This is a genomic window from Pseudoalteromonas sp. SR43-3 (assembly GCF_014163875.1).
In the GTDB taxonomy this organism is placed as follows: domain Bacteria; phylum Pseudomonadota; class Gammaproteobacteria; order Enterobacterales; family Alteromonadaceae; genus Pseudoalteromonas; species Pseudoalteromonas distincta.
The window spans coordinates 1-57,671 of the sequence record NZ_JACJEC010000017.1 but is presented as its reverse complement, the minus strand read 5'-3'; the positions used below and the strand labels follow the sequence as shown (position 1 = coordinate 57,671).

At 39.0% G+C, this 57,671-nt stretch carries 46 protein-coding genes, 2 pseudogenes and 1 riboswitch; of the genes and pseudogenes, 21 read left to right on the top strand and 27 right to left on the bottom strand.

Annotated features, from left to right (window positions below):
• Positions 1-105: 105 nt before the first annotated feature.
• Complete coding sequence (locus H5088_RS16075; protein ID WP_182753683.1) at positions 106-975, top strand: diacylglycerol kinase family protein; 870 nt, start codon at positions 106-108, stop codon at positions 973-975.
• Between the two features lie 37 nt (positions 976-1,012).
• On the opposite strand, the gene H5088_RS16070 is transcribed toward H5088_RS16075, so the two are convergent.
• Positions 1,013-1,942 carry a DMT family transporter gene (locus H5088_RS16070; protein WP_182696294.1) on the bottom strand — a complete coding sequence of 310 codons (930 nt, stop codon included), beginning with the start codon at positions 1,940-1,942 and terminating at the stop codon, positions 1,013-1,015.
• A gap of 103 nt (positions 1,943-2,045) precedes the next feature.
• Here H5088_RS16070 and H5088_RS16065 point away from each other — a divergent pair, with 103 nt between their 5' ends.
• Positions 2,046-3,488, top strand: coding sequence for a PLP-dependent aminotransferase family protein (locus tag H5088_RS16065; protein WP_182753681.1), 1,443 nt, complete (start codon positions 2,046-2,048; stop codon positions 3,486-3,488).
• A 76-nt stretch (positions 3,489-3,564) separates the two neighbouring features.
• Here the strand turns inward: H5088_RS16065 and H5088_RS16060 are convergent, their stop codons facing one another.
• On the bottom strand, positions 3,565-4,359 hold the full coding sequence (locus tag H5088_RS16060; protein ID WP_182696293.1) for a YggN family protein: 795 nt from the start codon (positions 4,357-4,359) through the stop codon (positions 3,565-3,567).
• 386 nt (positions 4,360-4,745) lie between these two features.
• Between H5088_RS16060 and H5088_RS16055 the strand changes: the two genes are divergently transcribed.
• Entirely contained in the window at positions 4,746-4,931 is a 186-nt protein-coding gene (locus H5088_RS16055) for a PA3496 family putative envelope integrity protein (RefSeq protein ID WP_007579801.1), read from the top strand.
• A 118-nt stretch (positions 4,932-5,049) separates the two neighbouring features.
• Here the strand turns inward: H5088_RS16055 and H5088_RS16050 are convergent, their stop codons facing one another.
• From H5088_RS16050 to H5088_RS16040, 3 genes are all read right to left on the bottom strand, one after another.
• Positions 5,050-5,547, bottom strand: a complete 498-nt coding sequence (locus H5088_RS16050) for a glutathione peroxidase (protein WP_182753679.1) — start codon at positions 5,545-5,547, stop codon at positions 5,050-5,052.
• 73 nt (positions 5,548-5,620) lie between these two features.
• Complete coding sequence (locus tag H5088_RS16045; protein WP_182753677.1) at positions 5,621-5,920, bottom strand: AzlD domain-containing protein; 300 nt, start codon at positions 5,918-5,920, stop codon at positions 5,621-5,623.
• Positions 5,917-6,621 carry an AzlC family ABC transporter permease gene (locus H5088_RS16040; RefSeq protein ID WP_182753675.1) on the bottom strand — a complete coding sequence of 235 codons (705 nt, stop codon included), beginning with the start codon at positions 6,619-6,621 and terminating at the stop codon, positions 5,917-5,919. The genes H5088_RS16045 and H5088_RS16040 overlap by 4 nt, the downstream gene beginning before the upstream one ends.
• Positions 6,622-6,728: 107 nt before the next feature.
• Between H5088_RS16040 and H5088_RS16035 the strand changes: the two genes are divergently transcribed.
• The 4 genes from H5088_RS16035 (at position 6,729) to H5088_RS16020 (ending at position 10,893) form a co-directional block, all read left to right on the top strand.
• Positions 6,729-7,385, top strand: a complete 657-nt coding sequence (locus H5088_RS16035) for a cytochrome b/b6 domain-containing protein (RefSeq protein ID WP_182753673.1) — start codon at positions 6,729-6,731, stop codon at positions 7,383-7,385.
• Between the two features lie 88 nt (positions 7,386-7,473).
• A riboswitch (cyclic di-GMP riboswitch) is annotated at positions 7,474-7,561 on the top strand.
• Between the two features lie 96 nt (positions 7,562-7,657).
• On the top strand, positions 7,658-8,221 hold the full coding sequence (locus tag H5088_RS16030) for a hypothetical protein (protein ID WP_024597144.1): 564 nt from the start codon (positions 7,658-7,660) through the stop codon (positions 8,219-8,221).
• 137 nt (positions 8,222-8,358) lie between these two features.
• Entirely contained in the window at positions 8,359-10,434 is a 2,076-nt protein-coding gene (locus H5088_RS16025) for a S9 family peptidase (protein ID WP_182753671.1), read from the top strand.
• A 60-nt stretch (positions 10,435-10,494) separates the two neighbouring features.
• Positions 10,495-10,893 (top strand): hypothetical protein, encoded by a 399-nt coding sequence (locus tag H5088_RS16020; protein ID WP_024597142.1) that lies wholly within the window; start codon positions 10,495-10,497, stop codon positions 10,891-10,893.
• A gap of 22 nt (positions 10,894-10,915) precedes the next feature.
• Here H5088_RS16020 and H5088_RS16015 read toward each other — a convergent pair whose 3' ends face one another.
• Positions 10,916-11,668, bottom strand: coding sequence for a LytTR family DNA-binding domain-containing protein (locus H5088_RS16015; RefSeq protein WP_182693119.1), 753 nt, complete (start codon positions 11,666-11,668; stop codon positions 10,916-10,918).
• A 237-nt stretch (positions 11,669-11,905) separates the two neighbouring features.
• Between H5088_RS16015 and H5088_RS16010 the strand changes: the two genes are divergently transcribed.
• A complete protein-coding gene (locus H5088_RS16010; protein ID WP_182716496.1) occupies positions 11,906-14,848 on the top strand; it encodes a TonB-dependent receptor domain-containing protein in 2,943 nt (980 codons plus the stop codon).
• Positions 14,849-15,129: 281 nt separating this feature from the next.
• Here the strand turns inward: H5088_RS16010 and H5088_RS16005 are convergent, their stop codons facing one another.
• On the bottom strand, positions 15,130-15,603 hold the full coding sequence (locus tag H5088_RS16005) for a Dps family protein (protein WP_004334993.1): 474 nt from the start codon (positions 15,601-15,603) through the stop codon (positions 15,130-15,132).
• A gap of 334 nt (positions 15,604-15,937) precedes the next feature.
• On the opposite strand from H5088_RS16005, the gene H5088_RS16000 reads away from it, so the two are divergent.
• Positions 15,938-16,147, top strand: coding sequence for a hypothetical protein (locus tag H5088_RS16000; protein ID WP_024597139.1), 210 nt, complete (start codon positions 15,938-15,940; stop codon positions 16,145-16,147).
• Here H5088_RS16000 and H5088_RS15995 read toward each other — a convergent pair.
• Positions 16,144-16,749 carry an alpha/beta fold hydrolase gene (locus tag H5088_RS15995; protein WP_149601930.1) on the bottom strand — a complete coding sequence of 202 codons (606 nt, stop codon included), beginning with the start codon at positions 16,747-16,749 and terminating at the stop codon, positions 16,144-16,146. The two genes, H5088_RS16000 and H5088_RS15995, sit on opposite strands and share 4 nt — an antisense overlap.
• 183 nt (positions 16,750-16,932) lie before the next feature.
• Positions 16,933-17,469 carry a YaeQ family protein gene (locus H5088_RS15990; protein WP_024597137.1) on the bottom strand — a complete coding sequence of 179 codons (537 nt, stop codon included), beginning with the start codon at positions 17,467-17,469 and terminating at the stop codon, positions 16,933-16,935.
• A 91-nt stretch (positions 17,470-17,560) separates the two neighbouring features.
• Between H5088_RS15990 and ylqF the strand changes: the two genes are divergently transcribed.
• Together ylqF and H5088_RS15980 are read left to right on the top strand one after the other, a co-directional pair.
• The gene (ylqF, locus tag H5088_RS15985; RefSeq protein ID WP_004334981.1) at positions 17,561-18,505 is read left to right on the top strand and encodes a ribosome biogenesis GTPase YlqF; all 945 of its coding nucleotides are present in this window, start codon (positions 17,561-17,563) and stop codon (positions 18,503-18,505) included.
• A gap of 440 nt (positions 18,506-18,945) precedes the next feature.
• Positions 18,946-22,398 carry a PAS-domain containing protein gene (locus H5088_RS15980; protein WP_182753668.1) on the top strand — a complete coding sequence of 1,151 codons (3,453 nt, stop codon included), beginning with the start codon at positions 18,946-18,948 and terminating at the stop codon, positions 22,396-22,398.
• Positions 22,399-22,420: 22 nt separating this feature from the next.
• On the opposite strand, the gene H5088_RS15975 is transcribed toward H5088_RS15980, so the two are convergent.
• Both H5088_RS15975 and H5088_RS15970 read right to left on the bottom strand, forming a co-directional pair.
• Positions 22,421-23,074, bottom strand: a complete 654-nt coding sequence (locus tag H5088_RS15975) for a response regulator transcription factor (RefSeq protein ID WP_024595144.1) — start codon at positions 23,072-23,074, stop codon at positions 22,421-22,423.
• A 100-nt stretch (positions 23,075-23,174) separates the two neighbouring features.
• On the bottom strand, positions 23,175-25,463 hold the full coding sequence (locus H5088_RS15970) for a TonB-dependent receptor (RefSeq protein ID WP_182753666.1): 2,289 nt from the start codon (positions 25,461-25,463) through the stop codon (positions 23,175-23,177).
• Between the two features lie 288 nt (positions 25,464-25,751).
• Between H5088_RS15970 and H5088_RS15965 the strand changes: the two genes are divergently transcribed.
• From H5088_RS15965 to H5088_RS15945, 5 genes and pseudogenes are all read left to right on the top strand, one after another.
• Positions 25,752-27,053 carry a GntP family permease gene (locus H5088_RS15965; protein WP_182753664.1) on the top strand — a complete coding sequence of 434 codons (1,302 nt, stop codon included), beginning with the start codon at positions 25,752-25,754 and terminating at the stop codon, positions 27,051-27,053.
• A gap of 8 nt (positions 27,054-27,061) precedes the next feature.
• Positions 27,062-28,234 carry a homoserine O-acetyltransferase gene (locus H5088_RS15960; protein WP_182753662.1) on the top strand — a complete coding sequence of 391 codons (1,173 nt, stop codon included), beginning with the start codon at positions 27,062-27,064 and terminating at the stop codon, positions 28,232-28,234.
• A gap of 9 nt (positions 28,235-28,243) precedes the next feature.
• Positions 28,244-29,005, top strand: coding sequence for a 3-hydroxybutyrate dehydrogenase (locus tag H5088_RS15955; RefSeq protein WP_024595645.1), 762 nt, complete (start codon positions 28,244-28,246; stop codon positions 29,003-29,005).
• A gap of 9 nt (positions 29,006-29,014) precedes the next feature.
• A pseudogene (locus H5088_RS15950) lies at positions 29,015-29,721 on the top strand (CoA transferase subunit A).
• Between the two features lie 11 nt (positions 29,722-29,732).
• Positions 29,733-30,389: a 3-oxoacid CoA-transferase subunit B gene (locus H5088_RS15945; RefSeq protein ID WP_182753660.1), complete on the top strand. Its 657-nt coding sequence runs from the start codon at positions 29,733-29,735 to the stop codon at positions 30,387-30,389.
• A 287-nt stretch (positions 30,390-30,676) separates the two neighbouring features.
• On the opposite strand, the gene H5088_RS20360 is transcribed toward H5088_RS15945, so the two are convergent.
• Positions 30,677-31,099: a hypothetical protein gene (locus tag H5088_RS20360; protein ID WP_259398127.1), complete on the bottom strand. Its 423-nt coding sequence runs from the start codon at positions 31,097-31,099 to the stop codon at positions 30,677-30,679.
• A gap of 48 nt (positions 31,100-31,147) precedes the next feature.
• Entirely contained in the window at positions 31,148-33,655 is a 2,508-nt protein-coding gene (locus tag H5088_RS15940; protein ID WP_259398126.1) for a DUF3857 domain-containing transglutaminase family protein, read from the bottom strand.
• 239 nt (positions 33,656-33,894) lie between these two features.
• Here H5088_RS15940 and H5088_RS15935 point away from each other — a divergent pair.
• The 3 genes and pseudogenes from H5088_RS15935 to H5088_RS15925 form a co-directional block, all read left to right on the top strand.
• Positions 33,895-34,098, top strand: a pseudogene (locus H5088_RS15935) (two-component system response regulator); the annotation flags it as partial.
• Positions 34,099-34,304: 206 nt separating this feature from the next.
• A complete protein-coding gene (gene fusA / locus H5088_RS15930) occupies positions 34,305-36,389 on the top strand; it encodes an elongation factor G (RefSeq protein ID WP_182753655.1) in 2,085 nt (694 codons plus the stop codon).
• 356 nt (positions 36,390-36,745) lie between these two features.
• On the top strand, positions 36,746-37,177 hold the full coding sequence (locus tag H5088_RS15925; protein ID WP_182753699.1) for a hypothetical protein: 432 nt from the start codon (positions 36,746-36,748) through the stop codon (positions 37,175-37,177).
• A gap of 64 nt (positions 37,178-37,241) precedes the next feature.
• Here the strand turns inward: H5088_RS15925 and mdoH are convergent, their stop codons facing one another.
• From mdoH to H5088_RS15855, 14 genes are all read right to left on the bottom strand, one after another.
• Positions 37,242-39,203, bottom strand: a complete 1,962-nt coding sequence (gene mdoH / locus H5088_RS15920) for a glucans biosynthesis glucosyltransferase MdoH (protein ID WP_024597082.1) — start codon at positions 39,201-39,203, stop codon at positions 37,242-37,244.
• On the bottom strand, positions 39,175-40,794 hold the full coding sequence (locus tag H5088_RS15915) for a glucan biosynthesis protein (protein ID WP_182693856.1): 1,620 nt from the start codon (positions 40,792-40,794) through the stop codon (positions 39,175-39,177). The genes mdoH and H5088_RS15915 overlap by 29 nt, the downstream gene beginning before the upstream one ends.
• Before the next feature lie 330 nt (positions 40,795-41,124).
• On the bottom strand, positions 41,125-43,857 hold the full coding sequence (locus H5088_RS15910) for an ExeM/NucH family extracellular endonuclease (RefSeq protein ID WP_182753653.1): 2,733 nt from the start codon (positions 43,855-43,857) through the stop codon (positions 41,125-41,127).
• 127 nt (positions 43,858-43,984) lie between these two features.
• Complete coding sequence (gene hemB / locus H5088_RS15905; protein ID WP_024597079.1) at positions 43,985-44,995, bottom strand: porphobilinogen synthase; 1,011 nt, start codon at positions 44,993-44,995, stop codon at positions 43,985-43,987.
• A gap of 12 nt (positions 44,996-45,007) precedes the next feature.
• A complete protein-coding gene (locus H5088_RS15900; RefSeq protein ID WP_182753651.1) occupies positions 45,008-46,861 on the bottom strand; it encodes a diguanylate cyclase in 1,854 nt (617 codons plus the stop codon).
• Positions 46,861-47,646, bottom strand: coding sequence for a TatD family hydrolase (locus H5088_RS15895; RefSeq protein ID WP_182753649.1), 786 nt, complete (start codon positions 47,644-47,646; stop codon positions 46,861-46,863). Before H5088_RS15895 ends, H5088_RS15900 begins: the two co-directional genes overlap by 1 nt.
• On the bottom strand, positions 47,646-48,161 hold the full coding sequence (locus H5088_RS15890) for a hypothetical protein (RefSeq protein WP_138489908.1): 516 nt from the start codon (positions 48,159-48,161) through the stop codon (positions 47,646-47,648). Before H5088_RS15890 ends, H5088_RS15895 begins: the two co-directional genes overlap by 1 nt.
• A gap of 1 nt (position 48,162) precedes the next feature.
• Positions 48,163-48,903: a twin-arginine translocase subunit TatC gene (gene tatC, locus H5088_RS15885; RefSeq protein ID WP_024604418.1), complete on the bottom strand. Its 741-nt coding sequence runs from the start codon at positions 48,901-48,903 to the stop codon at positions 48,163-48,165.
• Positions 48,904-48,951: 48 nt separating this feature from the next.
• A complete protein-coding gene (tatB, locus tag H5088_RS15880; RefSeq protein WP_024597077.1) occupies positions 48,952-49,284 on the bottom strand; it encodes a Sec-independent protein translocase protein TatB in 333 nt (110 codons plus the stop codon).
• 5 nt (positions 49,285-49,289) lie between these two features.
• Positions 49,290-49,538: a Sec-independent protein translocase subunit TatA gene (gene tatA, locus H5088_RS15875; RefSeq protein WP_004334954.1), complete on the bottom strand. Its 249-nt coding sequence runs from the start codon at positions 49,536-49,538 to the stop codon at positions 49,290-49,292.
• Between the two features lie 80 nt (positions 49,539-49,618).
• On the bottom strand, positions 49,619-51,220 hold the full coding sequence (gene ubiB, locus H5088_RS15870; protein ID WP_182753647.1) for a ubiquinone biosynthesis regulatory protein kinase UbiB: 1,602 nt from the start codon (positions 51,218-51,220) through the stop codon (positions 49,619-49,621).
• A gap of 9 nt (positions 51,221-51,229) precedes the next feature.
• Positions 51,230-51,913: an SCP2 domain-containing protein gene (locus tag H5088_RS15865; protein ID WP_182753645.1), complete on the bottom strand. Its 684-nt coding sequence runs from the start codon at positions 51,911-51,913 to the stop codon at positions 51,230-51,232.
• Positions 51,914-51,924: 11 nt separating this feature from the next.
• On the bottom strand, positions 51,925-52,680 hold the full coding sequence (gene ubiE / locus H5088_RS15860) for a bifunctional demethylmenaquinone methyltransferase/2-methoxy-6-polyprenyl-1,4-benzoquinol methylase UbiE (RefSeq protein ID WP_024597074.1): 756 nt from the start codon (positions 52,678-52,680) through the stop codon (positions 51,925-51,927).
• Positions 52,681-52,763: 83 nt separating this feature from the next.
• Positions 52,764-53,750, bottom strand: a complete 987-nt coding sequence (locus H5088_RS15855; RefSeq protein WP_004334947.1) for a GGDEF domain-containing protein — start codon at positions 53,748-53,750, stop codon at positions 52,764-52,766.
• A gap of 334 nt (positions 53,751-54,084) precedes the next feature.
• Between H5088_RS15855 and H5088_RS15850 the strand changes: the two genes are divergently transcribed.
• Positions 54,085-55,863, top strand: coding sequence for a DUF885 family protein (locus tag H5088_RS15850; protein WP_182753643.1), 1,779 nt, complete (start codon positions 54,085-54,087; stop codon positions 55,861-55,863).
• 175 nt (positions 55,864-56,038) lie between these two features.
• On the top strand, positions 56,039-57,520 hold the full coding sequence (locus H5088_RS15845) for an FMN-binding glutamate synthase family protein (protein ID WP_182753641.1): 1,482 nt from the start codon (positions 56,039-56,041) through the stop codon (positions 57,518-57,520).
• The last annotated feature ends 151 nt before the right edge of the window (positions 57,521-57,671 follow it).

Genomic DNA, 57,671 nt, shown 5'->3' with positions numbered 1-57,671 from the left:
TTTTTATGCATTTTATACAATGTTTTTTGATTATTTATTCAGATTAAAAAAATTTAATTAAACGTTTGTTATCTCACTCTAAAATACATTGCTGGAAACAAAAGCTTGTCACTACTTATAATTATTAAACCAAGTATCAAAAAACAGAGCCAAAAATCATTGGCATGGCTTAAAAATATCTGTAAAAAACGCAGCTTTTCTTATTGTATATTTACTACAACGGGAAGCTTTGACGATGACTGCGCTCAAATAAGGTTGTTACTGAGTAAATTTCCCAAAGTAGTTGCACTAGGTGGCGATGGTACATTGAACTTGGCGGTCAATGCGCTAATAGGGAGCAGTTGTTCGTTAGCATTATTACCTTGCGGTACAGGTAACGATTTCTCCAGAGGGTTTAATTGCAAAGAAGATGATTGGCGAAAGGCATTATTTAATACACCGACAGCAATTGATATAGGAAAAATTAATAGCCGCTATTTTATTAATATTGCAGGGGTAGGATTTGATGCTCATGTGATTAAAACTATTAATGATAAAGCTAATTTTTCATCTTTTGATTACAGTTGGACGAGCATTAAAGAGCTATTTTATTATCAAGCTCAGCAGTTACAAGGTACGTTTAATAACGATGCTCGGCAGTATCAAAATTTAATTACTGTATTTGCTAATCATAAGTACTTTGGTGGCGGGCTAAAAATAGCGCCAAAAGCAGATTTAATTGATGGTCAGCTTGAGTGTTATCAAATGCGATCGGGTGGGCTTTTTTATAATGTAATAAGCTTTATTAAGTTATTTTTTAAGCGTCATGAGTATATAAAAAACCTTACCTATAGTCGCTTAAATACAGCTTCCATAAATACTGAAGGGCTATTGATTGAAGCAGATGGTGAGCTGATAGGTAAAACTCCTGCAGTTGTTAGTGTGTATGGACAGGCCTTACTTTTTCATATGCCAATAAAAAAGCGCCTTCAGTAAAGTAGGCGCTTTTGCGTTAGTTGCGTTAATAACGCGTCTAACTGGGGACGGAGCCACTTTTAGCTATTGCTCTATTAGCTAAAAAGGCGTTAATTCGTTTTGTTGGGGTAAGCACAATGGCGTTACCTAATAGCACTAAACTAAACCCTGCAAAGGTATTTGCGTGCCATTCAAAGCCTTCAAAAAAGCTACTCAGTGTTACTGCCACTAATGGGAATAAAACAATAACGTAGCTGGCTTTTTCAGGGCCTATATTTTTTAGTAGTGCAAAGTAACAACCAAAAGCGATTACTGTGCCAAATATTGATAAATAAAGTAATGATAACCAGTAGCTAGTTGGGGCGTTTAAACTAAATTGCACATCGTTCATTAATACATATAAAGCTAAGCCTATAGCACTATATAACATGCCCCATGCATTGCCCTGCAATACGCCAATTTGCTTACGAGAATTACGAACGCTTATCATGTTGCCCAATGAAGCCACAAAGGTGCCACCAAGGGCAAGTAGTAACCCGACCAATGCACCGTTACTTAAGTCGAACTGCTGTAACTGTGGCCAAAACAGACACGTAATACCTAATACAGCGAGTGCGGCACCGGTATAAATTCGTTTTGAGATAGGTTTACCAAAAAATAGTCGAGTGTTAACTATGTTCATAACCAGCAATAGTGAAAAGGCGATAGAGGTCATAGCGGAGGTTAAGTAATTTTGTGCCCAGTAAAGCATTAAGTAATTTAAGGCAAAATTACAAATAGCCAACAAAGCAAAAAAGCCATGATCGATTAATGAAAAGCGCATATCCGGTTTTTTGTACGCTACATATAACCACATTAAAAGTGCTGCAATAGCAAAGCGATAAAATAACGATAGCTCTACCGCAATATCACCTAGCTGAAATTCGATGGCTAACCAAGTAGAACCCCAAATTAAAACGGTTGTAATGTATAGCGCTGCACTTTTCATGGTTACTCTCCAAAGCCCGATTGAATGGCTATTTTAAGACCTGTCTGTATACTTACCATATACAGAAAAGTAAAAATGTAACCTATACAGATTTGGATGCGTGATGATAAGACAAAAAAATAGCCAGGGGCATGAGTTTCTATATCAGCAAGTTATTCAGTTGATCAGAGATATGAGCGCCCAGCAGGTTTTACTTCCTGGCGAAAAACTTCCATCACTGCGTAAAATGGCAGATAACTTAAACATTAGTATTCCGACAGTGAAGCAAGCTTATCAAGTACTTGAAGATCAGGGGTTAGTAGAGGCACGTGAAAAATCAGGGTATTTTTTAAAAGTCGTTAGCATGGCGCATAATTTACCTAAGCGAGTTAAATTAAGTCGCGAACCTGTTGTGGTAAATAAACAAGCCTTAATAGAGCAGGTATACAGTGCGATTCATCAAGCTAACGTAGTTCCTTTTGGTATCGCTAACCCAATTGCTGCTGCACCTACCGATAAAGCACTCGCCAGAAACATGCGTCGTGTAATGACAATTGCGGGCAGTAAAGCTATTAACTATGGACCAACAGATGGGTTTGTGCCGCTGAAAAAGCAATTAGTGCATCGCTATTTAGATTTTGGTATTGGTATAAATATGGACGAGCTTGTGATCACCAATGGTGCACAAGAAGCCATGGCTATTGCACTTAAGTGTGTAACAAAGCCAGGCGATGTAGTTGCCATTGAGACGCCTTGTTATCACGGGATTATCGAGTTAATAGAAAGCCTAGGGCTTAAAGCGCTCGAAATACCACTGTGCCCAGATAATGGTATTTGGTTAAGTGATTTGGAACGCGCTTTAAATGAGCATGATATAAAAGCGTGTTTATTCTCGACTGCAATTAGTAACCCTGTGGGCAGCTTTATGCCTGATACAAATAGACAGCAGCTGGTGGAGCTACTTGAAAGTCATGACGTAGTGCTTATTGAAGATGACGTATATGGCGATTTATATTTTACGGCAAAACGAGGCACACCTGCTTTAGCGTACTCTAAAAAAGGATTAGTGATTAGTTGCTCATCTTTTTCTAAAACGGCAGCGCCGAGCTATCGTGTAGGTTGGTTAGTTGCGGGTAAATTTGCAACGCAAGCAAGGCGATATAAAAGAGCACTAAGTTGCTCTGCTTCGTTAATAAACCAATGGACGTTATCTGAGTTTATTGTCAGTGGTGAGTACGACCGAAATTTAAAAGTACTTAGGCAACGCCTGCGCGATAACAAAGAGCGTATGCGATGGTGCTTACAACAAGCTATGCCAAAAAATACACGAATAAGCGATCCAAAAGGAGGCTGCGTTATGTGGCTAGATTTAGGAGGCGAGTACGATAGCCAAACATTGTTTTTACTTGCGCTTGAGGTTGGTATTAGTATTACCCCTGGGCTTGTTTTTTCGGCCTCTAATAAATATAAAAGCTGCGTAAGATTAAGTTATGGTGTGCAATGGAACGCGCAAATTGAGCAAGCAATAGTTACATTGGGTAAGCTTACTTTATTAGCTAAAAAATAAGTCAACGAAATACAAAAAAGCAGCATTTAAGTAAACTTAAGTGCTGCCAAAGGGATGTTAAATAACATTTGCTGTACTAATTTTGTTTAAAGCTAAATAACTGGTAACCTTCAAGCTCAGGCACTTGCATTACTAATTGCTCTTCTTGTTTTGCAATATCAGCAAAGTTTCCACATAAAGAGTTGGCACGTTCTTCTAGTGCGCTTGCATGTAGCTCTACTTTTTCTTCTATTTGTGCACCCATATTTTCCATACGTTGTTCAAAGGCATCCATATCACCGCCTGAACCAAGTAACTCAGAACCTAAAGCTACTAAAATACTGCCCATTGATTGCATTACTGCTGATTCAACCGCTGTTTCTATCTGCTGCTCAAATTGTTGTTCAAAGTTTTCGCCAAATTGATTAAAACTTTGTTGGCCCATCACAAATGTACCTTGCTGGTAAAATGTGTTTTCTACTTCGATTTTAATGTCATCCATAAGCTCAGACATATTATCAAGACCGTCAATATTAAATGCATTGCCTACTTCTTCTAATGCTACTCCGGCAATTTTAACCCCCTCAAGCGCTATATTAGCTACTTCAGGTAATTGAGTGCGTAAGCTATCAGAGTACTTGGTTAGCGCGTCGCGCTGCGAATTATTCAGCGCTACAAGTTCGCCATTTACGGTTAAGTCACCATGGCTATTAAACTGCATGGTTTTATTGTTGGCGGTAAAAATTTCCAATTCGTTTGGCTTAATGCGCACATCATTTTTAAATTCGACGTTACATTCATCATTACTAAATGAAATTGCAGAATCGTTATCGTTATGAGCCATAGCGGCTGGTGAACAAATTAATGCGCTAACTAATAGTAATTTTTTCATGTTTGTTCTCTACTTTTGTTGATGACGATTAATTAATAACAAGTTTGATGCCAGTTTTATTTTTTAATATAAAACATGTGGTTAACTGTTTTTGTTTGTTTTTTAGTAAATGAAATCAATTAATAAATAACTATTTTTTAGTCAAATTGGCTAACTAATAAAAATTAATAAATTTTATTTATCGATACGATAAAAAACTCTCACTTTCCTCAATTCAAATTTAGCGCTATTTATTCACATTACTGACATGAAGACTATTTACAGTAGTCACGTGGCTTTATTTTGATGTTAATTTGCACAGCATTTTGACGTTAAACATTTTAATTTTACCGACTATTGCGATAATAAAATCCTTGGTTGGTCTCAAACACTTTATGGAGTGGGTTGTGGGTAAGACATTTAGTTACGATGCGCTAGATGACGATTTTGTTGAAGACGAGTACGAAATGCTCGGCCGTAATCAACACGATAAGAACAAGCAAAAGGTTAAAAAGAAGTTGGAAGACTACCTTGAGCAAAAACGCTTGCGTAAAAATCTAGGCGAAGACGATTTAAGCGATTACACCGATTAAATTTCACTAGTATAAATAAAATACCAATTAATATTGAGAGTTTAAATGTGCAGTTATGCGTATGTTTAAGTTTCAATAGTATTGGCAATAAAGAGGCCTTGCGCCTCTTTATTACTTTTTAAAGCGTGCTTTTAGCCTGTGCCAAAGCTTTTTGAATTGTAAGTTCTAGCTTTTGGGGTTTAGTAAAAGGTGCATAACGTTTAATTGGCGTGCCATCTGCGGCAATTAAAAATTTAGTAAAATTCCACTTTATTTTACGTGTTAAAAAACCAGGTAAAGCCGATTTTAAATAACGAAAGACTGGGTGAGCATGCTTACCGTTTACATCTACTTTGGCCGCCATTAAAAAACTCACACCAAAGTTAATTAAACATCCTTGCTCTATTTGTGTAGCGTCGCCGGGTTCTTGCTGACCAAATTGATTACACGGAAACCCTAAAATAACTAAACCTTGGTTGGCATATTTATTATGCAAAGCTTGCAGCGACTCGTATTGGTAGGTAAATCCACATTTACTTGCGGTATTAACAATAAGCACAACCTTACCTTCAAAATCACTAAAGTTAATAGGTTGACCCTGCAAGCTTGTTGCGCTTAATTGATGGAATTTGTGCATATTGGCGTCTTTTTTATTATTGTTATCGGTATTTTAACCTGAGTACAGTATTTCATAAAGTACAAAGAGTGCTCTAATTTAAAATCAGAAATAGCCCCATACCGGCAAGCGTTGTGTAATAAATATTATGTGTTTTATAGGCAACAATGATGGCGACTATCGCTGCGCTTAAATAAGGGTTTTGCCAGTCTAAGTTAATGCCATCTTCATTCAAAAACACGATAGGCACCCAAATTGCTGTAAGCACCGCAGGTGCGCTAAAGCTTAAAAATTGCTGCATTTTAGGACCTACTTCAAACGGTAAAGTGCGGTGTAAAAATAAATAACGCGTAAAAAATGTAATACACGCCATGAGTAAAATAGTTGTCATCATGGCGTTGCTTCCTTTTTAGCGGTTAGCCTTGCTGTGCTATAACCTGCGGCCATTGCCAGCAGCGCTGAGCAAACAAGCCATAACTCAAATCCGGTACTTTTTAAAAGCGTTGCGCTAACGCCTGCTACAATTACCGTAACGAGTGAGGCCAAATTTTTGATTCCCGGAATAACTAACGCGATAAACGTGGCAGCAATCGCAAAGTCGAGCCCTAAATTAGTTAAGTCGGGCAGCATTGTGCCCGCTACAATGCCAATTAACGTCCAAATATTCCATGCAATATAAAAGCTAAAACCAGCGCTCAATGCGTATATTAAGCGTGTTTTTGTTCTATATGCTTTTCGATGATGAGAAAACGCAAACAGCTCGTCGGTTAAAACAAAACTTACTGGTAAGCGCCAACGCATAGGTTGATCAATCACCTTATGACGCACTGCTAACCCGTATAAAAAATGCCGAGAGCTAATAATAAATGTTGTGAATAAAATTGTGAGCAATGGTGTGTTGCCCGCCATAAGTTCAATTGCAACAAGCTGTGCAGAGCCTGCAAATACTAATAACGACATTGCTTGGGTTTCTAGTGCACTAAAGCCATTTTGAATCGCTAAAGAGCCGCATAAAATACCCCAAGGAACAACGGCTAAACACAGTGGTAGCATATCTAAAAAGCCTTTTAAAATAGCTTTTTTAACTGGTTGCATGATATTTACTCTCACGGCTTGTAGAATGGCTCATAAGGATACCTTAATATTATGATGTTAAAGTAGTTAACAAATTAAATAATACTGTTTTTTTAAGGATAGGCACAATGACGACGTTAAAAGTGTGGGATGGGTTTATTAGATGCTTTCATTGGTTTTTGGTTGTAAGTATTGCAGTGCTTTATTTTAGCATTGAAGAGGGCATGATTGAGCTTCACTTTGTCGCTGGTTTTTTTACTTTAGCACTTATAGTAACACGTTTAATATGGGGTGTTATTGGTAGTAAAACCGCGAGATTAAGTAGGTTACTGCACTCTCCTGGTGCTATTTTAAAGGAGCTAAAAACACCAAGCGAATCGTTAGGCCATTCAGCACCCGGTAGCTGTATGGTGATAGTGTTTTTTATATTGATCATAACGCAACTTGTAAGTGGCTTAATGAGCAGTGATGGTATTTTAACTGACGGGCCGCTTGCTCAATATGTGTCTAGCGATACGATTGATTTTGCCAATTGGCTACATGAGCTGAATTTTGACATTTTACTTTATGCTATTGGCTTGCACGTATTGGCTATTATCATTTATAGAATAAAAGGCAAACCGCTAGTTAAGGCGATGATCACAGGCTCAAAAGAGTTAAAAGCGGATGACTCTGAGGCTAAAGTAACTAAAGCGCCTTGGCCTGCGTGGTTAATATTTATATCTTTATTGGTGTTGCTGGTATTTACGTGGGCGAAAGAGCCTTTAACTTATTTGTTTAGTTAAAAATACATTAAACCAACCTTAAAGGGTTGGTTTTTGTTTTTGGTTACATTCTTTTGTTTGATTGTTATGCGGGGTCGAATTATAATCGCCGCATTGCTGGCAAACTAGCCGAAAGGTTAGGACGCAAAGTTTCCGGTCTAAGGCTTTTTAAAAGCTATGGTAGCGGGACTACTGCATAACGTGTTGTTATGTATCACTTGCCCTCAGTGTATTTTTTGTGTATCCATAGTGTATGGATAAGATTTTGTAACTCTTAAGGTGTTGCCGTGTTTATGCATACGTCGTTGGCCTGTGGAAAGTGGTCAACAATAGGTTGCTTAAATCATCATACCCAATTATTTATTGGTGATGTGGTGAGTGTAACCTTTTACGACATGCAAGGAGAGCTGGTTAGTTTATCATTTGATTACAAGATCACCTCGCTTGAGCAAGGTGAGCCTCACGCATGGCCACGTTTAGTTGCCGAGCATATTAATGTGCATGTTCCTCTGGTTAGCGCAGGTAAAATGACCGAACAGGGTTTAATTGTAGCCTATAGAAATAATGAAATTTTTGCTTTGCAAAGCAGTGGTATATGTAAAGCACACGTCGATTTTCATTGTATTGCAAAATGCGATGAGCGTGTTGTTAAGAACCTTGATACTTATGATTACGTGTACCCTGAAAATTGTGAAAACTATAATGCGGGTACAAAGGTATTGCAGCCAAAAACTGGGCATGTATATCAATGCAGGCCTTGGCCATTTAATGAGTTTTGCCGCACGAATGACGATAATAAGTCTATGTTCGAACCCGGTGTAGGGCAAAGCTGGGCTATGGCTTGGCAGCAAATATAAAGCTTAAATTATCTTCCCAAAGGTATAGCGGTTTTAGTAATGAAGCGTTTACCGTTTTAGCCCATCCAACTATTGGATGGGCTTTTTTATTTTTATGATAAACTGCAAATCACATTATTTTTTTAATTGGTTTTGTTGTGTCTCGTCCTGTCTACTCTTTAAGTTTATTACCTAATTTCCCGATTGCTAAACAGCAAGCCCATACATTAAGTACTCATAATAAGATACGTACCGATAATTACTATTGGATGCGTAATGACGATCGCCAGGATGAGCAAGTACTTGCGCATTTACATGCTGAAAATGCGTACTGCGATGAACAGTTAGCTGCTATGAAGCCACTACAAAATACACTTTTTGAAGAGTTAAAAGCACGCATTGTAAAAGATGATAATTCGGTACCCGTTAAAGACGGGAAATACTGGTATCACTCAGAAGTTCGTGGTGATGATGAATACTCGCGTCATTATAGAAGTACGAGCATAAAGGCCGATAATAAAGAGCTTTTACTCGATGTGAATGTATTAGCTGAAGGATTTGAGTTTTTTGAGCTGGGCGAAGTCGCACTAAGCCCATGCGAGCAGCTTATGGCTTACTCTGAAGATACTGAAGGTCGTCGTATTTATAATGTTCGCTTTAAAAGCTTAGCGACCGGTGAAATGCTTCCTGATGTGCTTGAAAATACAGAAGGACAAGTTGTTTGGGCTAACGACAATAAAACTGTTTTTTATGTAAAAAAAGATTTAAAAACGCTATTAGGATACCAAGTATTTAGGCATGAGCTTGGCAGCGAGCAAAGCCAAGACGTAATGGTCTACGAAGAGCAAGACAGCAGCTTTTTTATGGGACTTGGTAAAAGCCGCGATGAAAGCTTAATTATTATTGATTTAGCATCGACAGAGACCAATGATACATGGGTGCTTGATGCTAATAAGCCCACTGGCGAATTTAAAGCATTAATGCCGCGTGAAGATGGCCACGAGTTTGACGTAGATAAGCTAGGTGACACATTTTATATTGTGACTAACTGGCAAGCTAAAAACTTTAGATTAATGACGGCAACAAACGAAACAATTGCTGATAAAACACAATGGGTTGAGCATACAGCTCACAGAGAAAATGTCCTGCTTGAAGGTGTAGAGTTATTTAATGACTTTTTAGTATTGAGTGAACGCGAGCAAGGGCAAGCTCGATTTGTAGTTGTTAATAGGCAAGGGGATCGTATGGCACTTGAGTTTGCCGATCCTTGTTATTATGCTGCAATAGCAATGAACCCAGAGCCAGACACAGGCACTGCGCGTATTTATTACTCAAGTTTAACAACACCAGGTTCTTTATATGATGTTGATTTAGCAACTGGCGAAAAAACACTACTTAAACAGCAAAAAGTACTCGGTAGTTTTAATGCCGATGACTATCAGTCTGAGCGATTAATGGTCACTGCTCGCGACGGAGTTAAAGTACCCGTATCAGTTGTTTATCGAAAAGACAGCTTTAAAAAAGATGGCTCAAATCCGTTATTTCAATACGGTTATGGTGCGTATGGCTATACGATTGATCCAAGTTTTTCAAGTTCATCGCTGAGCTTGCTCGATCGTGGTTTTGTTTATGTAATAGCACATGTTCGAGGCTCTGAAATGCTAGGCCGCGAGTGGTACGAGCAAGGTAAAAAAGAGCATAAACAAAATAGCTTTAGTGACTTTATTGATGTGACAAAAGCGCTTGTTGCACAAGGCTATTGTGATAGCAGCAAGGTGTTTGCCTCAGGCGGCAGTGCTGGTGGTTTATTAATGGGGGCGGTTGTAAACCAAGCACCAGAGTTATATTGCGGTGTTGGCTGTCATGTACCATTTTTAGACGTATTAACCACGATGCTTGATGAAAGTATTCCGCTCACAACAAATGAATATGATGAATGGGGTAATCCAAATGAGCCTCAGTTTTATGATGTAATTGAAGCTTACTCGCCGTATGACAATATTCGCGCCCAAAACTATCCGAACATACTCGTTACTACCGGTCTTCATGACTCACAAGTGCAGTATTGGGAGCCTATGAAGTGGGTTGCAAAAATGCGTGAACTTAAGACTGATAGTAATATTTTAGTATTTAAAACCGATATGGATGCAGGGCACGGCGGTGCATCAGGTCGCTTTAAAAGTTTAGAGGAAAAAGCACTCGAAATGGCCTTTTTTATTGCTTTATTAAATTAACTGCAAAATCGGAAAATTGTATTATCCTATATATAGAAGTTGATATATGTAAGGCGATATATGTTTGGTGCACATGGTGAATTTCAAATTTGTTCACAGCCCCCTCAGATGTATTTAGAATTGAAAGGGAGCTTTAATAATGAAGGCATTACGCTGTTAACTAATGGCGTTGTTCAGGAGTTGAGCACTCACCCTGAAAATACGATTAAGTTTGTGGTTGTTAATTTAAAAGAGTTTGAGCTGTTAACTTTGGATGGCCTCGATTCATTAGAGGCCTATTTTGCCGGTGTAAAAGAACGTGGCTATCAACGAGTTGATTATATAAACATTAATATCATAGCTAAAAATATGTTTGAAAAAGTATGGAAAAATAGCGATGTAGAAGTTAATTTTTATAAAGATACCGAAAGCTATTTATTAGTGCACCCAAATGACAGTTATATAAAACAGAACTGGTAACTAACATGAGTATTATAAACCGCTATTGAAAAGGGCTTATAATACTCTCTAAACACCCTTTATAGCGCCGTGAAAGGTTTAAACACATATCGTTTTTCAGCCTTACTCTATAATCGCCACTGTCAGTAGGCATCAGTTCGCAAATAGCTTGTCTTCTTACCAGCGTTGAGCGATGAATGCGAACAAACCCTTCTGGTTCTAGTTGTTGTTCAATATTTTTCATGGTTTCGCGATGTAGTACCGGCGTATTACCTTGGGTAAAATGCAGCTCTACATAGTTGCCCGCGCCATTTATCCAAATAATATCATTGATATCAATTAGCCTTACCTTACCTACATCTTTAACCACAATGTGTGATGATGGCTTTTCAGCTTGTGTGCTTTGCTGGTATTGGCGTTCGGCCGCACTTGCAATCGGGCAAAGGTGAATCAGCTTATCAAAGCATTTATCAATACGTGATGCAGTTGAATCTAATATTAAAAAATCTACAGCGCCAACTTCAAAGGCAAAACTCGCAAAATGTCCCGATTGAGCAATAATGACTAACTTCAGCTTTTTAGCAAGCTCAGTTAAATGCACTATTTGCATAGGGTCAGCTAGGTTGGTTAGTTCGTAAAACAGTACATTGTATTGATCTGTGTCTATTTGATCTAATCTATTTGTTTGAAGAAAAGATTGAGATTCAAAGTGCCGGTGATCTTGCACACGCTTTGTTAAAAATGTTGCAAACTTAGTGTTACTAACAAAAGTTAATGCATGAAAAGAAGCGATCATTATTTTTATCTCTTGCTGTATATAATAATAAAGACCGTGCTTAGCGGAAAAAATGTTATGAAAAGTACAATATATTTATAAAATAATTGTGACGTACTGATTCATCCCATAAAACCTGCTATTCGTACCAAAGACTACGCCTCATAAATAATGCCCGTAGAGTGTTTAAATAAATCCCCTTACTGTAATCCGCGAAGTAACCATTTAGTTACAAAAATAACAATTCAGGGGAATTATATGACATTAACTAACAAAGGTAGCGCGCGATTATTTAAAAAATCGTCGTTAACAGTTGCGCTAAGCAGCGCGATACTTGCAAGCTTTTCATTTCAAGGTGTTGCAGCAGAAGATGACGAAATAACTAAAATAGAACGCGTACAAGTTACAGGTTCTCGAATTCGTTCAGCTGAGGCAATGTCATCGGCTCCTATTCAAGTTGTAGATAGTGCTGCTATTGATGCATCAGGGTCGTTAAATATTCAAGACTTATTATTAGAGAACCCTGCATTTGGTACACCAGCTATTAGCCGTACTAACTCAAACTTTAATACCGCAAGTGCGGGTGTTGCTACTGTTGATTTACGTAATTTAGGCTCTAACCGCACATTGGTTTTAGTGAATGGTCGTCGTTATGTATCAGGTGTACCAGGTAGCTCTGCTGTCGATTTAAATACTATTCCGAGTCAATTCATCGAACGTGTTGAAATTATGACAGGTGGTGCTTCATCTGTTTATGGTTCTGACGCTGTTGCTGGTGTAGTTAACTTTGTACTAAAAGATGATTTTGAAGGTATTGAATTCGAAGGCCAATATGGTGAATCAAGCGAAGGCGATGATGAATCACGTCAATTCAACTTTACCTCGGGCTTATCAAGCTCAGATGGGAAAGGGCACGCGATGTTCCATCTTGGGTATTCTGATCAAGGTGCTGTTTTTTCACGTGACCGTGACCGCTCGGCAGTAGACCAATTTTCAGGTATCTTCTTTGAAGATGATCCAGTAGCAAACCCAGGCTCTGTATTTGATGCTGTAAGTCCATTTTTATCTTCATTTCCGCCACAGGGTCGCTTTAGCGCTGGGGATGAAACATTTACGTTTAATGATGCAAACACCCTACAAAACTCGTTTAGTACTAACGGTGGCGATGGCGTAGCTGCAAATGGTTTTAACCGAAGTGGCGTACGTACGATAGCGATACCTACAGAACGTTACTTATTTGCCTCAAATGGTAGCTACGAGCTAAGCGACAAGCATAGCTTTTTTTATGAAGGTACTTACGCTGCAACAACAACCGTTTCTGAATTAGAGCCATTTCCTTTTGCCTCTGACGACATTTATGCAAATGGCCAAGTACCAATTGAATTTAATGTAAACGGTGAAATATTGCGTAACGCATTTGTACCTGATGATATATATAACGCAGCAACCGACACCGACGGTGATGGTATGCGTGATATCTTTTTTGCAAAGCGCTTAAGTGATATCGGTAACCGTGGAGCACGAGCTGAGCGTGACACATTCCGTTTAGCACTAGGCTTTCAAGGTGAAATAGCAGATGGTTGGTTCTACGATACTTACTATGTATACGGTAAAACAAAAGAGCAGCAAGTTTCTGGTGGTTTAGTTAACGTACAAAGCTTTCGTCAAGGTTTAGAGGCTGTTATCGATAGCCAAGATTTAGATGGTGATGGTATTACTGACGAGGCTATTTGTATCGATGCGACAGCACGTGGCTTTAACTGTGCGCCGGTAGACATTTACGGTTTCAATTCGCTATCGCAAGGTGCTATTGATTTTGTAAGTGCACCTAGCTCACTTTCAACGTCGGTTGAGCAAGAAATCATTGGTGGTAATATTTCAGGTGATTTATTTGATTTACCGGCAGGTACGGTAGGTATCGCTGCTGGTTTTGAATACCGTGAAGAGTTCTCACGTAGTGAATTTGATGCTCTACAGCAAGCTGGCCTTAATGCGGGTAATGCAATTCCAGCAACAGAAGGCTCGTTTGATGTAACTGAATATTATGTAGAAGCAAACATCCCCGTGCTTGATTCTGTAACAATGAATGCAGCAGTTCGTTTGTCTGACTACTCAACAGTAGGCAATACTGAAAGTTGGAACGTGGGTATAGACTGGGAAGTAATGGATAGCTTACGTTTACGTGCTACCCGTGCACGTTCAACACGTGCTCCAAATATCGATGAACTATTTTCTCCACCTTCACAAACTTTCCCAAGTGGTTTAAACGATCCATGTTTAGGTGTTACTAATAGTGGCGGTGGTGCTGCAGGTGATGCTTGTCGTACAGATGTTGGTGTTACAACTAATATCGCCTCAAATGGCGAGTTCACGCTTAACCAGTCTGACTTACAAGGTATTAGTGGTTTTAACCGTGGCAACCAAGATTTAAAAGAAGAAGTTGGTGACTCTGTAACAGTAGGTTTAGTATTTACACCAGAAAATCTAATATCAGGCCTAGACATTACGCTTGATTACTTTGATATCGAAATTACAGATGCAATCGTATCAACACCTCGTCAGTTTATTCTTGACCAATGTTATGGTGGTGGCGATACAAGCTTTTGTGACTTTGTAACTCGTCGTAGTGCGCCATCAGGTAATAATAGTGCTGGTTCACTAGAGTTTATTGACAGTGGTGTATCTAACAGTGGTGGTTTAGGTACAGAAGGTGTTGATTTAACACTAACGTACTCTACTGATATTGGCCCAGGTGCGTTTAGAACTCGCCTTGCTTATACTTACCTAATTGATGGTTATAGCATCCCACTTCCAGGCGCTGATAAAGATGAGTTTGCTGGAGAAATTGGTGCATCAGAGCATAAAGCTAACTGGAACTTTGGTTATAAACTTAACGACTTTGATTTTAACTGGAGCTTAACTTACATTGGCGCTGCAGACTTTGATGATCAATTCTTAAGTGGTTTTGGTATTGCTCCAGGTGGAGTAGGGATTGGTTCAGTGACATATCATGATGTTCAAGCAAGTTACCATATCAGCGATTCAACAGAGCTTTACGCTGGTGCGAGTAACTTATTTGATAAAGAGCCACCACGCATTTTATCGGGTGTGAGCGGTTCAAGTACTGGTACTGAAACAGATGCAGGTACGTATGACCCAATTGGTCAATCATTCTACATAGGTTTTAGAAGTAAATTCTAACCAACAATAACGACACTAATATAGTTACTTAATTCGTAACGTTCACAAAGCCTCAGTATTGCTGGGGCTTTTTCATGGGGAAAAATAATGTAGTAGTAATGCTTATACATTGTTTATCCCAATATATGAGCATTACACCCACTTAAACCCAAAACAACGCCACTGGTAACAGGGGCGTTGTTTAGTATTGGGAGGAGGCTAATATAGTAACCGAATCGCTTGATTATTTAACGATTTATCCCTATTTGTGCCCTCTTCATTGAGGGCTTTTTTTTGCTGGTTTAGTCTAAGTAAGCCTTTAGCATCCAAACCAGTTTCTCTTGCTCTGAAATGTAATCGCTCATTAGTGAGGCTGTACCTTCATCGTCTGCATCACCAGCTTGGCTTAAAATATCACGCTGCATGTGAATTAATGTACTGTAACCAGCAAGTAGGTTTTCTACGGCTGTAACACCATCACTAATACCTTTAGCTTCTTTAATTTTACTTACTTCAAGGTAATCAGAAAATGCATGTAGTGGTGCGCCATCTAACGTTAAAATACGTTCTGCAACTTCATCTACTTTTAGAAGTAGCAAGTTATAAATTTCTTCAAACTTAACGTGTAGTTCAAAAAAGTTACGGCCTTTAATATTCCAGTGAAAACCACGCGCATTCATGTATTGAATCTGGTAGCTACTCAATAATGTATTGAGTGACTTTATGATGTCTTCGCTTTTTGCGCTGTTTAGACCAATTGCGTTTACATGTGACATAACTTGCTCCTGAATAACCGTTTGTTTGTGAACTTGTGATAAGTATTACTAATTTCGATAAATTAGTAAAATCGTTTAAATGTATCTAGTTAATAGTTTTAACCTATTAGCTGTTTTTGATACCTGTATTCACTTTAGACTATTAATAGAAATGGGACTGATTAATAAAAATACTACCCCTCAAAAATAAATAAAACCCAGAAGTATATAAATCATGATCTAAAACAAACTTTATTCAAGGTAATAACTTAGCTATTTTTTTATTGATGTAGGTCAAAAATCATCCACCCTAACGGCGCATAATAATGTTGTCGAAATAATTAGGAGAGATAACATGCATGCAAAAACAGCGAAACAAAATAAAGCAGAGTTAATCGTGGTAGGAATTGCAGTCATCGCATTTGTGCTTGGGCTAGTCGCGCACTTAGCAGGAGCAAGCTTTGCGAACTCAGATTTTTTTGGTTACATTGCGGCGCCCATTCCGCTGATACTGGCTGTGATATTTTTAATTAGTTATAAAATAGCAGCCAATGCTGAGGATTAATCTTTCTCGTTTAAGCACTTTAAAATGTAATCGAGTACTTGGCGCGAGTAAATCATACTGGTATGGCTTAAATGAAACACCTTGTGTTCGGCCATACCTTTAAGTTTGGTTTCATCTAGTAATACGGTGCCATCTGATTTGCTGCCTTTGACTATTAAAGGCATAAGCCCAATAGGTAAATCGCCTGCGATACTATAAAGCTTAGCTTTAAAAGGCCAATTACCATTTTTAGTAAGCAAAAACTCAACACTATTTTTTAAAAATGATTCAAACCCTTTTTGCTTCATTTTTTGCGCTATATGGCTGCCTTTATGTGGAGTACCCAGTGTAATTACCTTCGTAATATTCTGGCTAGCAGGAGAGTTTGCCTCTAGGTAAGCACGTGCAATCAGCCCTCCCATTGAGTGGCATACAAGCGCTGCAGGTTCGTTAGAAATACACTCATCAATTTGTGCAAATATGGTATCGCGGTGAGGGTCGAGCGTATTGTAGGTAATGTTTAATACCGTCATACCCGACTCTTCAAGTCGTGAACAAAGTGGGCGCATAACAAAGCCAGACATATACAAGCCATGTAAAACAATAACGTGTTTAACTTTCATATGCTCCCTAATACCAATTTTATTAAAAACATGATCATCCTAGCGTATTAAATAATCCGCTACCTGCGTTAAAAATTATTTAGATAGAACAACTATATGTCATAATTTTCGCCTTGTTATCGACTTATTTATTTGTCGCTATAATAGATAACTAATTTAATGCAATTGGTATAACTACCGTAATTACATTAACTGTAGCGGTTTTATTTCAATATTGGTTGTATCGGTATTTACCCATACTTCACCATCTTGAATGGAAATGGCGAGCTTAATTCCACGATCAACCAAAGCAGCAAGTGCTTGTGTTGCTGCGTAATCAAGGCTAAAAATACTTAGATTTTTAAATTCATACAATTTAGGTTGATGTTTTTGCCACCAAATTGCTTGATTGTTTTCACCATAAGTATATAGCACCACTTTTTTAGATTTATTACAGGCTTTTTTAAGGCGTTTCTCATCTGGTAAGCCAAGTTCAACCCATAGTTCTATTTCTTCACTATAGCTTACATGCCAAAGTTCAGGCTCATCATCAGCACTTAACCCTTTAGTAAATTCTAAACCATCACAGCTATTTAGCGCAAAAGCGAGTAAGCGAATCATCAACCTTTGGTCGGTTTCTGATGGGTGTTGAGCCAAGGTTAAATTAAAATCTTGATAAACGTGGCGGTCCATATCGCTAAGCGATAACTGCACTTTCATAATGGTGGATTTAAGAGCCATAACAACTAATCTGAAAAAATTTGCGCCAGTATAGCGCAATTAAATGAATTGCCAGTTAAAATAGCGGTTAATTATACGTTAGGAGTTAAAAATGGCTATCCAGTGGTTCCCTGGGCACATGAATAAAGCCCGCAATGAAATTAAAGAAATAATGCCACAAATGGATGTGATCATTGAAGTGCTTGATGCGCGCATTCCCTACAGTAGTGAAAACCCGATGGTGGCAACCTTGCGTGAAGGTAAGCCGGTCATCAAAATTTTGAACAAAGCTGATTTAGCTGATCCTAAAATGACTCAAATCTGGAAAGATTATTTTGAGCAAGAAAACGGTGTTAAAGCGATTTCTTTTGGGCATGATAAAGCAGCTGAAGTACACCGTATTAATGAGCTTTGTAAAAAGCTAGTGCCGCATAAAGTGGGTGCAGATAAGCAAATTAAAGCCATGATCATGGGTATTCCTAACGTGGGTAAATCTACGTTAATTAATGTATTGGCTGGGCGTATAGTTGCAAAAACAGGTAATGAACCTGCGGTAACCAAAGCACAACAACGCATTAAGCTTGAAGACGGTATTATGCTTTACGATACGCCAGGTATGTTGTGGCCAAAAGTAGAAAACGAAAACTCAGGTTATCGCTTAGGCGCTACCGGTGCTATTCGTGATACAGCACTTGAGTATGAAGAAGTAGCAAGTTACACAGCTGAGTACCTATTGCGTGCATACCCAGAGTTATTAAAAGCGCGTTATAAAATAGATGAATTACCACAAAGTGATTGGGAATTTGTTGAAATGGCGGGGAAAAAACGTGGCTGTATTCGTGGTGGTAACCAAATAGACACATACAAAATGTCTGAAATACTAATCAACGAATTACGCGACGGTATCATTGGCCGTATTACTATGGAAACTCCGCAAATGCGTGAGGAAGAAGAAGTAATGGTTGCTGGTTTACGCGCTGCAGCAGAAGCTAAAAAGGCAGCTAAAGAAGAAGAGAAAAAACAACGCCGAGCACGCGCACGTAAAAACCGTCGTTAATTGATTTAGTTTAATTTAACCAACTAAATTACAGACATAAAAAAAGCCCGTAAGGGCTTTTTTAGTTTCATATCTACCGTCACCGATATGAGTAATGTAGCAAGTAAAATAGTAGGGCGGTTACTCATCATCAACATCAAGGGGCGTTGCGGTTCATAACAAGTAACCATAGCTGTTTACGTGCGCCACACGTTGTTTCAGGGTCGAGAAACAAATCAATTCATTCCTTAACAAGTGGTATGCAATCCGCCTTGTTGATATTGATTATCAGTTAGATCTAACTATCTGTCAACACCTAAATGCAAATAATTCTTATTTTGCGTTAGTGTGTTTTTTATTCTCTTTTAAAACGATAACTTAGCACTAAAGTGGGTGCTGCTATTTTTAGTAAAAACACTTATGCTGATTAAGTAATCAATAAATACGATAAGAATAAAAATATGTTTTCTATTTGGTTTATTAGCTTAATTGCGCTGGTGTATCTCGGTATATTATTTGCGGTTGCCGGCTGGGCGGATAAGCATAAAGTTTTACCTTTTAAAGGATTAACTTATGGTTTGTCTTTGGGGGTGTATTGTACCTCTTGGGCTTTTTATGGCACGACAGCGCAAGCTGCGAGTAATGGTTGGTGGTTAGCGCCTACGTATGCAGGTACCATTTTATTATTTATTTTTGGGTGGCAGCTCTATGGCAGAATAGCCCATATTTGTAGGCAACAAAAATTAACCTCAATGGCCGACTTTATATCAACCCGTTATGGTCAATCTTCTAGCTTATCTGGTTTGATATCGCTCATTTCTGTGATTGCTATTGTGCCGTATATTTCACTGCAGTTGAGTGCTACCGCACAAAGTATTAATTTATTAACCAATCGCGCGCCCACACAAAACAATATGGTTTTAGCTGATAGCACCTTTTATATTACGTTGCTGCTTGCTTTATTTGCTATTTTATTTGGTGCTCGTAGGTTAAAACCGAGCGAGCATAACCCGGGTTTAATTGCCAGCATTGCGTTTGAATCGGTGGTTAAACTGCTCGCATTTGTTGGGGTGGGCCTGTATGTGTGCTTTGTAATTTTTGACAGTCCCAGTGATTTATTTTTAAAAGCGCAGCAATTAAATGTACCTCAACAAGTTCAAGCTACTAAAAGCCCGGTGTATGTTTATATTGCGCATACGATACTAGGTGTTTTAGCTACGTTGTGTTTGCCTCGGCAATTTCATATGGGTTTTATAGAAAATAATAACGATACTGAACTTGCCAAAGCTCGATGGTTATTTCCCATTTATTTATTACTAATAAACCTATTTATTTTACCTATTGCTTACGCAGGCCTTGTTTACTTTAATGGTACTGACGTAGGGCACGACACTTTTGTATTGGCTCTCCCAATGGCGAGCAACAACGCCGGCATTACATTACTTGCATTTTTAGGCGGTTTTTCAGCGGCTACAAGCATGGTAATTGTATCGTCCATTGTGCTTTCTGTAATGATCACCAATGATTTTATAAATCAGTTTATTTTAAGGCGCTCGCAGCTCAACTCAAGTAGCCGAGGACTTGATAAAAACAATCTATTACACGCCCGTAAAATAGTGATTGTGTGCATATTACTGCTTAGCTATTTTACGCATCGTGTATTGGGTGAGAGTAATACACTTGCAAATGTTGGATTGATGTCATTTACTTTGGTTGCACAATTTGCTCCCGCTATGATTATTGGCCTTTGGTGGCGACAAGCGACCTGTAAAGGTGCTCAACTTGGTATTTTAAGCGGCTTTATTATTTGGGGGTATACTCTATTAATACCGAGTTTAGCCAGTGGCTTAGGTATAGATGGGCTTTGGCTTAGTCAAGGGCCTTGGCAAATAGCATGGCTGGCTCCTACCAACTTGCTTGGTTTAAATTTAGATAGTGTAACTCAGGCATCTTTGTTATCGCTTGGGTCAAATTGTTTGGTATATTTTTTAGTCCCTTTATTTAGTCAAGCGTCTTTAGCTGAGCGTTTACAAAGTAATAAGTTTATTTCGCAGTTACCTGAACCGCGTTTAAATACCACATTACAACCACTTAACTATGAAGATCTGGGAGCTTTGCTACAGCGATTTGCTGAAAAAGAAGCAAGCCAGTTACTTGTTACACAGTACTTTCCCGCAGATCAAAGTAAATGGAAGCAACCAGCTAATACTGATTTAGAGCAAATTGTTGAACGAGAAATGTCGGCAGTGATAGGGGGAGCATCGGCTAAATTAATTTTAGATGTGGCTAAAAATGAGCAGCGTCAACCTATTGAACAAGTTGCAGAGTTTGTTGATGAAGCTAGCCAGGTACTTAAATTTAATCGCGACTTATTACAGTCAACCATCGAGAATATTCAGCAAGGTATTAGTGTTGTAGATAGCGAATTAAAGCTTGTTGCGTGGAACCAAGGCTACAAACAGATGTTTAGCTACCCTGATGATGCCCTTTACATTGGGCGACCAATAGCTGAGATCATTATGTATAACGCAGTGAGAGGATTGTTTAGTTCCCATAATTTAAAAGCGGAGGTAAGTAAGCGTTTAGCATATTTAAAAACTGGCAGCGCCTATAAATTTCAACGTTTACATAGCGATGGTCGAGTGTTTGAAATGCAAGGTAATCCACTACCTGATGGTGGCTTTGTAACAACGTATACCGATATAAGTGAGTTTGTAAAGCAGCAAAAGGCGCTTAAACAAGCCAATATTAGCTTAGAGGAAAAGGTTAGTGCGCGAACAGCTGCGTTAACACAAGCTAATGAGCAACTATCCCAAGCTAAACAAGTTGCTGAGCAGGCAACGGTAAGTAAAACACGTTTTTTTGCAGCGGCCAGTCACGATTTGCTGCAACCCTTCAATGCGGCCAGTTTATTTTGTTCACTCATGAACGAAAAAACACAAGATACAGAACTAGCAGAGCTTGCACTGAATATTAAAAATTCACTGAGCAGTGCAGAAGAGCTGCTTTCGAGTATTTTAGAGTTAACTAAGCTCGATGCTGGTGCATTTAAAGTAGAGTTAAGTGAGTTTGCTATTAAATCCTTGGTTGAACCTTTGCAAAATGAGTATGAGGCTTTAGCAAATGAAAAAGGCTTACGTTTTATTGTTGAATCAAAAAATGTAATGGTAAAAACAGATAAAGCTTTATTAAGGCGTGTTTTACGTAACTTATTAAGTAATGCTATTCGTTATACACAACATGGTGAAATTCGCTTCAAAATGCTTGTTGAAAGCGATCAGTTGGCTATTTTAATAGAAGACACCGGAATAGGTATTGCTAGTAAAGATCAACATTCAATTTATCAGGAGTTTAAGCAACTTGGCGATAAGCCTAATGCCGAAGGGTTAGGTTTAGGGCTTGCAATTACAAAGCGTATTTGTGACTTATTAAATATTAGTTTAGTGATGGGATCAGAGCTTGGTAAGGGTACGCAGTTTACACTTAACCTACCTTGCGCCACTGATTTAGTGCCAACCCAAATGAATAATAATACAGTGAAAAACCCTGAAACAGAGCTTGGTAAATTACGTATTTGGTTAATCGACAACGACGAGAATGTACTCAATGCGCTCAAGCAATTATTACAAAACTGGGGATGCGATATAGCCACCGCAACAGGTTTAGCGCAGCTACAAGCATTACAAGCTAAATTACCAGTGCCGCAATTACTTATTATTGACTATCAATTAGATGATGGAATAACAGGCCTTGATGTTATTCGTGAAGCGAAGCTTTGCCACTTACCTATTATTGTTAACACAGCTAATCATGATGAGGTTATTCGAGAAAAGGTACTCGATGCGGGCTATCCATTGCTCTACAAGCCTCTTAAAGCACCCGCACTTAAGCGAATGATTAAGCGCCTTACTTAAGTTGATTACATTAACATGCAACTTATTCGGTTTTACCAACTTGTGATAATTGGTCAAATAAAATGCCTGCTTGTGTACGGTTATATACATTAAGTTTACGTAAAATAGCAGATACGTGTTGTTTTATAGTGGTTTCTTGAATTGACATTTCAAAGGCTATTTGTTTGTTTAAAAGCCCTTCGGCGATCATTGCCAAAACACGATATTGCTGCGGAGTTAGCTTTTCAAGATTACTAGAAAATTCGCTTTGCTCATCATTTACTTGTACGTCGTTTAAATCAATATCAGGTGGGAGCCAGTTATCTCCATTTAGTACATGGGCAATAGCTTGGCTTATTATATCGAGCGATGATGACTTAGGGATATAACCTGACGCACCAAGTGTCATGGCTTGTTTTATAATACTGGGTGTTTCGTTGGCTGATACCATAATAATCAATATGTCAGGATATTGATTACGCAGCTGCGAAAGAGCTTGCAGCCCATTGGCGCCAGGAATAGTTAAATCTAAAAATACGAGTTCTATCTCGGGGTGCGCGCTTAGTAATGTGAACAAGCCCTCTATATCGCTAGTTTCTTTAATATATTCTTCAGGAACTGAGGTTGCTGCCGCTTGGCGTAGGGCGCTGCGAAATAGGGGGTGGTCATCGGCAATTATAGTATTCACTGCGCTCATCCAAAGTTACTCCAAGTACTTTACTTATAAGTGATTTTTAAAAATGAAACAAGGTTTACACGACAAGAGGAAGGTGTCGTGTAAACCTAATTACTATTATTTAAAATCGATAGCCAACAGTAAGTGACACGGTACGCGGATCGCCATAATAGCCAATTAAGGTATTATCGCCACCAAGTCCAGGGGTGTACTTACTCACATTTTGTGGGTCTGAGGGATCGGGCGCGACAAATTGATAACCACCTATCATATACTCTTCGTCCGTTAAATTTTTAGCATATAAGCCTGCATTCCAGTGTCCGTCAGTGCTGTACCAAGTAATGCCGGCATTGAGTAAGCCGTAACTGTCTTGGGTTAGTAGGCTGTCTTCTTCAAATAACGCATACTCACCTCTATGGTAGTAATTACTATTAAATACAAAGTCTCCCATATCAGTATATAAACGATATGTTGCACCAAAATTGAAGGTTAAGTCGGGAGTGTTCGATACAGTAAAGCGGTCTGATTTATCAAATGTTTCACCGGTCTCGGGGTTGGTATCAATAACATTATCGAAGGTGCTGTCTATATAACCTAAAGAGACGTCAAAAGTGAGTGATTCAGTAGCAATGTAGGTAAGTTCTACTTCAATACCGTCTGATGTTGACTCGCCAATATTACCTAGTCGTTGATTTAAATCAGATGCATCATCGCCCGGTAGTACGGAAATATACTGACGGTCTTTATGATCTAAAGTAAATAGCGTAATGTTTGCACGAAGATTGTCGTTCCATTCGCTTTTCATTCCTATTTCAAACGAGTCTACAATTTCAGGCTTTGCTGCGGGCTCTGCTACGGTAGCACGCGGGTTAAACGTGCCTGATTTAAAACCTTGGGCATAGCTTGCAAAAAATAGAATGTCGGGGTTGTACTGGTATTCAACACCTGCACGAGGAGTAAAGCGCGTCCAGTCTTCATTATCATCAAGTACAGTAGGGACAAGCTGCCCTTCAGGTCGAACATACTCTGGTATCCAACCAGACTCTGGATAAACCGTAGCAAACACCAAACCATTGTTAACAGTTGCTTCTTTACTATCACGGGTATAGCGAGCGCCTAGGGTCATTGACCATTGCTCGTCAAAGTCATAGGTGCCTTGCATGTAAGCAGCTTTGCTTGTTGAGTTACTACAACCACTAACTTCTCGGGTAAGCCCAGCAGCACCTAAACTTTTACCTAGTTCTTCTAATATAGCTTCAAATTGGCCGCAAGACTCACCATCGTAATAATATAAACCTGATACTAGTTTGTAATTATCACCTTGGTGGTTTACCTGGAGTTCATGTGTGGTTTGTTCATCATCATAAATAGCAGGCACATCAAAGATACGAATTGAGGTGTTATCAAAATCAATATTAGTAGGGGAATAACTGTCGCGATTAGATCCAACATACTTGATACTGGTGCTATTACTTACATCCCAGCGAGCAGTGAAGCTGTAGCCTTCAAGTTCTACGTTATTTTTTGTTGGAAGGCTGGTGTATGAATCGTACTTGCTATCAGGCACTGGCGCATCAGTTAATAAGCTTGGTAATAGTCGGTAACCCCCTTTTGAGTTTGAATCGTCTTTAGTTTTATCCCATGTGAGTTTAAAAAATAGATCGTCGGTAGGCGTGTATTCAAGTGTCACTCGTGCCGCCGTAACATCTTTATTGTAGTTTTCACGGTCTTGATTATCGAGTGCAGATGTTAAAAACTCACCAAACCCATCTCGGTTTAGAGTAGCAAAGCCAAAGCCGACATAAAGTTTTTCATCAATAATTGGCAGTTGACCTGTCACTTTTAAATCTTTTTGGTTGTAGCTACCGAACGTACCTTGGAGGTTAAGTGTTGCATCACCGCTCATTTCCTTGGTCACGTATTTTATAGCGCCACCTATGGTATTTTTACCATAAAGCGTGCCTTGTGGACCCCGTAAAACCTCAATTTGTTGTACGTCGAGCAAATCAAGCACAGCACCTTGCGGGCGAGCTAAGTAAACATCATCAATATAAATGCCTACGCCTGGTTCGTATCCCCAAAGAGGGTCTTGTTGGCCTACACCACGAATAAAAGCAGTGATTGTAGAGTTTGTACCGCGGCTAGCTTGCAAAGTCGTATTAGGTGAGAATTGCTGGACTTCTGTCATCACGCTAATTCCATTTTCGGCAAGTTCTTGCGCACCTATTGAGGTTACTGCTACAGGGACTTCTTGTAAGTTTTCAACTGTTTTTCGAGCGGTTACTTCTATACGTTCTAGCTCACCTTTTTTTGCTGTAGCTTTCTCTGCTGCAACACTATTAAAGCTGCTTGTTATAGCCAGTGCTACTGCAATAGTGAGTAAGGTTGGTTTGTGTTTGAGCTGATTCATAGTGTGTTCCTATTTATTGTTATCACAAAAATGCTTAACTCGCGTCACCTAAGTTCACTGTAGAAGATTGCACCTCAAATAGAATTAGTACCATAGTGCTATACGTTAAATTGTTATTTTAAAGTCCTTTAAATTCATTTGCTTATATTATTTTTAATAATGGATAGTACCTTAGTGTTATGTATTTATGTGGCCATTGCAGTAACACTCAGGGTAACCAAGTATGAAGGTTATAAATATTACTCGCGTGTCACCTCATCGTGTAATAACAATAAATTAGGAACCTCTATGCTGAGCATGATAGGACTATTAGGCGGGTTAGTACTGCTGATTATTTTAACGCTACGCGGCGTTAATTTGTTTATTGCCGCACCGGTATGTGCACTGCTTGTGGCGCTTACAAGTAATATGGCGATTTTTCCGGTAACGGACTCTGTTAATTTTATTTCGGCTTATATGGATGGATTTGCTGGCTTTCTGAGTGCCTGGTTTTTTATGTTTTTGTTGGGCTCTTTATTTGGCAAATTTATGGAAGATACCGGCGCAGCAGATAGTGTAGCTAGTTACATTGTCGGTAAGTTAGGGATGAAGCATGCGGTTTTAGCGGTAGTCATTGCGTGCGCTGTTTTAACCTACGGAGGAGTTAGTGTATTTATAGTCGCGTTTTCGGTATATCCCATGGCGCTGAGCTTATTTAAAGACGCTAACTTGCCTAGGCGCTTTATACCAGCGACCCTGGCATTTGGTTCGGTTACTTTTACAATGACCTCTGCAGGTTCACCTGAAATACAAAACTGGATACCGGTCAAATACCTTGGAACCTCACCTTATGCTGCGTGGGAAGTAAGTTTAGTTGTAGCTGTATTTATGGCGACAGTAGGCTATTACTGGCTAAATAAAATGATAAAAAAAGCTATTGCAAAAGGCGAATGTTTTGAAGCACGCGAAGATGACCCTGTATTGCTTGAGCGAAAGCGCCCACACCCAATAACAGGCGTTATACCTTTATTTGTTGTTTTACTCCTGTCGTTTTTTTTACATGATGTGTTACAGCAAACGGCATTAATAGTTGCGTTATTAGGTGGTGTTTTAAGTATTGTCATTATTAATTATAAATACTTTTATAATATGTCGGCTGCAATAAATGTAGGTACTACAGGGGCTTTAGTGGCTATTGGTAATACTGCTGCGGTTGTTGGGTTTGGCGCTGTAGCTAAAGTATCGCCTGCTTTTACAGCAGCGGTAGATGCAATGACTCACATGCCAGGTAATGAATTAGTCGGTGCGGCAGTGGCCGTGAGTGTGATTGCAGGGCTTACCGGTTCTGCATCGGGCGGGCAAGCTATCGCATTGCCACTTGTCGCTCCGCAATATTTAGATATGGGTGTTAATCCTGAGCAGTTACATAGAGTGGTTGCGATTAGTTCTGGTGCGCTCGATACCCTCCCGCATAATGGTTATGTAGTTACGACCATACGTGCAATTTGTAAAGAAACCCATCAACGTGCCTATTGGTCTATGGCTGCTCTTACGGGAGTGGTGCCTGTAGTAGGTGTAGTGCTTGCTTTGTGTTTATTTATTTTCTTTTAGGATGAATCATGAAAATTAAAATTATATTGCCCCTATTTATATTGTTGTTAAGTAACGCCGTTTATAGCGAAACAATATTAGTGAAAAAACAGCATTTTACCACTGAAGATTTTACAACTGTGTCGGGGGCTACTTTGCCAAAAGTAGACATAGGCTGGGAAAGTTACGGTAAATTAAATAAAAATAAAGATAACGTTATTTTAATTACTCATTATTTTTCGGGCACGTCACACGCCGCAGGTAAATACAAAGCTGATGATGCACTTGCCGGTTATTGGGATGCATTAATAGGCCCAGGTAAAGCAATCGACACTAATAAATATTTTGTAATTAGCTCAGACACTTTGGTCAATGCAAACTGGCATGATCCTAATGTAATTACCACGGGGCCAGCTTCTATAAATCCTAAAACAAATAAACCTTACGGGTTAGACTTTCCGGTAGTGACAATTACTGATTTTGTTGAAGTGCAAAAACGCTTACTCGATAGTTTAGGTATTAACAAACTGCATGCCGTAATAGGTGCCTCAATGGGATCGTTTCAGGCACTGGAGTGGGCAGTACGTTACCCAGAGCAAGTAGAGCGCTTAGTACACGTAATTGGTGCGGCAACCATGGATGCATGGACTGTGTCGGCACTAGAAAAATGGGCCATGCCAATTCGTTTAGATAAAAACTGGCAGCAAGGTAATTACTATAACAAAGAACGCCCACTTGCAGGGCTTACCGCTACGCTACTAAACATTACCCAAGATGCTATGCATCCGCTTATTTATAACGCCAGTTTCCCTAATTTTGAGGTGCTAGATGACGGCGCACTTCAAGATATTCGCACCTTACCAAAAGTAAACCAGGTTTTAGAGGCTAGAGCATTAGCAAAAGCTAAGCTACAAGATGCAAACCATATTTTGTACTTAGTGCGAGCATCGCAGTTATTTACCGCAGGTAGATCAGCCAATTTAACTGATGCCCTAAAAAAGGTGCAGGCAAAAACCTTATTGCTACCTGCCACTAACGATTTATTGCTACGCCCCGAAAATGTCCGCAATATGGACTCAATAATGGATGAACTAGGTAAAGAGGTCACTATTTCTGAAATTGCGGGTGGTTGGGGCCATTTAGATGGGCTGTTTTCGATTGCGCCTAAAGCGCAGCAAATTAGTGAGTTTTTAGCCAACTAGGAGGCCTGCATGAGCAAAACAATTTTAATAACCGGTGCAGCCAGCGGTATTGGCTTATATATAGCACAGCAATTAGCAGCAGCGGGTCATCATATTATAGTAACCGACCTAAATGCAGCGCACGCAAAAGAAGCGGCAGAGGGTATTGTTACTAATGGCGGAAAAGCCCAAGGTTATGCATTAAATGTGGCCGACAGCGAGGCAATTACCGCTTTTTTTAATCAGTTACCGCAAATTGTTGATGTGCTTATAAATAATGCCGGCATTCAGCACGTAGCAAAGCTTGAAGAATTTCCGGCTGATAAATGGCAATTTTTGCAGCAAGTAATGCTAGTTGGACCTGCAATGATGACCAAAGCGGTATTACCTAAAATGCGCGAACAAAATTTTGGCCGAATTATTAATATTGGCTCTATTCATGCCATGGTGGCCTCTAAATATAAGTCGGCTTATGTGGCCGCCAAACATGGCTTAATTGGCTTTAGTAAAGCTATAGCCCTTGAAACAGGGGATGCCAATATAACCATTAATATCGTGTGTCCTGCGTATGTAAAAACACCGCTGGTAGAGCAGCAAATTGCCGCACAAGCTAAAGAGCATAGCTTATCTGAGCAACAAGTAATCGACACTATTATGCTAGCACCTATGCCTAAAAAAGCCTTTATTGGTTTAGATGAAATACACCATACGGTAACCTTTTTAATGGCTGATGCGGCGCGAAACATTACCGCACAAGCGATAGCTATAGATGGCGGCTGGACCGCACAATAGGAGCTAACAATGGCAGGATTCGATAAGGTAGTAAGTAGTTACAGCGAAGCAATGGCAGGGCTTGAAGATGGCATGACAGTGATTGCCGGTGGTTTTGGCTTGTGCGGTATACCGGAGGGACTTATTGGCCAAATAAACGTCAAGGTATTCGCAATTTAACTGTGGTGTCTAATAACTGTGGCGTAGATGGTTTTGGTTTAGGCGTGTTACTAGAGGATAAACAAATACGCAAAATGGTGGCCTCGTATGTGGGTGAAAATGCCTTGTTTGAACAGCAACTACTCAGTGGTGAGCTAGATGTAGAGCTTACTCCACAAGGTACACTGGCTGAAAAAATGCGCGCTGGTGGCGCGGGTATTCCTGCTTTTTATACAGCCACTGGAGTAGGCACGCCAGTGGCTGAGGGCAAAGAGACACGTAGTATTAATGGTCGAGATTACTTACTAGAGCACAGTATTACCGGTGACTTTGCCATTGTAAAAGCGTGGAAAGCGGATCGTTTTGGTAATTGTATTTATCGCCATACCGCGATGAACTTTAATCCTATGGCCGCCACCACGGGTAAAATAACCGTACTCGAAGTAGAAGAAATTGTAGAGCCTGGGGAGTTAGAGCCAAGCCAAATACACACTCCCGGTATTTATATCGACCGGGTTATAAAGGGGGTGTTTGAAAAACGCATAGAAAAAGAGACCACCCAAGCAGCAAAGCAATAAGGAGCAAGTTAATGGCATTAACACGTGAACAAATCGCCAAGCGAGTCGCGATGGAATTACAAGATGGCTATTACGTTAATTTAGGCATTGGGATCCCTACCTTAGTAGCTAACTATGTTCCCGATAATATTGCAGTAATGCTGCAATCAGAAAATGGCCTGCTGGGTATGGGGCACTATCCTACTGCCGATGCGCTCGATGCTGATATGATAAACGCCGGTAAAGAAACTGTTACTGCCGCCACTGGCGCAGCCATTTTTAACTCAGCCGAAAGCTTTGCGATGATCCGCGGTGGTCATGTTGACTTAACCGTATTGGGCGCCTTTGAAGTTGACCAAAACGGTAATATTGCTAGCTGGATGATTCCCAATAAATTGATAAAAGGTATGGGCGGTGCCATGGATTTAGTTGCCGGTGCAAAAAACATTATTTGCACGATGACCCACGCTAACAAGCATGGTGAGTCAAAATTACTCAGTGAATGCAGCTTACCGCTTACCGGTGTGGGGTGTATTAATAAAGTAATTACCGACTTGGCTTTACTGGAAATTAAAGATGGTGCATTTCATTTATTAGAGCGTGCCCCCGGAGTGAGCGTAGAAGAAATTCAAGCTAAAACACAGGGGCGTTTAATTATCCCTAAAAATACACCCGAAATGACATTTTAATAATAGCTTACTGTCGTTATTAATTAAGCCCGCATTGTTGCGGGTTTTTCATAACTTGAAAAACTATAAATTCAAAATTTAATAATTTGATATGGATTTTTATTATAAAAGCATTGATCTTTCAGAGTTAAAATTAATTCAAGCTAGGAATGATTTTATCGCCACTCAAGACAGCTACTGCTTTGACATAAAATTAAATAGTCTCTTGTAAAATCTTAGCCTCAAAATATCAACAGCCTTTAATTAGAGGCTAAAAATATTCGTAATTAATTGGGTATTTTAATCGACTAACGGACTTTATTTGCTGTTATACGTAAATTAATCTGCTCTACTAGTACTTTATCCTGCTTGTTTAGACGCCCTACAATGAGCAAGAAATCACTACCGTCAGTTTTTATTACTTTAATGCTTGTGTTATCAAGTTTGGTTTTACCGTATGTGGTTTCTATTTTTTCTATGTCTTTAAAGTGACTAAGATCTGATTCAAGCTTACCGTCATCGTTTTTGTAGTAACTAAAAACATAGTTCTCGGTTATTCCGTTACCGTCTTCTCGGTAATCAAATACTGCATCGCTATAAAAATAAAGTATTTCTTCGTTTTCAGGTGTGAGGCGATTACGTTTTAAAAAGTGTACTTGGTAAGGCCATAAACTATCGCCTTTGATAATTGCAGCATTGGGTAAAATATTTACTTCTTGAAGTACGCCCAAAAATAATAGAGGTGCAAACGCAAGCGAGATTAAATACTGTCTAATTCGTCAGTACGAGTTGTAATGTAGGGCTTCTTTACTTGTATCGGTTTGTTCAATGTAACTAACTAGAGGCAACCATAAAAATGGCATTATACAAATCACTATGGTTGCGTATTCGTCCATACGATAAGCAAAGGCGCTGGCAAGTACCATTAGCCAGAGTGTTAAGGCAGTCCAGTTAGGCATTACTCTATTTTTGTTTAACTGTTGTTGGCTGTGCTGTGCAAGTGCGCGATATAAAGGGTAATACCATAAAAATGCAAATATACCTCGAGCAATAGGCATAATACTTGAGTTATCGCGCTCTTTAATGGCCTTAAAGTTACGATAACTCCAGTAGTTAACAAATATGCCTAAACTTAAAATACTGTAAATAATAAACTTACTTACAGATACAGCATAAAATGGACTATCTTCAAATTTAACTTTTTTTGCTGACTCTAATCGCCAATCGGCAAAAAAGAATATGAGTACTAAAATATAGCCAGCCAACACATATTTAAGCCAGCTATAACCAAGGCTGTCTAGCACATCAGCTGTTGTTTGAGGCGTTTCACTCGCCTTTGCATATTTTAGAATAGAGTAATGGGTTGCTGATATTAACTTTTTACGCTGTGCTAAATAATCATCTATTTGATCCGCTTTAATATGATCTTGTTTTGCGTAATAGTTATAGCTCAGTGTTAAAACGTTATCATTAAATTCAGTAGTTGTTTTTAGATTGAAGTAGTCGTTGTCAATTTCTTGTTGATCGCTATCAAATCCCCAATCTTTTTCTGCAAAATGTAGTTTTATTGTGGTGTTAATTATATTGGGGTAGTCAAAGTAAAGTGGGTCGGTACGATTTACCTGCTTTGGTTCGTAAACGCTATTTTGTATTTCACTCGCATAAAAACTAGCTTCGTAGCCTTCGTCTGTTTTTTCCCAAAATTCACTAATTAAATACGATTCTTTGGTTATTAGTTTGCCCGTTTTTTCTTGCTCACTAATTGCCATTGCTTCATTGATTGATAGACCATTTAAAAAGCCTTGGTAATACTCGAAATAAGATTTAGCAACGCTATTTAGACCACTGCTGGCTATATTGCTTCTTCGGTTAATTGCTTCAAATTCAGCATAAGTGTACTGGGTTTCAAAACGTGATGGCTCAGATACTTTTTCAGCAATAAAAAAGTTATCTTCTACAGATACATTTGTATGTACAGGTTTTTGCGCCATTGAAGTTAAAGCGCTTTGACCTTTATCAATAATTAGGGCATAGCCATAATCAGGCTGTGCTAAATATTCGAGAGTACCTCGTTGGTAGCTAACCGTAGGATCGAGCCAGTAGCGTTTTCCGTTTTGTTTAAGCGTAACAATAACGTGATTAAATACACTTGCAGAAGGTGGAAGTTCTTTTAAACGTTTGGTTTCCTCTGTATCAACTAGCGCAGGGAAGGCTTCTATATCCATCGCTTTTAATAACGAGATAAGCAGTACTGTTTTATCTTTGCAATCGCCGTATCGTAGCGAAAGCGTTTCTGAAGCTGGCGTTGGTTGATGCGAGTTAGTGCCCATTTCAAGCCCTAAATATCGAACTTCGTCTTGGCTAAAGCGCAGTGCTGCGGCAATTTTGTCTGATGTTTTTGTGTGTTTTGCTTTTATTTCTTCAGCAACATCCAAAATGCTGTTTGGGGTTTCTATGGCTGATTGATAAAGCGGATATGCCCAGTTAACGACCTGACCCCAATCGTCAAACTCAGAAAAGTAAACTTGTGTATACGGGTCGTACCACGTTGGGGTTTGAGAGTTTTGCTCCAGTAAAGGTTCTTCAAAAAGAGTTATAGAATAATCTTTACCATATTTGTTAAGCGTTTCTTGAATATCAGCTGCGCCGTTTATTGTATTAATATGTAAAGGCGTTTGTTTACCCCAAAGTACACGCATATTTTGTTGCACTACGGGTACCGACCAGTTCAGCGTGCGTCTTGTACTAAACTTATTAGCATATATAGGGTTGCTGCCTGTCACTGTGTAGCTGTAATCGAGTATGTCGCCACTGCGCATATCATCAATAATAATATTGAGTGATAAGCTACCATTATAAATACGATCAGCTAATTCAGATTCACCTTGTATAACCGTCATTCTCGCGCTACCAAGCTTATCAATACGCTCATTATTTCTGATAATCGTTAAGCTATTTAGTGTTAGCGACTCGTAACTTGGATCAAAATCAAGACTAAGCTGGCTTATATAATCAACACCACTTTGATTTAAAGCCTGCATAACCAAACGTATATAGCGTTGCTGTTTTTGCCTGCTCGGTATATAGGATTGGTTATCGAGTAACAAATAAAGTGTGCCGTCACGTACTTTGGTTATATCGGAATTCTTGGGTTGCTCAATTATATGTGTATTAACCCAATTAGCTGGTTTATCTATTTTATATTGCTGCGCAAAAATATTATGAGAGAAAATTAATAAGGTAAGTGCAATTAGCCAAGCACTGAGTCGAAGGAAGTTCCATTTCATTGTGGGGTCTTATAGTTGTTTTTATAAATACTATTGAAGGAATAATGTACCAAATTTAGGCTTTTTTGACAATGAGATGTTAATAGAATCCATCGACATATTTATAATTATGATAATGAATAAGTTCAGCTCAATTTAGCTTATTATTTATAGGCATGGGTTATAAATACAATGAAAGCATAAAGGTATTTAATTATCTCTAAAAATGGCTTTGCTGTTTGTCTTATTGCTCGGCACACATTTTACTTTGCAAAATACATGATGCTTTTGTAGAGCACGCAACCACTGCATTTAATGCTCAGCAAATGGGCGATTTGGTCGGTGTGAGTCGCTCTACAGCACGCCGTTACTTAGAGTATTTGCTTGAATCAGGTAAGTTAACAGCGGATCAAAGTTATGGCAGTATTGGCCGTCCTGAACGTTGCTATAAAATAGCGAAGTAACTTGGTGTATCTGAAACTTAAGTATTAAACGCTATTAATTTCAATGCCTTGCGTTTTTTTTGTTATGTTTGATATTTAATAGATTCTGACGATAAAAAAAATATATTGAATTGATTGCATTTTAAGCGGCTTGCATGGTGATGTTCGCATTAAGTGATGTTATACTCCTGCCGAATAATTTATCGACTTTATTAAGAGTAAAATTAATGGCAGATTTATCGAAGTACAGAAACATTGGTATTTTCGCGCACGTTGATGCGGGTAAAACCACGACTACTGAGCGTATCCTAAAGCTTACTGGTCAAATCCATAAAACAGGTGAGGTTCATGATGGTGAATCTACTACTGACTTCATGGAACAAGAAGCTGAGCGCGGTATTACTATCCAGTCTGCGGCTGTAAGCTGTTTCTGGAAAGATCACCGTTTTAACGTTATCGATACTCCTGGACACGTTGACTTCACAGTTGAAGTTTACCGTTCACTTAAAGTACTTGATGGCGGTGTTGGTGTTTTCTGTGGTTCTGGTGGTGTTGAACCACAATCAGAAACTAACTGGCGTTATGCTAACGAATCAGAAGTTGCACGTATTATCTTCGTTAACAAATTAGACCGTATGGGTGCTGATTTTTACCGTGTAACTGAGCAAGTACGTAAAGTACTTGGTGCTACTCCACTAATCATGACTTTACCAATCGGTATCGAAGATGAATTCTGTGGTGTTGTTGATGTTTTAACTAAAAAAGCATACATCTGGGATGAAACTGGTCTTCCAGAAAACTACGAAATCACTGACGTTCCTGCAGACATGGTAGAAAAAACTGATGAATACTATGAAATGCTTGTTGAAACTGCTGTAGAGCAAGACGACGACCTAATGGAAGCGTACATGGAAGGTGAAACACCTTCTTTAGAAGATATCAAGCGTTGTATCCGTAAAGGTACACGTGACCTTGCTTTCTTCCCTACATACTGTGGTTCTGCGTTCAAGAACAAAGGTATGCAGTTAGTACTTGACGCTGTTGTTGATTACTTACCAGCACCTACAGAAGTTGATCCTCAACCTCTAATGGATGAAGAAGGTAACGAAAACGGTGAATACGCAATCGTATCCGCTGACGAACCTTTCAAAGCGCTAGCATTCAAAATCATGGATGACCGTTTTGGTGCATTAACATTCGTACGTATCTACTCAGGTAAACTTAACAAGGGTGACACTATCCTTAACGCGTTTACTGGTAAAACTGAGCGTGTTGGCCGTATGGTTGAGATGCAAGCAGACGACCGTAACGAATTAACTAGCGCACAAGCTGGTGACATCATTGCAATCGTAGGTATGAAAAACGTGCAAACTGGTCACACACTTTGTGATCCTAAGCACCCAGTAACACTTGAGCCAATGGTATTCCCAACTCCAGTAATCTCGATTGCTGTACAGCCTAAAGATAAAGGCGGTAATGAGAAAATGGGTGTTGCTATCGGTAAAATGGTTGCAGAAGATCCATCTTTCCAAGTTGAGACTGATGAAGATTCAGGCGAGACTATCCTTAAAGGTATGGGTGAGCTTCACTTAGATATCAAAGTAGATATCCTTAAGCGTACTTACGGTGTAGACCTTATCGTAGGTCAACCACAGGTTGCTTACCGTGAAACTATCACTCGTGAAGTTGAAGATAGCTACACGCACAAGAAACAATCTGGTGGTTCTGGTCAGTTCGGTAAAATCGACTACCGTATCAAGCCAGGCGAAGTTGCTTCAGGCTTCACGTTTAAATCATCAGTTGTTGGTGGTAACGTACCTAAAGAATTCTGGCCTGCAGTTGAGAAAGGCTTTAAGTCAATGATGAGCGAAGGTGTGCTAGCTGGCTTCCCTGTGCTTGACGTTGAAGTTGAACTTTTCGACGGTGGCTTCCACGCAGTGGATTCATCAGCAATCGCATTCGAAATCGCTGCTAAAGGCGCTTTCCGTCAATCGATCCCTAAAGCGGGCGCACAACTTCTTGAGCCAATCATGAAAGTTGACGTGTTCACTCCAGAAGATCACGTTGGTGATGTAATCGGTGACCTTAACCGTCGTCGTGGTATGATGAAAGACCAAGAAGCTGGTTTAACAGGCGTTCGTATTAAAGCTGACGTTCCGTTATCAGAAATGTTCGGTTACATCGGTTCATTACGTACAATGACATCAGGTCGTGGTCAGTTCTCTATGGAGTTCTCACACTACGCACCATGTCCACAAAACGTAGCTGAAACTGTAATCGCAGCAGAAAAAGAGAAAAAAGCTGCTAAGTAATTAGCTCTTTAACTCTTTAAAAAAACCCGCACATGTTGCGGGTTTTTTATTACCTATAATTTGGTTTTATTTTTTTAGTTATTTATAACTACTTTTTATTATTAATTAGTCCTATATAACTAATTAATAAAAAGGTACTAGAGAGTAATTTATTTACATTAATTATTTAATCGATTGCTTTATATAAGGTTTATTGTGAGTAGAGTGTAACTTGTTGAATTTTGGTAGCTTATATTGATGCTTTACGATACGTAATGTAGAATATCAGCACTTTTAGACTAGAGCTCTAAAGTCAGATAAGGAAGTCTCCGAAGCAGAGACGTTTACATAGTAATTTTATATAAGACGTAACTATAATGAAATCTATTAAATTGGCACCAAACTGGTGGCTACAATTTACAAAATGCGTTTTCGCATTCAGCCTAATATTTTTAATTCATATTATATTTTCTGAGAACCTAGAAGTTGTTTTTTTCACTGCATCACCAGTTCTATTGATTATTATTGCTTTCAATATTCTCCATCTTCGTTTTTTACATTGTTACAGAGCAGGAATTTGTTATACACGTCTATGCACAGAGCGTTATATCAATAGTGAAGAAATTACTTTTGTATCATTTAGCGCGTTTTTTCTTTTCACCATTTTTAAAGTAGAGCTGGAGAATGGTAAAACTTTTCATTTTTATAACTGGCAACTTGATGATGAAACGCAATCAGCTATTTCTAAAATGTACTGTAATAAGTTAGCTAAAAAAGTAGAAAATATTGGCGGCAAATGCAGCGCATGATTTTTTAATTTAGATAAAAAAGGAGCAATTAATTGCTCCTTTTTTGTTTTTATTTTATAACGCGCTAATTAAACTTTTTTATAGCCTTAGCTTTTAGCGCTTTCATCTTTAGCCTGCGTGGCTTTTTAAAAGATTGTATAGGCATTGATACCATATGCTCTTGTGGCAGTGCCGGAATTGTTTGTGGGTAAGTTCCTTCCTCTGGCACGGAAATCTCTTTTAGATGTACTTTAAGCGCCTCTAGAGTTGAGTCGTTATCAACTTCACTAGGGCAAATAAATATACCTAACTTTCTTAGCTGTACGCCGAGTTTGATACTACTGGTATAACGGATAATTGGAGCACCTAATACTAAACCTAATAATATAGGTGATAGCCACCAAAAGAAGACAGGTGTGAAGTAGTAGGCTGTGCTGCCCCATGCTATAGCCACAATAGTAGAGAATAACGTATAACCAAACGCTTCTTTCCACGGAACCATACGACCTTCGCGCGGTTGTGCATCCCACTTCACTTTTTTACCTAAAAATACGCAAAGTACAAAGTAAGCATGAAATACCATCATTAATGGTGCAACAATAATAGCAAATACAGTTTCAATAATTGAACCTAGGATTAACTTAATTGAACCACCAAAGCGTTTGTTTCTATGTATTAGGGTGACTATTACGCCCATTAATTTAGGCATTAATAAAATAACAATAGTTAAATACAAGAGTGAATCAATAAGATCGGTTTTAGCTATTTGCCATGTAGGAAATAATTGATAAACACGGTTAAAGTACACATCACTATTTAATGCGCGCGTTACTGCATCAATAGTACTTAGCGCTAGCATTGAGAGCCAAATTAGTGATGAAATATAAGCGGTTGCACCTAATAGAAAGTGCAGCTTACTCATTAATTTTAATTTAGATGACGATAGTAAACCTAAGTGCTGAATATTACCCTGTACCCAGCGTCTATCGCGTACAGCATAATCGAGAATATTACTTGGTACTTCTTCGTAGCTGCCTTCAATATCTGATAGTAATAGTACATCCCAACCTGCACTATGAAGTAGTGATGCTTCTACAAAGTCATGACTTAAAATCTCACCGCCAAAGGGTGCGTTACCTTTGAGTGTTGGCAAGCCACAGCATGTTATAAATGCTTCAACTCTAATGATTGCATTATGACCCCAGTAGTTGGCTTTATCTGTTTGCCAAAATGCTGAGCCAGTAGCGAGCATTGGGCTATATAGCACTGATGCAAACTGTAAAAAACGACCAAAAAAGGTATCTTGACGAACAGGTATCGGAATCGTTTGGATCAGGCCTGCTTGTGGGTTGTTTAGCATGCTTGTAGTAAGTTCTAACATACATTTACCGGTCATTACGCTATCTGCATCAAGCACAATCATATGGTCGTAATTACTTCCCCAGCGCTCACAAAAGTCGGTTAGGTTACCTACTTTGCGGTGTTTGTTATCTTCGCGACGACGATAAAAAACATGCTTTGCTGTATCCCCTAAACGTTCGCACAATGCATGCCATGCACTTAGCTCGTTTTTAACTATTTGAGGGTCTTGTGTATCGCTTAATAAATAAAAATCAAAATTATCAAGCTGACCAGTTTCTTTTAACGATTGTAGACTTACTTCAAAGCCCGCGATAACACGGTGGGTATCTTCGTTATAAATAGGCATTACAACGGCGGTTTTCTGAGCGTTAATTGCCTCGTTATTGAACTCAATTGGTTTAATACGTTTTAACGTAAGCGGGTCAATTCGAAATAACTGTAGTACAAAGCCGATTGTGCCACTACAAAAAGCCGTTACAATCCAAGCAAATGTGATTGAGAATAATACTAAAAGGGCATACTCAAGTAATGTCATACCGTTTGAGCTTAAAATCTCAAACATAATAGATATGCCGTAGCCAGATGTGCCAAGTGCCGCAATGGCAAATAGCCATACTCTTAGTGTTTTGAATGGCATTGGAGTGCCCCTACCTTTATTACTTGATGTCATTTGGGTACCAAACATAGCTCCATACCTCGCTAATTTCTTTGTCACGTAGTTTTAACGATAAACGCATATCAACGGGTTGATCGTCCTGTGGTGCAATTTTAAAGGCTACACGCCATCCACGTGAATCCGGAAGTTTTTGTACATTCACGTCGGTTACTTCGCCTGTTGTAAGTTGAATGTCGGCATCTAGTTTTAACTGTTTAGACAGTTGATTTATTTCTGATCCAGTAAAATCAACAGTAAATTGGCGGTGGCTTTTTGGTGGTGGGTTGTCCTCACCAGGTAAAGCGGCGCTACCAATTCTTGTACGTAGTACACGTGCTTTCTCGTGCTGAGTTAAAACTGAATTAAAGGTGGTCATTTTGTAGCTTAATTTTAATGAATCTCCGGCCTTCATTGGTTTTTCTGGTACCCAGTAACTTACGATATTGTCGTTAGTTTCTGTATCAGTCGGTATTTCTACAAGCTCTACACGACCATTTCCCCACTCACCTTGTGGTTCAATCCATAGGCTAGGGCGGTCGTGGTAATGTGCTTCTGTGTCTAGATAGTTATTAAAGTCTCGGTCTCGTTGAGCTAACCCAAAACCTTTTGGGTTATTGTACGAAAATGAAGTAACGCTGAGTTGTGATGGGTTGTTAAGAGGGCGCCATACCCACTTGTCATCAGCAGATTGAGTTAATAGGCCATCCGAGTCATGAACTTCAGGGCGATAGTCATCAAAAAATTTGGTGCTGTTTTCGCCGTGATAAAACATACTCGTTAATGGTGCTACACCTAGTTTTTTAATATCTTTACGCGCAAAAATCTGCATATCAACATCAACTAGCATATTCGTTGTAGGGTCGACGCTAAATTTGTACGCACCAGAAATAGATGGACTATCCAACAATGCAAAAATGGTGATTTGTGTTTGCTCTGCCTTTGGTTTAACTAACCAAAACTCTTTGAACATTGGAAATTCTTCACCCGAATTCTCAGCAGTATCAATGGCAAGGCCTCTTGCTGATAAGCCATAAACTTGTTGAGGGCCAACGACTCTAAAATACGATGCTCCCTGAAATACCATTACTTCGTCTTTATACTCGTTAGTATTTAATGGGTAATGTAAGCGAAATCCAGCATGGCCTAGTTGAGTGCCCGCCACACTTTTAGCTATTTCTTCTTGTAGTGGTGCAGCAGTGCCATCGTATTGGTAAAAGTCGGTGCTGAAAGGTAAGCGGCTACGTTTAGAGTCGCTATCAACAGTATTTATTGTTACAGGTGTTTTATATAAAAAACCAGGGTGGAATAATTGCAGCTCGTACAGGCCTTCATCTTTCCACACCGCTTTGTCTTTTTTAAATCGAATTGAACGGTAGTCTTGATAATCAATATTATTTAGTGCTTCAAGCTCGATGTTTTTAGGTGCCACATATTCTTCGCTTGCTAGCTTTTTAGCGCGAGCGCTAATTACATCAAATAAGCTACTTTGTGGAATTGCTACATCAACAGTTGCAGCAATCGCTTGGTTGCTATTGCCCCAAGTCGAAAAAATAATAAGTAGACCCAGTAGTGGTGCTGACTTTTTTTGCCATTTAGGCAAGTTTTGGGTTAGTTGTTTCATTCTCATTCCTTTATAAAAACACGACTTATTTTTACGTTTAGGGTAAATATTGATTTTGTTTTGTAAGTATCTTCTAATTTACTTAAAGCAAAATGTGAACCCTTATAAAAGTTCATATTTTTCAATAGGAAAACCAATATACGTAACTCATTGAGGTTTTTGTTGTGTAAAATTCACTCAATCTTATGTAGTTGTTACTGATTAATTACTAGAAGACTCACTAATCGTATGAACATATTACGGGGAGTTTAATGAAGCTTGTCTGAATTACATTTGTATAAAATAAAAAAGCCGCAAAAGCGGCTTTTTATATGTTTAGATTTTACTTAATTATTTCTTTTTAAATCGACGCACTATTGATAGTGGTGCTAAAAGAAGTGATAACCATAATAATGAACCTGCATCATTATCATCATCTGAGCGTAAGTTATTTACCTTAACGGCTACTTTTTCAATGTTTGATAAGTTACCAGCACTATCTTGAGCTTGTACTGTTAAAGTAATACGATTTTCGAATTCGTAATCAATCTCTCCAGCAACAATTAACTGCCCCTCATTGTTAATAGAAACGCTGTCATTATCAGATGTAATAAATTTAACAACAGGTGATTCATCGGCATTTGGATCACTAAAATCGAGCGTGCCGATAATTGTGCCAATTGCGCTGTTTTCATCGATTGCAAAAACTTGATCGGCTGCAATTACAGGTGTTTGCTCTTCAGGCGTTAAAGTAATTTCAGATTTAATGTCAATAATCACAGGGTCATGGTCTGATGCGCGGTATGCACTTTCAGAGTACAAGCTAGATTGTTGACCTTCGCTTTTAAACTCTACATTGTAATCAAGTGAAATAGGTTCATCTGCGTTGATATGCCAATCTGTTGCAGCGACAACTTTGCTAAGTAATGATTGTGTAGCTACTGCATGGTCTAAACTTCCTGCACGACCAGAAAAGCTATAAGAATAACCAAGTGTATCACCATCAATTTCAGCAACTACATTTTTGTAGCCTTTATCAGCAAATGCACGTATTGGATCTTCCATTGCGTAAGCATTCATATCGCCGACTAAAATAGTATCTTCGTCATCAACACCGGTTGGTTTGCTATCAAGCCAATCTGCGAATGCATTAGCACCTTGCGTGCGTATTTCATTCCAACAGCCTTGGCCATCACCTAAATCTGCATTATTTCCAGAAGCACTACCACAACTTTTAGATTTAAGATGTGACACAGCAACAGTAAATACTTCATCAGTTTCTATTGATTTAAAGCTTTGTGCAATTGGAGCACGGTTACTAAAATCAAATGGAGCCTCAGTTGTAATGGCTGCAGTGCCTACTTCTTCTACTTTGTTAGCACGATAGATAAGTGCGGTAGTAATTGCATCGGTACCAATTTGATCTACGTTAAAATCAACAAATGCATAGTTGTTAGCACTATCTGCATCATTTAATGCATCTACTAAGCTAGCAATTGCACTAAATTCGCCAAAGCCATCATTCTCAATTTCCATTAAACCAACAACATCGGCCTCAATAGCGCTAATAGCACTTACAATTTTAGCTTCTTGACGAATAAATTCAGCTTCAGTATCTGCACCTCGAGATGTAGGGAACCCTCCGCCTTGGCCATCACCATTGAAGTAATTAAGTACGTTAAAGCTAGCTACACGTAAATCTGCTTCAGCATTAAGTTCAGGCGCATCTTCACGTGCATTTGTTGCAATAAACGAAGGCGCTAAAGTTGGGTGAATTCGGTAAAGACCGAAGCTATAAGCAAGTGCCCCTGTAACAGTATTAACAGTATCGCCAGTTCGTAATGTATTTTCTGCCGATAAGCCTGGAGTTGGATAAGCTGTAGGGTCTAAGTTTTGTACTGTAGAGCCATCATCTATTAAAATCTTTTTAAGTAGATTTTCAGTTTCAACTGCATTAGCAGCATCGCCAGGTAACGCAACCTGGGTACCTTGGTACAAGCGCTCTGTTGCTAATTCAACTTCACCATATCGACCAAGACCAAAGTTATTAGTCACTACTAATGGTTGCTCTAATGTGACTAACATACCTTCAAAAGCTTCTAAATCAGTTGTATTAGCTAAAGGTAAAGTGATTTTTGTAGCTGCTGCAGCTAAACCAGTTCCACACACTGCAACTTGGCTAACACTGCCAATTTGTGTTGCATCAAAATACTCTTCAACAGTACCTTGTATACGTACATGGTCGCCTACATTCACGTCAGTATCTGCAAAATATACAAATACACCTTCAGAGGTAAGTGGATTTGCATCTATATCAGCAGCCAGTGAGCTAACAAAAAAGCCTTTTAATTGTTCATCACCTTGAAAATCGGCGCTTACAACACCTTCAAGTTCTACTAATGTACCTACAAGTGGGCTAGCAGAGCCGTCACCTTGAATAGCATTTATTAGTGTTTTTTCTGCACCACAAACTAGTGGTTCAAGTGGTTCTGGCTCAGGGTCTGGCACAGGAGCGGTACCGCCGTTTCCTGTGTGTGAACCTAATCCATCAAAGGTGTCAATATCAAACTGTTCCCATTCTTCGCTAGGATCAAAAATGGCTGTCGAGTCAGTTCGGCCTGTGGTAATGCTATCTTTTCTTCGCAGCGTTTTGTTAACCGTAGTTACACCCCCTTCAGACCACTCTGAACCCGGATCAACACCAACTTGACCAAAACTATCAACAATTACACCGTCTTTAGTTAAAACAAGGGCATCATCACCGTTATAGTAGGTTACTGTGCTGGTTTCATCTGCAATATCAAGTATTGCAGCTGCTGCACTGGGGTTTGAAATAATGTAGGTGGTATTGGCGGCCAATGTTCCGGTTAAATCAATCGAGTTGCCAATCGAACTGCTACCGTTTGAATAGAGTCCTAAAGTATAACCTTCAAGAGAAAGCTCCGTATCAGCATTATTATAAAGCTCGATTGCTTTATTATTACTGCTTCCCTCTATATATTCTGAAATGATTAGATCAGCGGATGCTGGTGCACTGAGACTTGCTATAACAAGTGCGAGTGGTGTTATTTTTGTTTTAAACATTTTTTTATTATTCCCGTGTATTAATCCCAAAATGGGACACCAGTTTAGAGAATAAATATGACGAAAATAATACAAAAATGTAAATGAATGTAAACAAAAGGCGGTTTAACCGCCTTTTAATAAAAAATTACTTTTTAGCTAGATATTTTGCGGCTTGCTTAGCAAAGTAGGTTAATATTCCATCGGCTCCTGCACGCTTAAATGCAAGTAAAGATTCCATTATTGTAGCCTCTTCACTTAACCAACCGTTATCAATTGCTGCTTTGTGCATTGCATACTCGCCACTTACCTGATATGCGAAAGTAGGTACACCAAATTCGTCTTTAACACGCCGTACAATATCTAAATAAGGCATACCGGGCTTTACCATAACCATATCAGCGCCTTCTTGTAAGTCTAATGCGACTTCACGTATTGCTTCATCAGAGTTTGCTGGATCCATTTGGTAAGTTTTTTTATCAGCACCTTTTAAGTTACCAGCAGAGCCTACAGCATCTCTAAATGGGCCATAGTAGCTAGATGCGTATTTAGCTGAGTAGGCCATAATTCGAGTATGAATAAACCCATCAGCTTCAAGTGCTTCGCGAATAGCGCCAATACGACCATCCATCATATCAGAAGGGGCAACAACATCAGCACCAGCTTCTGCATGGGAAAGTGCTTGTTTAACTAAAATTTCAGTAGTGACATCATTAATAACATAACCTGAATCATCAATAATACCGTCTTGGCCATGCGTAGTGAAAGGGTCAAGTGCTACATCAGTAATCACACCCAGCTCAGGAAAAGCTTCTTTTAACGCTCTTACGGTGCGTTGTGCTAAGCCATCATCGTTATATGCTTCTTCGGCAAATAATGATTTTTTATCCGCAGGCGTTACTGGAAAAATAGCAACGGCAGGTACGCCAAGTTCAACGAGTTCTTTTGCTTCAACAAGCAGTAAATCAATTGATAGGCGCTCAATACCAGGCATTGATTCAATTACCTCGCGGCGATTTTTACCATCAAGTACAAATACAGGGTAAATTAAATCATTTACGCTAAGCTGGTTTTCAGCCATTAAGCGGCGAGAAAAGTCGCTGCGGCGCATTCTGCGCATCCGAGTATATGGGAAAAGGTCTAATCCTGATTGGGCCATGTTAATATGCTCCTACTGTGGAAATGGAAAAGTAATTACTTGATTACGGCCATGCTGCTTTGCGTAATAAAGTGCTTTGTCGGCGCACTCAGTAAAAATTTGAGGGTTGCTAACATCATCAGCAATACTGGTGTATACACCAGCGCTAATAGTAAATTGAATATCATTATTGGCAACCGTTACTGTACTTACTGAGATATCAGCTCGTATTTTTTCAGCTATGTCTTGTGCGCCTTCACTAGGGGTATTAGGTAATAGCACAACAAATTCTTCACCGCCATAACGGGCAACTTCATCGAGTGGTCGTTTTAAATGGTCTTTTATAAGGTCAGACACTGCTTTAATAACTTGATCGCCAATGATATGGCCGTACGTGTCGTTGATATTTTTAAATCGATCTATATCAAGCATAACAATGCTAAGCGGCGTTTGTTCTCGACGAGAGCGACGAAGCTCCATTACCAGTTTTTTATCAAAAAAGCGTCTGTTTTTTATTCCAGTCAATGCGTCTTCAGTATTTAGTAACTCAAGTGAGCGGTTTTTTTCTTCAAGCTCTCTAAGCGTCACTTGTAATTCAAAGGTGCGCTCGTCCACCTGAGATTCAAGTTCTTGGCGAGTTTTTTCTTGTAATTTTAAGCGCTCTTTAAGTAGTGTATCTTGTGCTGTGTTTTCAGCAATCAAGGTTTGTTGAGCAATCACTTCTTCATCGCGTTGTAAAATAAATAACTTCATTACGCTGTAGCATAAGCAAAAAGTGCAACCAAAAAAGCATGCAAATACAAATGCGAGCGTACTTCTGTCAAAGGCGTATAGGCCCATTACTGCAACAGTAAAATGAAGCATTACCACCAAGAAAAAAACCAATACAAGTAATAGTGCTTTGTTTGGTTTAGAAGGCGTTAAACGCACGCACATAAACGTAGTTACAATATAAAAGCCTAAAACGATTGGAGTAGTGATTAAACAAAATAATGTAACTATATTGTTTGGAAGTAGCCAAATAAATAATAACGAAATGGCTAAAGCGTTAACTACAACTTTTTGAATAGTTAGCAGAAGAGAGGGCCTGGGATGGCAAACTTGCTTCTGCAAAGGCAAAAACAATAAAGTGATAAGCATAAGTAATATAGGGGTCATAACTTGCTGTAATGCAGGCAAATTAGGATGAACGTACCTTAAGCCAAAACCACAAAGGTAGGCTAATACACTACCTAATGTGAGAGATATAACCCCAGCATAAACAAAATAACCTTTACGTGAAAAACCATATAAAACTATGCAAGTCACACCCAAAGAAAATATAAAACCAATCAATAAGCCATAGAGTAAATTGAGTTTTCCTTTGTGTGCCAAATAAGCTTCTGGTTGCCACAGTGTTAAAGGGACTCGCAAGCCTGAACTATTCGCCACTTTCATTATAATAAGCGTTTCGCTATTTGCAGGGCTGAGCAGTTTAACTAATAAAGATTCACTTTTAATTGTGCGCTTATATAAGGGGTAGGCATCACCAATTTGAGTATAAGAAAGTAATTGCGAGTTATGTAATTGATATACTTGAACGTCGTTTAGCAAAGGATTGTTTAGTGACAATATTTGCTCAGTATTATAACTAAGTGTATTTTTTATTTTAAATTTTATCCATACAGGACGCTGCTCTAGTCCTAAATTAAGGGGTTTTGCTGTGTTTTTTTGCCACTGTATATGGCTACTTTGTTGTGCACTTAATAGCGACGTTGGTTCAAAAGAGTAATACAGGTTATTAATGTTTTGAGAGTTAAAATCGTGTTTTATTATTACTGGGTTTGCGAAACAGCAAAAAGTGCAAAGGAATACTAATAGGCTTAAAAGTGCCTTTGCATAGGCCATTAACGATCTTCTAAACCAAAAACACGGTGAAAGTTTTCTGTAGTTTTACGGGCCACAACTTCTTCATCTATTTGATAAAGTTGTGCAACCGTTTGACAGATATAAGGAAGCAGGGCAGGTTCATTTTTACGTGATTTAGGTTTTGGTTTAACTGTTCGTGGAATTAAAAATGGTGCATCAGTTTCTATTAATAATCGATCTAGAGGAATGCTAGGCACTAGCTGTTGTAAATATTTTCCACGCCTTTCATCACATACCCAACCCGTTATACCAATATATAGACCTAAATCTAAATATTGCTTTAGAGCTGCTGAGTTACCCGTAAAGCAGTGGAGTACACCGCGAATACTAAACTCTTTTAAAATACTTAGCATGTCGTCACTTGCATCACGTTCATGCAAGTAAACAGGTAAATCTAATTTCTCTGCAAGTGCTAATTGGCGCCTAAAAACACTACGCTGTACATCGCGAGGCGAAAAGTCGCGGTTATAATCAAGGCCACATTCACCAATAGCAATAACATGCTTGTTATTTGCAAGTACAGTTAGTTGTGCTTCTAGTTCATTAGTGGCTGATTTTGCATCATGTGGGTGGATACCCGCCGTAGAATATTGAAGATGCTTTGTTGCAAGTTCAAGTGATTGCTGACTGCTTGCAATATCACAACCAATAATAAGCATATTTGTAACACCCGCTTCATTGGCACGGGTAATTACATCGTGATGCTGCTCATCAAATTGATGATTAGTTAAGTTAACTCCAGCATCAATTAATGTATATGACATTACTTAGTACGTTTAACGCGAATAGAGCGGTTTTCACCGTCAATTTTAAGTAAAAATGAGTTAAAAACACCACGGCTAATTACAATCGTATCGTTCTTTTTCAAGCGCATGCTGTCAGAGCCAATTTGACGCCATTGTTGACCGTTATCTAGCGAAATAATTAACTCGCCGTAAGCAGCTTCTTCAACTGAAGCAACCATCGCTTTAATTTCAGCGTCTTTTTCTGTCTGTGATTTTTTGTACTCTAACCCAAACTCATCAGCTGTTTTTTTCACTTCTGTTGGTGTTGTGGCTACTGCCTGAGGTACATTATTAGCTGTTGGTGGTGTGAGCGTTTTTGTTACTGATGGCTTAACCAGTGACTTACCCGCGATGGTATTATCGTAACAAAGTAAGCGGTTAAAATCGTTTTCAATAAAGCTACATGCTTGTAACGCTTGAGTATTAAACTCTGTTTGCGCAGCAAAAGTCGGTGCGCTTAATAAAACCAATAGTGAGAGTAGTTGTTTTTTCATTTTATTCCTCAGATTCTTTTTGTGGTTTAGCGGTATAAAACTTTGCTAAAATTAGACCTAGCTCAAACAGAAGAAGCATCGGAAATGCTAACAATGTTTGTGATAATACATCAGGCGGTGTTAAAAACATCGCGACTACAAAAACACCCACTACGATATAAGGGCGCTTTTCTTTTAAGCTTTTTGTTGTTGTTGCACCACTCCAGCATAGCAACATAATAGCCACTGGAATTTCGAAAGCGACGCCAAATGCAAAAAACAACTTTAATACAAATCCTAGATAGCTAGCGATATCGGGCGCTAGAGTCATCATTTCGGGACCTGTACTTGTAAAAAAACCTAATATAATTGGTAGTACTGCAAAGTAGCAAAAAGCGATACCCCCATAAAACAAGACAACGCTTGAGATTAGTATAGGTATTAGCATTTTCTTTTCATTTTGGTACAAGCCAGGAGCTATAAACCCCCAAATTTGATGAAGTATCCATGGAGTAGATAATAAAGCCGCAACAAAAAAAGTAAGCATCATAGGGACTATAAAAGGGTCACTCACATTTATAGCTATCATGGTCGCGCCATTAGGTAAATGAACTACTAATGGTGCAGCTATAAGTTCGTAAATATCATCTTTAAAATAAAACAGCGCGATAAAAAATAATAAAATGCTCAATAGTGCTTTTATTAGCCGATCACGCAACTCAATTAAATGAGCTACAAACCCTGATTTTACTTCCTCAGCCATTATTTTTTATACCATGTAGTAAGTTGACCACAAAGTGAGAAATAAATTTCACTTTTTCTCATCAAGTTGTTGGTTATTTGATGTATCAGATTGTTGTTTTTTGTAGCTGTGAGTAACTGATTCAGCCGCTTTTTGTAGCTCTGTTAGTGAGCTTTGTAACTCAGGGCTTAAATCTTTTAATTCTTGCTGTTCTGCTTTTTTAAGGTTTTCGTGCAGCTCATGGATGCGAAGCTCTTCACTTACTTCGGCTTTTACTGAGTTGGCAAGTGATTTAGCGGTTTTAACCCATTTACTCACTGTTCTAATCGCAACAGGTAAGCGCTCAGGGCCGAGCACCACTAAACCAACAATAAAAATAACAACAAGTTCCCACATGCCCATACTAATTAAACCTTATTGTTATCTTTGTTTTTTTCAGTATCGGTTGAGTTGTCAGCAGTGTTTTTTTCTGATTGTTGAATTTGCTCGGATTTCTCTTTCTCGCTCATTTGATCATCTGACATTGCTTTTTTGAAGCCCTTTACAGCGCCCCCAATATCGCCACCCATACCGCGTAGTTTTTTTGTGCCAAAAAGTAAAACTATGATCGCTAAAACAATTAATAATTGCCAAATACTAATACCACCAAAACCCATGGTTTTCTCCAATATATAAAACGGTTAAATGTTTATTTTAAATACTAATTATACGCTCACTAGCGCAAATAGCACCCAGTTTATGCGCTGCGCCATGCCGCTATAAAGCTAATAGCCGATAAGCTTATTGCAAGACTTGCAGCTATTAAATCGTGCTGTAAATAACAAAGTGTTGCCATAATCATTGTAGCACTACCAAATAAACTCAATATTAAAGGTTTATGAGATACCTTTTGTTCTTGCGGTTGAATGTGTGGTGCACGCTTTAAATTTTGATAAATTAGATCCGGTAACTCAGGCATTTTTTCAGCCCAAAATGGCAAGTTAGCATACATTTGCTTCAGTACTGATAGCGGTCCAACTTGTTGCTTTACCCAGTCTTCTAAAAAGGGCTTAGCTGTTTTCCATAAGTCGAGTTGTGGGTAAAGCTGACGCCCCAATCCTTCAACGTATAATAAAGTTTTTTGTAGTAGTACTAATTGCGGCTGTACCTGCATGTTAAAACGACGTGCAGTATTAAATAGATTTACGAGTACGTGCCCAAATGAAATTTCGGCCAAAGGTTTATTAAATATAGGCTCGCAAACTGTGCGAATCGCAAATTCAAATTCTTCAATGCTAGTATCTGGTGGTACCCAACCAGAATCAACGTGTAGCTGTGCAACTTGGCGATAATCACGATTAAAAAAGGCGATAAAGTTTTCAGCTAAATAGCGTTTATCTTCTTTGCTTAACGTACCAACAATACCGCAATCAATACCGATATACATTGGGTTTTCAGGGTGCTCTCGAGAGACGAAAATATTACCCGGATGCATGTCGGCATGAAAAAAACTGTCTCTAAACACCTGCGTAAAAAACACTTCTACGCCACGCTCAGCAAGTAATTTCATATTAGTGTTTTGCGCCATAAGTGCATCGGTATCAGAGACGGGTATGCCGTAAATACGCTCCATCACCAGCACATTGCTACGGCTGTAATCACTGTAAACTGCAGGGATGTATAATGAATCAGAGCCTTCAAAATTGCGTTTTAGTTGCATGCCGTTGGCACCTTCTCGCATTAAGTCGAGCTCGTCTAGGAGTGTTTTCTTATATTCTTTAACTACTTCTACAGGACGCAGGCGTTTTGATTCGTTATGTACTTTTGCAAGTACCTTTGCGAGCTTTTCCATTAGCGCTAAATCGGCATTAATTTGCTCATAAATATTGGGTCTAATAACCTTAATTACGACATCTTGCTCAATACTCTGCTCATCAATAAGTTTTGCTGTATGTACTTGCGCTATAGATGCAGAGGCCAGTGGAGTTTGTGAAAACTCACTAAATAATTCACTTATATCGTTAATTTCGAGCGCTTTTTCTATTATTTTTTGTGCAAGTTCGCCTTCAAATGGTTGAACTTGATCTTGCAAAAACGCAAGCTCTAAAGCGATATCATGAGGGAGTAAATCACGACGAGTAGAGAGCATTTGACCAAATTTGATCCAAACAGGACCCAGCTCTTGTAATGCTAAACGTAAACGTAGCCCCGCCGGTTTTTCTTTGTGCTGATTACGCAGCCAAAATAAACTACCACGGGCTATTTTACCAAACCAAGGCACTTTATGCTTTGGAATTAGCTCGTCTAGTCCATAGCTAAGTAACGTTTTGGTGATGTTATACAAACGTGCAGTCGACACAAAAAATCCTTAGCGGGTGTTTGAAGGTAAAAAAGAGTTTAAGAGGGCGTTAATGCGTTGCTCAACAGCAGCGACTTGTCCTTTGAGTTCTCTATTTTTTTGTTTAAATTGCTCAAGTTCTAATGGATGAATAGTAATTGCGAGCTCATCTTGGCATAAACTTGTAAGCATGGTACTTATTTTAGTATTGGTTTTGCTGCTCTTTTGTTTTAGTTCTTTTAAGTGCAGGTATAACTGCTGAGCGGGTGCATCGCCAATGTATTTAGAAAGTTGTTCAGGCCAATCAATATCAATACCTGAAAATGCATTGCTATAAGTTTGCGCAATATTTAAATCGCCTTGTAAGTCGAGCTTATTTTGGCGAATTAATTGGGTAAGCATTGCAGGGTTTTTGAGCGCTAAAAGTGTTTCTATATCTGCGCTGATCATACAATCTGCGTTTTCGTTACTTTGGGCACTGTATAAGTGTAATTGATCAGCACTATAAACGAGTTGGATGCTTTGTTGCCAATCTCTTATTTCAACCACTAAGCGCTTATGTTTAACGGCGTTTAGCTTTTGAGATAATTGTGGGTCAAGGCTAAGCGCTTGATTTAGTACACGCTCAATAAGCGAAAGTACAAAATTAGGTAACATAAAAAACTCAGATGACATTGCACCATTATTGCTTTTTGTTATTTTTTCAAGCGCCATAACTGCTAGCCTTAATATTTAAAACCACGATGCAGTGCAACAATTCCGCCTGTGAGGTTTTGGTATGTTGTTTGTTCAAAGCCCGCATCTTCCATCATCGCTTTTAATGTGTCTTGATCTGGATGCATACGAATAGACTCAGCTAAATACTTGTACGATTCACTGTCGTTAGCAACTAGCTTACCCATTGTTGGCAATAAATTAAATGAGTAAAAATCGTAAGCTTTACTAAGTACGTCATGCTCTGGTTTTGAAAACTCTAAAACAAGTAATCTGCCACCTGGCTTTAAAATACGGTACATAGAGCGTAATGCTTTGTCTTTATCGGTAACGTTACGTAAGCCAAAGGCAATAGTGATCACATCAAAGCTATTATCTGGAAATGGCAGCATTTCAGCATTCATTTGTACGTAGTCAATATTGCCTACTAAGCCAAGATTGTGTAGTTTTTCACGACCAACCTTAAGCATAGATGAATTTATATCGCCCAAAACAACTTGACCGGTCTCGCCAACTAGTTGACTAAATTTTGCCGTTAAGTCGCCAGTGCCGCCGGCTAAATCGAGTACATGATGGCCTTTACGAACACCTGAGCTTGCAATAGTTTGACGTTTCCATAAACGATGCACACCAAAAGACATTAAATCATTCATTACATCGTATTTTGCAGCTACTGAGTGAAATACATCAGCAACCATAGAAGCTTTGTCGCCCTCGGCTACTGTTTTATAACCAAAATGCGTGGTCTTTTGTTCGGTTTCGTTCATGATTAATCTCTATCGTGACAATAGAGGTTAGTGTACTTTATTGTACGCAGTAGGTGCAATTTGAATATGATTTATCAGGTAATTTATTGCCCTGCAGTGTAGCTACTTTGCCCTAATGACCGCGCTTTAAAAGCCGCATGAGACGCTTTTTTAGCTAACTGGTTAAAATCATCTTCTTGTAGATGTTGAGCAATTCCTAGAGATAAGCCAATACTAGGTAACTTAATCCCTGTTTTTGAACTAACAAAGCGAAGCTTTTCGACTCCATTTCGGACTTTTTCAGCTATAACATTGGCTGTTTCTGGGTCTATATCGGCGAGTAAAACAGTAAATTGATCTTTAGCTGTGCGGCCAGGCAAGCCACTTTGAAAAACATATTTTTGCACTTGTTTAGCTACTTTATTCAAAATAACTTCACCAATTATATCACCGTAATTTTCAGTAAAGTGATCAAGGTTATCTATTTGAATCGCAATGGCGCAAATAGACTTTTTTTGATTAGTCCATACTTGAGTTTGTTGCGTTAAATAATGGCGTTTATAAAGCCCTGTTTGGCTATCAATAATATGTTGTTTACGAAGTTGATTTAGCTGCTTTTTTGTTTTTTCGTGTAGTTGTTTGGCTTTACTTAGTTCTTGCTTAAATTGCTTGTGTTGATTTAGTAATTCGGCGGTTTGATTATGAAGTACTTCAAGCGCTTGACGGCTTTGTTCTATGTTGTTCTCATCTAGTGAATGTACGCATTCGCTCACCTGACCCGCAAAGCGAATTATCTGTTTTTCAGTAGCTTGAGAGTTTTGAGAAAGTGAACTTATAACACCATCAACATTTTGAATCATGTTGACTTGCTCTGTGTGACCGGTATTTAAAAATTCAGCATGGAGCTGTTCAATTAAAACACTGTCTATATTATCTTCAACCGCAATAGCGCGGTCTAAGGCTTTGTTCAGCTCAAGGTTAGTTTGGCTAGTATAGGTATAAACAACTTGATAATTGAGCGGCGTAGGAGAAAGTGCATAGCGCTCTAAAAACACACACACTTTAGTCATCTTCTCTTGTGCAATAGCCATGGAATCATGGAACATCATTTTAAATACCAACTAAGTACGCATAAGTGCAAATTTTAAAATATCTCATTCCATGAGGCGGTTATGCGTCCGAGCTTTTTATTATTTTTTTATACAGTAATCATTATCCGCGCTATTTAAAAGCAAAAACGATAGTTAGGGAACTTAAATTTTACTTTAGCAGCCCAATCGCTGTTTTTCTCATCAATTCGGCTGGTTTTTACTTCTGTTAACGTATGTAGCATTATTTCAATATGCTAGTTTGTCTCATTTACTTGCTATTTCTTTAGCCTACGATAGTTTTATGCAATCTATTGCATCATCAAGTTAAATAATAATGAATCTTTTTTTACCAAAAACGCTTCGCCAAACGCTTCTTGGCATAACTGCTTTATGTTCGTTAAGTGCATGTCAAATAACCACACCCAATGCGGATGAGCAGTTTACTCAAGTAGCACAATCTATTGTTCAATATAGAGAAAGTATAAACCCTTATAGCAGTTCAAAAGGGGTTGATGGCTATTTGCTTGCCAATTTATCGCCAGAATTTTTAGCAAAGCAGTACAAAAGTAATACTCAATTATTAGCAGACTTAGATGCCGTAGATGCAACTAAGCTTAGTGACGAAAATCAAATTAACTTAAGTATTATTCGTGCTCAGGTGCAAAATAGCGTTGACGAATATGTGTTTAATGCGCATTACATGCCGCTTACATCTGAGTATGGTTTTCACTCCGGTCTGTCGTACATCGTTAACAGTTCTCAATATAAAAAAGAGCAAGATTTAGAGACATACCTTGCACGTTTAGCACAAATCCCCCGCTTTTTTGAGCAAAATATATATTGGATGAAAAAAGGGCTCGAAACAGGTCTCACCCAACCAAAAGCAGTTTTAGAAGGATACGAAGACTCCATAAGTACTTATATTGTTGATGATGTAACTCAATCAGAATTTTATAAACCGTTTTTAGCTAACACTGCCAGTTTAAGTGAGAGTGACTTTTATGCACTTCAACAGCGAGCTAAAGTTGTTTTAAAAAATAAAGTAATACCAGCATATAAAGCCTACCTAACGTTTTTTACTGAGCAATACCAACCGGGCGCCCGCACAAGTATTGGTATTTCAGAAACCCCTAATGGCAAAGCTTTTTATAAAAACCGTGCTAAGCATTACACCACTACCGACATGACACCAAAAGAGATCCACGAGCTAGGCTTAAAAGAAGTTGCTCGCATTCGAGGTGAAATGGAAGCTGTAATAAAAGAAGTTGGTTTTAAAGGCTCATTTGCTGAGTTTATTCACTTTTTACGTACCGACCCACAGTTTTACGCAACAACACCTGAGCAACTTTTAAAAGAAGCATCTTACATTGCTAAAAAAATGGATGCACAGCTGCCTAAGTTATTTCATACCTTACCGCGCAAACCTTATGGCGTGGCACCTGTACCCGCAAGTATTGCCCCTAAATACACAACAGGTCGGTATTCTGGCTCTAATCGAGATGATGAAGCTGGATACTACTGGGTAAATACTTACGCTTTAGATAAGCGCCCTTTGTATGTTTTAGAAGCATTAACATTGCACGAAGCAGTGCCAGGTCATCATTTACAAATATCACTTAATGCAGAGCTTGAAAATTTGCCGAGCTATCGTCGTGATGCTTACCTTTCGGCATTTGGCGAAGGTTGGGGGCTTTACTCTGAATATTTAGGTTTAGAGGCAGGCTTTTATCAAGACCCATATAGCCGTTTTGGTCGCTTAACTTATGAAATGTGGCGAGCAGCACGTTTGGTTGTTGATACAGGGATGCACATGTATGGCTGGAGCCGCGAGCGAGCTATGAACTTTATGAGCGAGAACACCGCGCTTTCGCTGCATAATGTTAAAACAGAAACTGACCGTTATATATCTTGGCCAGCTCAGGCACTGTCATACAAAATTGGTGAGTTAACTATTAAACGTTTACGTGTTGAAGCAGAGCAAGCGCTTGGACCAAATTTTGATATTCGCGAATTTCATCATCAGGTTCTTCGCCATGGTTCAGTGCCCTTGTCAGTATTAGAAACACAGGTACGTTTATATATAAAAAATGAGTTAACTAAGCTGCAAAATTAGCTTTGTAGGGCTTATAAACCTTGAACAAACAAAGGTGTTGTGTCATTTTGACCGCAACACCTTTTTTATACCACAGACCTAGTAATGTAGTTTATTTTAGCGACTCCAATCGTCAAAATATTCACATACTACGCAATAGGTATTATCTAAAAATATAGCCATCAAGGGGCCTTAGATGAGCAATTTCATTATGTTTAGTATTGACGTATTTGCGAGTATTTTTATTATCGCACTTGGGTTAATTGTGCTTACTGTTATTATTTTTTACTTTCGCGATATAACACAAACAAAACATGCTATTAGGCGTAACTACCCAGTAATTGGCCGCTTTCGATATTTTTTTGAACGCCAAGGTGAATTTTTCAGACAATACTTTTTTGCTCTCGATCGAGAAGAAATGCCATTTAACCGCGCTGAGCGCAGTTGGGTTTACCGCGCAGCAAAAGATGTCGATCGCACCGCTGCATTTGGTTCAACACAAAGCTTAGAAGTGACGGGTACGGTTATGTTTATGAACTGTGCTTTTCCTACTTTAGATGAAGAGGCACTTGACCCGAGTAATGTTACTTTAGGTCCGTATTGTAAAACACCTTACACCACTAATTCGTTATTTAATGTGTCGGGCATGAGCTTTGGTGCGCTTTCAAAGCCTGCTGTGCGCGCTTTATCAAAAGGTGCTAAATTAGCGGGTTGCTGGATGAACACAGGTGAAGGGGGCTTAAGCCCTTACCACCTTGAAGGTGGCGCCGATTTGGTATTTCAAATTGGTACAGCTAAATATGGTGCCCGAGACGAGCATGGAAACTTAAGCACCGAGAAACTTAAAGAAATAGCAGCTCACGAACAAGTCAAAATGTTCGAGCTAAAAATGAGCCAAGGTGCAAAACCAGGTAAAGGCGGTATGTTACCAGGGCGCAAAGTTAACGCCGAAATAGCTAAAATTAGGGGTATTCCAGAAGGGCAAGATTCGATTAGCCCAAATGGACACCCTGAAATAAAAAAACCAGCCGATATTCTCGATATGATTGCCACTGTGCGTAATACCACAGGAAAACCAACAGGCTTTAAAGCCGTTATTGGTGATTACACCTGGTTAGAAACGTTATTTGCAGAAATTAATCATCGTGGCATTGAGTCGGCACCCGATTTTATAACAATTGATAGTGCTGATGGTGGTACGGGGGCTGCACCGCAGCCGCTTATGGATTCGGTGGGTTTACCTCTTCGCGAAAGCTTGCCGCTTGTAGTTAATATGCTTGAAAAGCACGGGCTTCGAGATCGCGTGAAAATTATTGCATCGGGTAAATTAATCGTTCCTTCAAAGGTTGCATGGGCATTGGCGCTCGGTGCTGATTTTGTTGTATCGGCTCGTGGTCATATGTTTGCACTGGGCTGTATTCAGGCAATGCAATGTAATAAAGATACCTGTCCAACCGGGATCACTACGCATAACGAGCGTTTGCAACGCGGCTTAAATGTAGCTGATAAAGCGCAACGAGTAGCTAACTATAATAAATATATTCATTACGGAGCCGGTTTAATTGCTCACTCATGCGGTGTAACAAGTGCACGTGAGTTGGCTCGTAAGCATGTACGTATAGTGCAAGAAAGTGGGCTTTCAGAGCCGCTTGATAAAATTTATGAAAACTACAAGTAAGCTTTAACTAACTAGAAGGCGCTTATAGCTGTCTCTTGATCACAAGTCTGACTCAAGAGATTTTGCTAAATCGTAGCCTTCCAGGATGGCTTGTAACTTAAGCCATCCTTGCCATAACACTTTCACAGATGCACGCCCTGTGCGCTTGGTA

Excerpts from the sequence above, each read along its gene's own strand:
- H5088_RS16030 (WP_024597144.1), top strand. The coding sequence starts at position 7,658 with ATGCATACGTCGTTGGCCTGTGGAAAGTGGTCAACAATAGGTTGCTTA.
- H5088_RS15980 (WP_182753668.1), top strand. The coding sequence starts at position 18,946 with ATGTTTTCTATTTGGTTTATTAGCTTAATTGCGCTGGTGTATCTCGGT.
- H5088_RS16040 (WP_182753675.1), bottom strand. The coding sequence starts at position 6,621 with ATGCAACCAGTTAAAAAAGCTATTTTAAAAGGCTTTTTAGATATGCTA.
- H5088_RS15940 (WP_259398126.1), bottom strand. The coding sequence starts at position 33,655 with ATGAAATGGAACTTCCTTCGACTCAGTGCTTGGCTAATTGCACTTACC.
- ubiE (WP_024597074.1), bottom strand. The coding sequence starts at position 52,680 with ATGAACGAAACCGAACAAAAGACCACGCATTTTGGTTATAAAACAGTA.
- H5088_RS15975 (WP_024595144.1), bottom strand. The coding sequence starts at position 23,074 with ATGAGCGCAGTGAATACTATAATTGCCGATGACCACCCCCTATTTCGC.
- H5088_RS16050 (WP_182753679.1), bottom strand. The coding sequence starts at position 5,547 with ATGCACAAATTCCATCAATTAAGCGCAACAAGCTTGCAGGGTCAACCT.
- H5088_RS15865 (WP_182753645.1), bottom strand. The coding sequence starts at position 51,913 with ATGGCGCTTGAAAAAATAACAAAAAGCAATAATGGTGCAATGTCATCT.
- ylqF (WP_004334981.1), top strand. The coding sequence starts at position 17,561 with ATGGCTATCCAGTGGTTCCCTGGGCACATGAATAAAGCCCGCAATGAA.
- H5088_RS15845 (WP_182753641.1), top strand. The coding sequence starts at position 56,039 with ATGAGCAATTTCATTATGTTTAGTATTGACGTATTTGCGAGTATTTTT.
- H5088_RS15945 (WP_182753660.1), top strand. The coding sequence starts at position 29,733 with ATGGCATTAACACGTGAACAAATCGCCAAGCGAGTCGCGATGGAATTA.
- tatA (WP_004334954.1), bottom strand. The coding sequence starts at position 49,538 with ATGGGTTTTGGTGGTATTAGTATTTGGCAATTATTAATTGTTTTAGCG.
- H5088_RS15990 (WP_024597137.1), bottom strand. The coding sequence starts at position 17,469 with ATGGCTCTTAAATCCACCATTATGAAAGTGCAGTTATCGCTTAGCGAT.
- mdoH (WP_024597082.1), bottom strand. The coding sequence starts at position 39,203 with ATGTTTGGTACCCAAATGACATCAAGTAATAAAGGTAGGGGCACTCCA.
- H5088_RS15915 (WP_182693856.1), bottom strand. The coding sequence starts at position 40,794 with ATGAAACAACTAACCCAAAACTTGCCTAAATGGCAAAAAAAGTCAGCA.
- tatC (WP_024604418.1), bottom strand. The coding sequence starts at position 48,903 with ATGGCTGAGGAAGTAAAATCAGGGTTTGTAGCTCATTTAATTGAGTTG.
- H5088_RS15965 (WP_182753664.1), top strand. The coding sequence starts at position 25,752 with ATGCTGAGCATGATAGGACTATTAGGCGGGTTAGTACTGCTGATTATT.
- tatB (WP_024597077.1), bottom strand. The coding sequence starts at position 49,284 with ATGGGCATGTGGGAACTTGTTGTTATTTTTATTGTTGGTTTAGTGGTG.
- H5088_RS16010 (WP_182716496.1), top strand. The coding sequence starts at position 11,906 with ATGACATTAACTAACAAAGGTAGCGCGCGATTATTTAAAAAATCGTCG.
- H5088_RS16005 (WP_004334993.1), bottom strand. The coding sequence starts at position 15,603 with ATGTCACATGTAAACGCAATTGGTCTAAACAGCGCAAAAAGCGAAGAC.
- H5088_RS16015 (WP_182693119.1), bottom strand. The coding sequence starts at position 11,668 with ATGATCGCTTCTTTTCATGCATTAACTTTTGTTAGTAACACTAAGTTT.
- H5088_RS16060 (WP_182696293.1), bottom strand. The coding sequence starts at position 4,359 with ATGAAAAAATTACTATTAGTTAGCGCATTAATTTGTTCACCAGCCGCT.
- H5088_RS15970 (WP_182753666.1), bottom strand. The coding sequence starts at position 25,463 with ATGAATCAGCTCAAACACAAACCAACCTTACTCACTATTGCAGTAGCA.
- H5088_RS15890 (WP_138489908.1), bottom strand. The coding sequence starts at position 48,161 with ATGAAAAAACAACTACTCTCACTATTGGTTTTATTAAGCGCACCGACT.
- H5088_RS16020 (WP_024597142.1), top strand. The coding sequence starts at position 10,495 with ATGTTTGGTGCACATGGTGAATTTCAAATTTGTTCACAGCCCCCTCAG.
- H5088_RS15925 (WP_182753699.1), top strand. The coding sequence starts at position 36,746 with ATGAAATCTATTAAATTGGCACCAAACTGGTGGCTACAATTTACAAAA.
- H5088_RS16000 (WP_024597139.1), top strand. The coding sequence starts at position 15,938 with ATGCATGCAAAAACAGCGAAACAAAATAAAGCAGAGTTAATCGTGGTA.
- H5088_RS15960 (WP_182753662.1), top strand. The coding sequence starts at position 27,062 with ATGAAAATTAAAATTATATTGCCCCTATTTATATTGTTGTTAAGTAAC.
- H5088_RS15855 (WP_004334947.1), bottom strand. The coding sequence starts at position 53,750 with ATGGCTATTGCACAAGAGAAGATGACTAAAGTGTGTGTGTTTTTAGAG.
- fusA (WP_182753655.1), top strand. The coding sequence starts at position 34,305 with ATGGCAGATTTATCGAAGTACAGAAACATTGGTATTTTCGCGCACGTT.
- H5088_RS15850 (WP_182753643.1), top strand. The coding sequence starts at position 54,085 with ATGAATCTTTTTTTACCAAAAACGCTTCGCCAAACGCTTCTTGGCATA.
- H5088_RS15910 (WP_182753653.1), bottom strand. The coding sequence starts at position 43,857 with ATGTTTAAAACAAAAATAACACCACTCGCACTTGTTATAGCAAGTCTC.
- H5088_RS16035 (WP_182753673.1), top strand. The coding sequence starts at position 6,729 with ATGACGACGTTAAAAGTGTGGGATGGGTTTATTAGATGCTTTCATTGG.
- H5088_RS15900 (WP_182753651.1), bottom strand. The coding sequence starts at position 46,861 with ATGGCCTATGCAAAGGCACTTTTAAGCCTATTAGTATTCCTTTGCACT.
- hemB (WP_024597079.1), bottom strand. The coding sequence starts at position 44,995 with ATGGCCCAATCAGGATTAGACCTTTTCCCATATACTCGGATGCGCAGA.
- H5088_RS15955 (WP_024595645.1), top strand. The coding sequence starts at position 28,244 with ATGAGCAAAACAATTTTAATAACCGGTGCAGCCAGCGGTATTGGCTTA.
- H5088_RS15995 (WP_149601930.1), bottom strand. The coding sequence starts at position 16,749 with ATGAAAGTTAAACACGTTATTGTTTTACATGGCTTGTATATGTCTGGC.
- H5088_RS15895 (WP_182753649.1), bottom strand. The coding sequence starts at position 47,646 with ATGTCATATACATTAATTGATGCTGGAGTTAACTTAACTAATCATCAA.
- H5088_RS16045 (WP_182753677.1), bottom strand. The coding sequence starts at position 5,920 with ATGATGACAACTATTTTACTCATGGCGTGTATTACATTTTTTACGCGT.
- H5088_RS16070 (WP_182696294.1), bottom strand. The coding sequence starts at position 1,942 with ATGAAAAGTGCAGCGCTATACATTACAACCGTTTTAATTTGGGGTTCT.
- H5088_RS16065 (WP_182753681.1), top strand. The coding sequence starts at position 2,046 with ATGATAAGACAAAAAAATAGCCAGGGGCATGAGTTTCTATATCAGCAA.